Annotated in this window: 49 protein-coding genes (2 of these 49 only partly in view); 16 read left to right on the top strand and 33 right to left on the bottom strand. The window is 49.7% G+C overall.

What is annotated here, in order from left to right; all coding sequences use genetic code 11:
- The 10 genes from MHB80_RS02200 to MHB80_RS02155 all read right to left on the bottom strand — a co-directional run.
- Nucleotides 1-1,102, bottom strand: the 5' portion of a protein-coding gene (locus tag MHB80_RS02200) for a stalk domain-containing protein (RefSeq protein WP_341280634.1). 404 nt of this gene lie to the left of the window's left edge; only the first 1,102 of its 1,506 coding nucleotides appear in the window; the start codon lies at nt 1,100-1,102; the stop codon falls past the left edge of the window.
- A gap of 16 nt (nt 1,103-1,118) precedes the next feature.
- Nucleotides 1,119-3,464: a FecR domain-containing protein gene (locus tag MHB80_RS02195; protein WP_341280633.1), complete on the bottom strand. Its 2,346-nt coding sequence runs from the start codon at nt 3,462-3,464 to the stop codon at nt 1,119-1,121.
- Complete coding sequence (locus MHB80_RS02190; RefSeq protein WP_341280632.1) at nt 3,461-5,218, bottom strand: adenylate/guanylate cyclase domain-containing protein; 1,758 nt, start codon at nt 5,216-5,218, stop codon at nt 3,461-3,463. The genes MHB80_RS02195 and MHB80_RS02190 overlap by 4 nt, the downstream gene beginning before the upstream one ends.
- A gap of 409 nt (nt 5,219-5,627) precedes the next feature.
- Nucleotides 5,628-8,831, bottom strand: coding sequence for a glycosyltransferase (locus tag MHB80_RS02185; RefSeq protein ID WP_341280631.1), 3,204 nt, complete (start codon nt 8,829-8,831; stop codon nt 5,628-5,630).
- Complete coding sequence (locus MHB80_RS02180) at nt 8,831-10,090, bottom strand: hypothetical protein (RefSeq protein WP_341280630.1); 1,260 nt, start codon at nt 10,088-10,090, stop codon at nt 8,831-8,833. Before MHB80_RS02180 ends, MHB80_RS02185 begins: the two co-directional genes overlap by 1 nt.
- A 22-nt stretch (nt 10,091-10,112) precedes the next feature.
- Nucleotides 10,113-10,754 carry a beta-mannanase gene (locus MHB80_RS02175; RefSeq protein WP_341280629.1) on the bottom strand — a complete coding sequence of 214 codons (642 nt, stop codon included), beginning with the start codon at nt 10,752-10,754 and terminating at the stop codon, nt 10,113-10,115.
- 36 nt (nt 10,755-10,790) lie between these two features.
- Complete coding sequence (locus MHB80_RS02170; RefSeq protein ID WP_341280628.1) at nt 10,791-12,077, bottom strand: vWA domain-containing protein; 1,287 nt, start codon at nt 12,075-12,077, stop codon at nt 10,791-10,793.
- Between the two features lie 47 nt (nt 12,078-12,124).
- The gene (locus MHB80_RS02165; protein WP_341280627.1) at nt 12,125-14,512 is read right to left on the bottom strand and encodes a transcription initiation factor TFIID; all 2,388 of its coding nucleotides are present in this window, start codon (nt 14,510-14,512) and stop codon (nt 12,125-12,127) included.
- 4 nt (nt 14,513-14,516) lie between these two features.
- Nucleotides 14,517-17,906 carry a tubulin-like doman-containing protein gene (locus tag MHB80_RS02160; protein ID WP_341280626.1) on the bottom strand — a complete coding sequence of 1,130 codons (3,390 nt, stop codon included), beginning with the start codon at nt 17,904-17,906 and terminating at the stop codon, nt 14,517-14,519.
- Between the two features lie 997 nt (nt 17,907-18,903).
- Nucleotides 18,904-20,676, bottom strand: a complete 1,773-nt coding sequence (locus tag MHB80_RS02155; protein WP_341280625.1) for a vWA domain-containing protein — start codon at nt 20,674-20,676, stop codon at nt 18,904-18,906.
- A gap of 273 nt (nt 20,677-20,949) precedes the next feature.
- Here MHB80_RS02155 and MHB80_RS02150 point away from each other — a divergent pair, with 273 nt between their 5' ends.
- Nucleotides 20,950-21,876, top strand: a complete 927-nt coding sequence (locus tag MHB80_RS02150; protein ID WP_341280624.1) for a hypothetical protein — start codon at nt 20,950-20,952, stop codon at nt 21,874-21,876.
- Between the two features lie 412 nt (nt 21,877-22,288).
- Entirely contained in the window at nt 22,289-22,900 is a 612-nt protein-coding gene (locus MHB80_RS02145) for a hypothetical protein (protein ID WP_341280623.1), read from the top strand.
- A gap of 104 nt (nt 22,901-23,004) precedes the next feature.
- Here the strand turns inward: MHB80_RS02145 and MHB80_RS02140 are convergent, their stop codons facing one another.
- The 4 genes from MHB80_RS02140 to MHB80_RS02125 all read right to left on the bottom strand — a co-directional run bounded on the left by MHB80_RS02140 (nt 23,005) and on the right by MHB80_RS02125 (nt 26,656).
- Entirely contained in the window at nt 23,005-23,958 is a 954-nt protein-coding gene (locus MHB80_RS02140) for an aromatic acid exporter family protein (protein ID WP_341280622.1), read from the bottom strand.
- Nucleotides 23,959-24,039: 81 nt separating this feature from the next.
- Complete coding sequence (locus MHB80_RS02135; RefSeq protein WP_341280621.1) at nt 24,040-24,873, bottom strand: methyl-accepting chemotaxis protein; 834 nt, start codon at nt 24,871-24,873, stop codon at nt 24,040-24,042.
- Between the two features lie 187 nt (nt 24,874-25,060).
- Complete coding sequence (locus MHB80_RS02130; RefSeq protein WP_341280620.1) at nt 25,061-26,227, bottom strand: Gfo/Idh/MocA family oxidoreductase; 1,167 nt, start codon at nt 26,225-26,227, stop codon at nt 25,061-25,063.
- 228 nt (nt 26,228-26,455) lie between these two features.
- A complete protein-coding gene (locus MHB80_RS02125; RefSeq protein ID WP_046231731.1) occupies nt 26,456-26,656 on the bottom strand; it encodes a cold-shock protein in 201 nt (66 codons plus the stop codon).
- A gap of 370 nt (nt 26,657-27,026) precedes the next feature.
- Between MHB80_RS02125 and MHB80_RS02120 the strand changes: the two genes are divergently transcribed.
- Nucleotides 27,027-27,704: a cyclase family protein gene (locus MHB80_RS02120; RefSeq protein WP_341280619.1), complete on the top strand. Its 678-nt coding sequence runs from the start codon at nt 27,027-27,029 to the stop codon at nt 27,702-27,704.
- 890 nt (nt 27,705-28,594) lie between these two features.
- Nucleotides 28,595-29,251: a phosphatase PAP2 family protein gene (locus MHB80_RS02115; protein WP_341280618.1), complete on the top strand. Its 657-nt coding sequence runs from the start codon at nt 28,595-28,597 to the stop codon at nt 29,249-29,251.
- Between the two features lie 150 nt (nt 29,252-29,401).
- Here the strand turns inward: MHB80_RS02115 and nikE are convergent, their stop codons facing one another.
- The 6 genes from nikE to MHB80_RS02085 all read right to left on the bottom strand — a co-directional run bounded on the left by nikE (nt 29,402) and on the right by MHB80_RS02085 (nt 35,227).
- The gene (gene nikE / locus MHB80_RS02110; RefSeq protein ID WP_341280617.1) at nt 29,402-30,223 is read right to left on the bottom strand and encodes a nickel import ATP-binding protein NikE; all 822 of its coding nucleotides are present in this window, start codon (nt 30,221-30,223) and stop codon (nt 29,402-29,404) included.
- A 3-nt stretch (nt 30,224-30,226) separates the two neighbouring features.
- Nucleotides 30,227-31,060 (bottom strand): nickel import ATP-binding protein NikD, encoded by an 834-nt coding sequence (nikD, locus tag MHB80_RS02105; protein WP_341280616.1) that lies wholly within the window; start codon nt 31,058-31,060, stop codon nt 30,227-30,229.
- A 15-nt stretch (nt 31,061-31,075) separates the two neighbouring features.
- Nucleotides 31,076-31,909, bottom strand: a complete 834-nt coding sequence (gene nikC / locus MHB80_RS02100; protein ID WP_341280615.1) for a nickel ABC transporter permease subunit NikC — start codon at nt 31,907-31,909, stop codon at nt 31,076-31,078.
- Nucleotides 31,906-32,850 (bottom strand): nickel ABC transporter permease subunit NikB, encoded by a 945-nt coding sequence (gene nikB / locus MHB80_RS02095; protein ID WP_341280614.1) that lies wholly within the window; start codon nt 32,848-32,850, stop codon nt 31,906-31,908. The genes nikC and nikB overlap by 4 nt, the downstream gene beginning before the upstream one ends.
- 25 nt (nt 32,851-32,875) lie before the next feature.
- Nucleotides 32,876-34,516: a nickel ABC transporter substrate-binding protein gene (gene nikA, locus MHB80_RS02090; RefSeq protein ID WP_341280613.1), complete on the bottom strand. Its 1,641-nt coding sequence runs from the start codon at nt 34,514-34,516 to the stop codon at nt 32,876-32,878.
- A gap of 201 nt (nt 34,517-34,717) precedes the next feature.
- On the bottom strand, nt 34,718-35,227 hold the full coding sequence (locus tag MHB80_RS02085) for a cytochrome c biogenesis protein CcdC (RefSeq protein ID WP_341280612.1): 510 nt from the start codon (nt 35,225-35,227) through the stop codon (nt 34,718-34,720).
- Between the two features lie 134 nt (nt 35,228-35,361).
- On the opposite strand from MHB80_RS02085, the gene MHB80_RS02080 reads away from it, so the two are divergent.
- On the top strand, nt 35,362-36,708 hold the full coding sequence (locus MHB80_RS02080) for an MFS transporter (protein WP_341280611.1): 1,347 nt from the start codon (nt 35,362-35,364) through the stop codon (nt 36,706-36,708).
- Nucleotides 36,709-36,737: 29 nt separating this feature from the next.
- Here MHB80_RS02080 and MHB80_RS02075 read toward each other — a convergent pair whose 3' ends face one another.
- The 6 genes from MHB80_RS02075 to MHB80_RS02050 all read right to left on the bottom strand — a co-directional run bounded on the left by MHB80_RS02075 (nt 36,738) and on the right by MHB80_RS02050 (nt 41,880).
- Entirely contained in the window at nt 36,738-37,475 is a 738-nt protein-coding gene (locus tag MHB80_RS02075; RefSeq protein WP_341280610.1) for an ABC transporter permease, read from the bottom strand.
- Nucleotide 37,476: 1 nt separating this feature from the next.
- Nucleotides 37,477-38,196 (bottom strand): ABC transporter permease, encoded by a 720-nt coding sequence (locus MHB80_RS02070; RefSeq protein WP_341282833.1) that lies wholly within the window; start codon nt 38,194-38,196, stop codon nt 37,477-37,479.
- Nucleotides 38,196-39,110 (bottom strand): ATP-binding cassette domain-containing protein, encoded by a 915-nt coding sequence (locus tag MHB80_RS02065; protein WP_341280609.1) that lies wholly within the window; start codon nt 39,108-39,110, stop codon nt 38,196-38,198. The genes MHB80_RS02070 and MHB80_RS02065 overlap by 1 nt, the downstream gene beginning before the upstream one ends.
- A gap of 59 nt (nt 39,111-39,169) precedes the next feature.
- A complete protein-coding gene (locus MHB80_RS02060) occupies nt 39,170-40,597 on the bottom strand; it encodes a HAMP domain-containing sensor histidine kinase (RefSeq protein ID WP_341280608.1) in 1,428 nt (475 codons plus the stop codon).
- The gene (locus MHB80_RS02055; protein ID WP_341280607.1) at nt 40,594-41,268 is read right to left on the bottom strand and encodes a response regulator transcription factor; all 675 of its coding nucleotides are present in this window, start codon (nt 41,266-41,268) and stop codon (nt 40,594-40,596) included. The genes MHB80_RS02060 and MHB80_RS02055 overlap by 4 nt, the downstream gene beginning before the upstream one ends.
- 162 nt (nt 41,269-41,430) lie before the next feature.
- The gene (locus MHB80_RS02050; protein WP_341280606.1) at nt 41,431-41,880 is read right to left on the bottom strand and encodes an SRPBCC domain-containing protein; all 450 of its coding nucleotides are present in this window, start codon (nt 41,878-41,880) and stop codon (nt 41,431-41,433) included.
- A 241-nt stretch (nt 41,881-42,121) separates the two neighbouring features.
- On the opposite strand from MHB80_RS02050, the gene MHB80_RS02045 reads away from it, so the two are divergent.
- Complete coding sequence (locus MHB80_RS02045; RefSeq protein WP_341280605.1) at nt 42,122-42,943, top strand: helix-turn-helix domain-containing protein; 822 nt, start codon at nt 42,122-42,124, stop codon at nt 42,941-42,943.
- 28 nt (nt 42,944-42,971) lie between these two features.
- On the opposite strand, the gene MHB80_RS02040 is transcribed toward MHB80_RS02045, so the two are convergent.
- Nucleotides 42,972-43,865, bottom strand: coding sequence for a LysR family transcriptional regulator (locus tag MHB80_RS02040; RefSeq protein WP_341280604.1), 894 nt, complete (start codon nt 43,863-43,865; stop codon nt 42,972-42,974).
- Nucleotides 43,866-43,970: 105 nt separating this feature from the next.
- Between MHB80_RS02040 and MHB80_RS02035 the strand changes: the two genes are divergently transcribed.
- Both MHB80_RS02035 and MHB80_RS02030 read left to right on the top strand, forming a co-directional pair.
- On the top strand, nt 43,971-44,765 hold the full coding sequence (locus MHB80_RS02035) for an SDR family oxidoreductase (protein WP_341280603.1): 795 nt from the start codon (nt 43,971-43,973) through the stop codon (nt 44,763-44,765).
- 29 nt (nt 44,766-44,794) lie between these two features.
- Entirely contained in the window at nt 44,795-45,148 is a 354-nt protein-coding gene (locus MHB80_RS02030) for a nuclear transport factor 2 family protein (RefSeq protein ID WP_341280602.1), read from the top strand.
- Nucleotides 45,149-45,260: 112 nt separating this feature from the next.
- Here the strand turns inward: MHB80_RS02030 and MHB80_RS02025 are convergent, their stop codons facing one another.
- Nucleotides 45,261-46,961, bottom strand: a complete 1,701-nt coding sequence (locus MHB80_RS02025) for a methyl-accepting chemotaxis protein (RefSeq protein WP_341280601.1) — start codon at nt 46,959-46,961, stop codon at nt 45,261-45,263.
- Nucleotides 46,962-47,134: 173 nt separating this feature from the next.
- Nucleotides 47,135-48,019, bottom strand: coding sequence for a helix-turn-helix domain-containing protein (locus MHB80_RS02020; protein ID WP_341280600.1), 885 nt, complete (start codon nt 48,017-48,019; stop codon nt 47,135-47,137).
- Nucleotides 48,020-48,191: 172 nt separating this feature from the next.
- Here MHB80_RS02020 and MHB80_RS02015 point away from each other — a divergent pair, with 172 nt between their 5' ends.
- Together MHB80_RS02015 and MHB80_RS02010 are read left to right on the top strand one after the other, a co-directional pair.
- Complete coding sequence (locus MHB80_RS02015; RefSeq protein ID WP_341280599.1) at nt 48,192-48,932, top strand: MBL fold metallo-hydrolase; 741 nt, start codon at nt 48,192-48,194, stop codon at nt 48,930-48,932.
- Nucleotides 48,929-50,047, top strand: a complete 1,119-nt coding sequence (locus MHB80_RS02010) for an AbrB family transcriptional regulator (RefSeq protein ID WP_341280598.1) — start codon at nt 48,929-48,931, stop codon at nt 50,045-50,047. The genes MHB80_RS02015 and MHB80_RS02010 overlap by 4 nt, the downstream gene beginning before the upstream one ends.
- Before the next feature lie 211 nt (nt 50,048-50,258).
- On the opposite strand, the gene MHB80_RS02005 is transcribed toward MHB80_RS02010, so the two are convergent.
- Nucleotides 50,259-51,206: a 2-dehydropantoate 2-reductase N-terminal domain-containing protein gene (locus MHB80_RS02005; RefSeq protein ID WP_341280597.1), complete on the bottom strand. Its 948-nt coding sequence runs from the start codon at nt 51,204-51,206 to the stop codon at nt 50,259-50,261.
- 161 nt (nt 51,207-51,367) lie between these two features.
- On the opposite strand from MHB80_RS02005, the gene MHB80_RS02000 reads away from it, so the two are divergent.
- The 4 genes from MHB80_RS02000 to MHB80_RS01985 all read left to right on the top strand — a co-directional run bounded on the left by MHB80_RS02000 (nt 51,368) and on the right by MHB80_RS01985 (nt 53,278).
- On the top strand, nt 51,368-51,931 hold the full coding sequence (locus MHB80_RS02000; protein WP_341280596.1) for a TetR/AcrR family transcriptional regulator: 564 nt from the start codon (nt 51,368-51,370) through the stop codon (nt 51,929-51,931).
- Between the two features lie 174 nt (nt 51,932-52,105).
- On the top strand, nt 52,106-52,330 hold the full coding sequence (locus MHB80_RS01995; RefSeq protein WP_341280595.1) for a spore coat associated protein CotJA: 225 nt from the start codon (nt 52,106-52,108) through the stop codon (nt 52,328-52,330).
- Between the two features lie 2 nt (nt 52,331-52,332).
- Nucleotides 52,333-52,605, top strand: coding sequence for a spore coat protein CotJB (locus MHB80_RS01990; RefSeq protein ID WP_341280594.1), 273 nt, complete (start codon nt 52,333-52,335; stop codon nt 52,603-52,605).
- Between the two features lie 103 nt (nt 52,606-52,708).
- A complete protein-coding gene (locus tag MHB80_RS01985) occupies nt 52,709-53,278 on the top strand; it encodes a manganese catalase family protein (protein WP_341280593.1) in 570 nt (189 codons plus the stop codon).
- Between the two features lie 132 nt (nt 53,279-53,410).
- On the opposite strand, the gene MHB80_RS01980 is transcribed toward MHB80_RS01985, so the two are convergent.
- Nucleotides 53,411-53,809, bottom strand: a complete 399-nt coding sequence (locus MHB80_RS01980) for a MarR family transcriptional regulator (RefSeq protein ID WP_341282832.1) — start codon at nt 53,807-53,809, stop codon at nt 53,411-53,413.
- 165 nt (nt 53,810-53,974) lie between these two features.
- A complete protein-coding gene (locus MHB80_RS01975; protein ID WP_341280592.1) occupies nt 53,975-54,910 on the bottom strand; it encodes a stalk domain-containing protein in 936 nt (311 codons plus the stop codon).
- Between the two features lie 292 nt (nt 54,911-55,202).
- On the opposite strand from MHB80_RS01975, the gene MHB80_RS01970 reads away from it, so the two are divergent.
- Both MHB80_RS01970 and MHB80_RS01965 read left to right on the top strand, forming a co-directional pair.
- Nucleotides 55,203-55,961 (top strand): hypothetical protein, encoded by a 759-nt coding sequence (locus MHB80_RS01970; RefSeq protein WP_341280591.1) that lies wholly within the window; start codon nt 55,203-55,205, stop codon nt 55,959-55,961.
- Nucleotides 55,962-55,998: 37 nt separating this feature from the next.
- Nucleotides 55,999-57,192 carry an XRE family transcriptional regulator gene (locus tag MHB80_RS01965; protein ID WP_341280590.1) on the top strand — a complete coding sequence of 398 codons (1,194 nt, stop codon included), beginning with the start codon at nt 55,999-56,001 and terminating at the stop codon, nt 57,190-57,192.
- A gap of 137 nt (nt 57,193-57,329) precedes the next feature.
- Here MHB80_RS01965 and MHB80_RS01960 read toward each other — a convergent pair whose 3' ends face one another.
- A protein-coding gene (locus MHB80_RS01960; RefSeq protein WP_341280589.1) for a phosphotransferase crosses the window boundary here: on the bottom strand, nt 57,330-57,671 show its end. 732 nt of this gene lie beyond the right edge of the window; 342 of the gene's 1,074 nt are visible here — the last part of the coding sequence; its start codon lies beyond the right edge, outside the window; its stop codon occupies nt 57,330-57,332.

Here is a 57,671-nt window from a genome sequence, read left to right as displayed (position 1 = left end):
TCACATTGCCATTCGGCGGATCGGAAATATACAGCTTTCCTGAGCGGTAAAACAGCCCCGAAGGCTGATTGAACTGCGTCTGCTCAGCTGTGCCGATCTGGTCGCCAGCCGCATTGTTTCCAGCCAGTGTTACCACTCGGCCGTTCGCCGTCACAGCGCGAACCCGGTGATTGAGACTGTCCGCCACGAACAGGACGCCATCTGCATAAGCAAGCCCACGCGGGCGATTGAAGCGTGCATCAGCAGCAGCTCCGTTTTGATAGCCTCCCATCCGATAGCCGGTCAAAGGATCGACTGCTGTCTTTTGCCCCGCAAGCGTCGCGACCTCTCCTTTATCTATTACCCTAATGACATGATTTCCACTATCTGCAACAAAAAGGCGCCCCGCTTCGTCAAAAGCAAGCCCTGTAGGCTCATTAAACCGCGCCTGCGCTGCCGTCCCATCTACATAATCACCTGTTTCTCCTGAAGGCGCCTGTCCAGCAAATGTCGATACGACACCTTCCGGCGTAATCCGGCGAATAACATGATTAAGCGTATCGGCCACATAAACGCTGCCCTCAGTATCAACCGCAATACCCGTTGGCGAGTTAAAACGCGCCTTGCTCTGCTCGCCATCCATGTAGCCAGCTTCTCCGTTTCCTGCCAGCGTCGTCAGCTTGCCACCCGCAAATTTGCGAATAGCATGGTTGTCTGTATCGCTAATGTACACATTGCCCTTCGCATCCGTAGCAGCAAAAGAAGGCGTGCGGAATGCAGCTGCCGCCGCTTCCCCATCCACATACCCTGCTGCTCCGCTGCCTGCGGCAGCACTGATTTTACCCGCAGCACCGTTCCAGCGGCCGATGTTATGGCTGCCCGAACTCACGACAAGCAGCTCCTCCCCGCTCGCTGCTGCCGTCAAGCCCCATGGCTGCCTCAAGCCTTGCAGCTCATAGGTTACAGCGGCAGCTGTCGCCTCCGCGACTGACCATTCCATAGCTGTTCCAGCTCTGGCTGTTGCGCCCGGGGCTGCCCCAGCGGCCGTGGCTATGCCTCCTTGCGGCAGCAGCGATGTGACCAGCAGCGCACCGAATGCTAGCAGCATTCCTTTTTTGTTCATTGGATTTCCACTCCCTTTAGCCCAATATTCGTGCCGGCAAAATCAAAATTTCAATGAGTGCTGAGCTGACTTCTTTCCCATTTTGCATAATAAGGACTTCAACGAAATGGCTTCCCACATCCAAGCGATTATAAAAGGCTTCTGTTAGCGTAATCGTCGGACCTCTGCCCGGCTCCTGTTCAATCGTATAATCCGCTGCATCCACGATTCTCGATCCGATCTCCGATCCACCGTAAATTCGCACCTCCCCTAAGTCATCACCCATCGTATTGATTCGAGTAACAGGGGGATTCGGCATGCTGCTATCTTTGATATGCTTTACATATCCCGGACTCCACGATACGTTAAAGAAAGTGCGCTCAGTCGTTTTCAGCATATTCGGCTGAACTTTGTCCTTTTCCGGGTTTTTCAAGCTGTTTCCGGCAATCGTTACTAAAATCCTCGTGCCTCTAGGGACAGCTTCAGCCAAATAGATCGACAGCTCCTTGCCTGATATTTCGACATATTCGATCGGCAGCCTCCTGCTTCGATCTCCTTGCTCGTCATAGAGCCTGAACTCTACTTGCTGTACGAGTCCCTGATTAGGAAAGGCCTGCTCATTGTAAATAATCGCTGTCGTGAAAGGCAGCACAAACGTATGGTCATTTTTAATATAAAGATCTCTATCGCTATCGAAGGCCTCCTCGTCAAAATAAGGCAGGTCGCGAGAATCCTCCACCATAATGTTCATGTTCAAATCTGCAATCTCTTCGCCTTCCAAATCCAGCTTAACCGACAACGTATAAGGCGCTGCTGCTGCATCCAAAGTTTCGAGCCATTGATTATTAATGGTGAAGGTGAAATGATTTTCCCCGCTCATTTGAGTGTAATACGCCACCTCGGAATCAAAAGCCACTGGGCCTTCTGCACTTGCCAAAGTCATTGTCATAGTGGCATTGCTATAGCCGAGATGATAGACGAATATATCATCCAAGTCAGTCGTTTCGGTCAAGTTTTGTACATAACGAAGGTCTGTTTGGTTAAGCGCTGGCTTAAAATCAATATCATTGCCATCCCGACCAAGCTCGGTAAAGTCCGCCTGCACTTCACCTGTTTGAGCATTTTTCAAATAATCGCCACGTACAGATATATACAGTCTGGAATTGAGCGGAAGCTCATTGGATAATTGGATAACCAAATTTTTGCCGTCTATCGTTGCACTTCGGGCTTCCCAGAAAAACTCCGGATCATTGATTGCAAATATTACGCCGTCCAAAAGCGTCCGATTCGGATCATCCTCCTGCTCATTGAAGGCAAGCGGCGTCGTGAAAGGAATAACGATCGTCGTGCTATTTATAAAATAATGATATAGATTGCTGTAAAAAGCAGACGTATCTGCCTCTGGCGCCCCTTCATACACGACTGGTGTCGGTGTCGGGGTTTCCGTCGGCACTGGTGTTGGCGTCACATCTGGTGTTGCCGTAGCAGTAGGCGTTGGTGTGGCTTCTGGTGTTGGTGTCACGGCAGGTGTCGGCGTTGGCGTGCTTCCGCCCGAACCAGAACCACTGTTTCCTCCACTGCTCGCGGGCACACTAGAAGCGGGCTGACCATATACAATAGTCGGTTTGCTGTAAGGCTGCCCTGCCGCTTCTTCCGCCTTCTCCAGATCCGCCTGTTTTTGCTTCACGAGCTCGCTTATTTGCTGCTTGAGCGCCGCATTGGCTTCCGTATCAGCAGCCTGCTCCAGCTCCTCCAGCAGCTTCTCCAGCGCAACGAGCGGCAGATCGCCCAGCACAAGCGGCCCTTTCGCGCCTTCGCCTGCTTGATTCAGCTCGATCTGCTCATTCGCCAAAAGCGCCGCGATTCGCTCGCCATCCTCTCCGGTGACGTTTACGACACCTTCGAGCACGCCGACATAGCTGTTGTCCTGCTCATACGAAACAGCGAATTTAGTGCCCATAACGCCCATTGTCGCTGTCGGCGTCTCGATTTCAAAGCGGGAATCGCCGGTGAGCTTCTTCTTCACCTGAATAATGACTGAACCATTCTGGAGCGTCAGCTTCGTCTTGCCGCCAAGCGCGCTGGCGCTTTTGACCAGCTCACTGATGAGCAGCGTCGTGTTCGCTCCAATCGTCACTTCCTTGTCGCTGTCGAGGTCCATGCTGACTTTGCCATTGCTTCCCGTCTTGATCGTATCCCCCTGCGTAATAGCCATGCCCTTAAACGCATTGAAGCTTTTTGTGCCGCCGCCCTTCTTCACCTCGGCTTTGCCCGAAACAGCCGTCAGCTTGCCGACTTTATCGGTATCCTTCGCCCATGCCGCTGCAGGCAGTGCTGCATAACACACAACCATCCATACAAGCAGCCATTTGAAGCTTCTCATTTTAATCCCTCCAATTCATAAATATGAATGCGCTGCTCCTTGCCCTTGACCTTTATTTCTCCAAGCGATTCCGCCAAAATGCGATCCTTGACCGCCTCATACGTCGACTCGCTCAGCACAATTTGTCCCGGCTTTGTATGGCTTTCCAGTCTGGCAGCCGTATTGACCGTATCGCCAATTGCCGTATAGTCCATCCGCGTTTTGGAGCCGATGTTGCCGAAAACCGCAGGCCCCGTATGGATGCCGATGCCGAATTTCACCCCAAAGCCGAAGCGCTTGATGAGCTTCTTCTCCAGCTCCACTGAGCCCTGCTTCATCGCCCATGCGGCGCGCACCGCTTTCATCGGATGATCGTCCAGCAGCAGCGGCGCGTTGAAGATTGCCATCGTCGCATCGCCAATAAATTTGTCGAGCGTCCCCTCCTGCTCAAAGATGCAGCTGGCGGTCAAATCCAAATACTCATTCAAAATTTCGACGATCTCTTCCGGCTCAGCCTTCTCCGACAGCGGCGTAAACCCGCGAATATCGACGAACAGCACCGTCAGAACGCGCCTGCTTCCGCCCAGCTTCAAGCCATCCTCGCCATTTTTCAATATCTGGTTGACGACCTGCGGTGCCACATACCGGCCAAAAATATCGGTCACCCGCCGCCGCTCCGCCAGCTCGCTTACATAGTTGAAAATGACGACCGCTAGACAGCTGGCTGCCAGCAGCGGCACCACATAACCCAGCGACAGCAAAATGCCCTGCCCATATAAATAACGTCCACCTGCGATAAATACGGCGATAAGCACCGCAACCGACAGAAAGGACAGCAGCATATTCAGCTTGCGGAACAAATAATAGGCCAGCACCACAGCCGCGAGCAGCACGAGCGCGTTCCATTTCCAATCCAGCTCCCGCTTAAAATCCTGCTCCATAAGCTGCTGAAGAATATTCGCATGAATTTCCACGCCGTTCATCGCTTGCTTATCGTTCATTGGCGTCAAATAATGATCGTTAAAGCCGACAGCATATGGACCGATCAAGACGATTTTATTGGTAAAATAGTCCGCCGGAACGTCGCCGCTCAGCACGGCCGAATAAGAAATCGCCTCATACTGATTCGGACTGCTCGTATAGGCGATCGGGAAACGCTGAAAGCCATCGAGCGGCAGCTTGGACGTTTCGGCCTGCTTGCCTAAACGCTGCATATACAGCTTGTAAATCTCCCATGTAAAGCTGTCGATCTGCACGCCCTCTTTATTAAAAGAATACAGCGCCTTGCGCACGACCCGATCTGAATCGGTAATCGTGTTGATGTGGCCAGTCGCTGCGGCCGCTTCCTTAAGGCCCTCGAACGGCTCAGAAAGCTTCTCCGCCTCAATCGCGCCTAAACGCGCCGACTCGGCGAAGGTCCCGTAGACAGGCAGCACGACATTGCCTGCTCTCGCAACCGCATCGACAAATTCGCTGTCCGCCTCCTCATCCGAGCTCGTCGCAAAGGTGACATCAAAGGCAATGACCTCTGGCTTGCCCTCACTCAGCGTATCCACCAGCTGCGCATGTGCGCTGCGGCTCCATGGCCAGGTGCCGAGATCCTCCAAGCTTTGATCATCGACTGCGACGATGACGATTTGTGTATCAACCGGGCTTTCCCGCTGCATCACATGATCTTGGAAATAAAATTCAGCCTGTGAAAACGTCCCCCGATATAGACACAGCAAAGCAAGCGCCGTCAGAACAGCCATGACATGCTTGAGCTTGATCTTCAATTGTTTTTCCCCTCTCAAGGCTTGCCGAATGAATGACTATGCGAGCAACGGCAGCCGGCGATATTTCTGTCTAGGGCGTGTCTGAAAACCCGTTCAGTGGCCCCTTTCACCGCCTTTTCGCCCCCTGCTTCGTTCCGTTTGCTTGACGTACCCCCGGTACGCCTTCACAAGCGCGCCTTGCATGGAACGAAAATTCGGCAATATTTGCTGTCCTCAGCGTTCTCAGACACGCCCTAATTTATCGTTTTAAATCTTTTGCTTTTATGTAAAATTATTCTGTCCTTTATTATAATTCAGAATGCTCCGCTTGGCATGATCTAGCGTGAACTTTAGGAAAAAACATGGCTTTCAGTTGCATAGAAAGCAGCCCCCTGCCAATAAAACCGACAGAGGGCTGCTTCCTGCATGCTTAATTCGTTGTGTTGGTTGATGGTGTCGGTTCGCTAGTGCTAATGGCAGCATCTGTATCGGTCAGGCCTGCACCCTCAAAAGGCTCGGACAGCGTATATTCAACGCTTCCTACCTTTAATTTGCTCGCTGGAAGCAGCTCCACATCCTCGCCTAAATCGACAACGACGCGGTTCGGATAATCGCTCGGATTCGGCTGTGCTATGCTGCCAGCAGAACCTGGCTCGCTGGTGCCTGTTCCACCTGGGTTTGCACTGCTTCCGCCGCTGGAGGCTGCATCGTCGTCCGCTCCTGCATCCGGCGATGGGGAGGCAATGCCGGGACTTGCTGATCCGTCATCTGCGGTACCAGCGGCTGCATTTTCTACATTGCCTGTATGGCCTGCCGCTGCATCGCTAGTTGCTGTAGGAGTAGGCGATGCACTATCGCCCGGGCTGGCAGAAGCTCCGCTTTCATCCGTTCCTGACCCAGCAGGGGTTTCCGCAGGGGCTGCCGAACAGCTAGGAATAAACGTTAGGCCGCTATATTCCTTTGTTTCTCTATCTGCTGCGACAACAGCCACCGTCTCTGGGGAGAAGGCGCTGCATATGGCAGCATCCGTGAACCGGAATACGAGTGTTGTCGTTTGTTTGCCGTCAACACCTTCCTGCTTCGCCGCATATACGAGTGTATCGGGAATCGCTGCTCCAGGAGTAGTCAGGCCAGGGCTACCCGTAGCGCCAGGAAGATTGACCCCTTCCTCAGGCTCGTCTCCGCCACCAAGCGCAAGCAAGCCACCTATGCCTACCATTAGTATGGCGAAAGCTATAATTATGGAGAAGAGGAACGGTTTGCGATTTTGCCGAAACATCTTCGCCAGAGGCGAAGACAGCTCCCCTCTTACCTGCTTGTAGACAGCCTGCAGCCTTGGGCCTGCTTTGGAGAAATATTCATTCCGATTCGCACGGCTCTTGAAGGCATCGCGGTCATGCTGCCTGAAATAATTCGTAATGGCGGTTGCATACGCAGGCACGAAGCCTCGCGGCCGCATAAAATCCTCATGGCGCTCCGACCATGCAAAAAATTGATAAATGAGCTCTTTTTCCCCTGCGCTCTTGCGCAGCGTATCCAGCAGCCCTGCATAATCAATCGTCTCCATGTCTGAGCTGCGATAGAAGGCAAGCACAAGTTGCTCGAACCGCTCGGCTTTCATTTCCGAATCGACCGTCAGCATCCAGCGCCGTCCAAGCTGCTGGACGCGGTCGATTTCGACCGGAGACAGCTTTGCGAACAGGCTTGCCTTCGGCAGCGGTTTGAAGAACCAGTCGTAGGCCGCTTTAATAATAAGCGCCGTCGACCTTTGCCGAGGATCAGTCAATTGAGCATTCCACTGCTCCAGCCGATCCGCCTTCTCCAGAAAGCTGCCTTTGAGCAGCTCGCGCTGCGACAGCCGGTCCAAATCAAGCTCCGTCAGCAGCGTCCGGTAAGCGACGAGCTCCAGCTCAAACAGCCGGACGCCAATTCCTGCCGTCAAATGGTTCGTCTTCACGCGGCCCTCGTCGCTGTCGAAAGCGGTAGCGCTCAGCTTGTCCAACTGCTCATGCACTTGCTGGAACACCTGCACAGGCTGCTCCTCATCCATCAGCTTATCCTTAAGCTGCTGCCTGACGAGCTTGTGCACGACATCATTATCGAGAATGGCTGGAAATTCCTTGCCCCATTTGCCCATAAAAATAATAATATCCTTCGCCGATCTTGCATCCCGCAGCTTGCCGTCCAAAAACGGGAGCAGCAGCCGTTCCAGCAAGGGGCCGTTCGCGAGCATTTTGCTGACAAAGTCCTTCAGCAGCAGCGGATCGGATTCCAAGGTTCCATAGTAGGCAGCCATCGCTTCCGCTTGCCCCTGCTGCTGTGCAGCAAGCAAGGAACGGATGAAGAAATCGACGATTTTGCCACCATTATATTTGCTGTCGATGTGGTAATAATCCTTAAAGCTCTCCGCAATGAACGGCTCGGGCACACGCCCGTCACGAACAGCATCAAACTCATAATCGAAGCGGGACAAAAACAAATCATTCATCCGTATGCGCTGCGCAAGCGCTCCTGCCGGCTGCAAATACTCCAGCATTCCGCGCAGCACGGCGCTTTTATGCGTTTCATACAGCTCATCGCTGCCTTCCTCGACTTGGAACAGGACGCTTAGCTCATGGTAAGAGTGGGGCGACATTAGCCGCTCCTGCCCCATGCCGCTGAGCATTTCCTCAGCAAACTGATAAAAACGCTCGGCGCGGTCCGGCTCGTCCAAGACACTCCAAGCAAAATCCAAATAAGGATGCTCTCCCTTATCCAAATCCACATTCAGGAATCGATCGTTAACAAAATCAAAGGTGTAGTCCTTATCCACATTGCGGTCGCCCGCCCGCAGGCTGCCCTTCTCGACGAAGGTGAGATGAATCCCTTTGCGGCTTTGCGGCTCCTTGGCAAACGTCATGAAGCCAAGCTGCTTGCGGAATGCATAAGGCAAGCTCGCATAAAGCACCGCCAGCAGCGCTTTTGCTTGTTCCGGCAGCCGCCCGATAGGCACATCCAGCGCCACATATACCTTCTTGCGTCCGCCAACCGATGCCATTACGGCAAGCAGCAGCTGCTTAAAGCGCTGCTCGCTTATGTTCAGCGCAGCGAGCGCCGCCCGCTGTCCACCGCCTAAGCCCGCAAGCCCTGCACCGCCAGCCGCAGAGCTTGCGGCTCCAGCCTCGCGGGCCGTCCATGCGCCGCCCGCCGCTTGCGGCAGCGCCGCTAAATCGGGCAGCTCCATGCCTTCCTCAATATCGTAGCTGTCTACGAAGGCAGCGCCGAGGAAAGCTTTATAGCTTTCCGGGTCAGCATCTGCAATCGCGGCAGGAATGACATAGTTGTGCGTGAAGAAGGCGCTTCGAAGCCCAGTAAAGTCAACGGCTTGATAGACGCTGCGGCCAACAACCGCCTCGCCGCCCTCCAGCCTCAGCACATACGCTGTTTCCGGATAAGCGGCACCATCCTTCTCGCCGCTTGCGGCCAGCTCAGCTGGAGCATCATAGACGCAAAGCGGATGCAGCTGCTTTTTCACAAACTGCTGATCCAGCCCTTCGGACTTGGCCACCGTGTCATAACCTTCCGTCGAGCGAAAAATGCCGCGCCGCTCCCGCGTATACAGCTGCTGGCCAATCATAGAGGTAGAATGCTTCACTATTCTCTTCTCCCCTCTATATAACCCAGCTTATACAGCAGCCATATAAAGGGCTCATCAACACGGATCGGGCTGACGACCGTCTCCATCTTCTGATTGACTGGATTGCTGCCGAGCGCCGATACCGCATAATAGGCCGTATCCTTAAAGTAAACGTCCATCGTCCCTTTAAACGGGCGGTCGACCTTCTCAATAAAGCGCCGCATTTCGCCATCTATATTCTCAAATTCGGTTAAATTGAAATAATTGCGATGCACCATATTGTGAAAAATGTTGCTGTTCGACTTAATATATTCGCCTTCATCGTCCTTAAGCGCATGCAGCATATCGCTCTTCGTCAAGACGACAGCGGTTGGAATATCCGTCTTGCTGTTGTCCTGGTAGGCGATAAAATCCTTGAACATCGTCAGTACGACATCCCTAGGCTCATCATATTGCGGAGTCCACTCGCCCGGCTTGTCGCCGTGGTTAATGCGCAGCTTCTCACGGATAGAGCGGATTTGCAGCGGATCGACCATGAACAAAATGCCAGAGGAGTTTTTAATGTGCTGCCCATGCAGCCCCAAATAATCCTCCTCGACCATGCCCTCGCCCGCCACATCGAAAAATACAAGCGTCAGCGGCGGCTTGGACTCGTCACGGAAGACGAATTGAAAAATAAACGGCTCCTGCATTTTTTCCTTCTGCGTGGAAGCCAGCAGATCGCCGCGCCCAAACAGCGGCTCCTCATAGTTCGTGCGGAACTTGCGGCTGATCTCCGCCGTAAGCGGCATGCACGCCGCATTGAAATGATCGGCGGTCGTATTTTGCAGCGTATGTATGAGCGCTGTCATATACACCGATTTGCCGACCTGGGAAGCGCCAATAATCGAAATAATATTGCTCGGCACCTTGCCCGATGTCACCGGCAGCTCGTTATGGCATTTCGGACACAGCCTTCTGCGCGTCAGCTCGCCGTATCGGTCGTTCAAGCCAATCAGCACCTCGCCGGCATACAGATGCTTCTCCTCCGGCACATCCTCGGGATGAATAACCGCCTCAATATCATGTACCGAATCGAGACCGAAACGCTCTCTGTACCGATTCAGCTGCTCATCCTCGCCCAGCGCATAATCCTCATCGTCCTCGCGGCTGTGCGTGGCACGAAATACGACATCTTCCGGCGAAAACTTGCTGAAGCAAAATGGGCATACAATATCATAAGAGCCTTGAAGCGGCTCTGCTTGCGGTTTTCTTTTCAAAAAATCAAAAAAGCCCATGCCTTATCTCCCCTTCCTGCTGTCATTCCGGCACCAGTTCGTACAGCTGTGCGAAACGCGGGCCATCGGTGAAAAATACACGGACGAAGTCCTGCTTGCCGACCTCGATTGGCGGCAGCACATTCCGCCCGGAGGCGAAAGCAGCGGCAAATGGATACATCATGCCATCATCCTTGCTCGCTGGATAGCCCCCTGCCTTTTTCACATAACACAATACATCCTTGGCAATCGGCACCTCCGCCGTCACCTGAATAGAAACCGTCTTATAGCGCTGAAGAAATCCGGTCTTCTGCTTGACGGAATAGCGGATCTTCGCTCTGCCGGCGCTCACATCCAGCTCGCTCAGGCCATCGCTCTGCAGCCAGATGACCTTGCCATCCTCCGCTCCCTCTTCATAAATGTAGACGGTAAAGCGGTAGCGCCCGATGCCCTCCAGCCGTACATGATAGCCGTTGTTTGACTTGTATTCAGCCCTTGTATAGAGCTTTAATGATGCAGGGTCCGGCGCTCCTCTGAATGCCGCCTGCTCAGCCTCCGCCTTGCCGATATAAACCGCCTCGACGCCGCTCGGCCATAGCCATTGCAGCGTGCAGCGGTCGCCACTCAGCGTATGAGTCAAGCCTTTGATTCGCGGCGAATCGCCCTCTGCTTCCACAAATCGCATCTGTCAATCGCCCCCTAGCTGACTTCTAAATGACTTCTAAAATCCATGGTTGCGGCTATCCTTCGATCTTCCGTCGCCGCCAGGTGTTCCGCGCTCCCGCGGGACTGGAGCCCCGCGGCGCCTGTCGTTCACCGGACGGCTATTCTCCCTGATCGGCACGATCAAGGTGAATAAAGAGATCATAATCGCAAGCAGCGCAATCGCCATAAAGCGAGTGAACGGATCACTGAGAACATGGCCTGACAGCCATGCTTCCAGCACAAGACCCGCCAGCAAGCCGCCAACTGCGCCGCCAATGCCAAAGCTGCGCGCCAAATAGCGATTGTCGAAGAACAGTCCGATCGCCACGCCCAGCACACCGCCGATCAGCAGCATCGAGATGACGCGAACGATTTTGTAAAACGTTGCATCGGCCATCGGTCCCGTGCGCTCGGTGACGAGCATGCGATCATCGATCGTATCGTAGATCGTCTGGAAGGCTGTAGATACCTCGGTCGCCTTCTGCACATCGTAATAAGCGCCGCCTGTCGACTCGGCGATGTTGCGCAGCAGGTCCGCCCCTCTCGCATCCACGAGGCTGAGGCCGACGGAATTAATCGCAATCTGCTGCTCCTTGTAGAGCGCCAGCTGCGGAGCCACATCGGATTCACTGAAGCCATCCGATAGCAAAATCACCATCGTTCCACGCTTGCTCTCCGCCTTCGCCTCAATCGTCTTTAATGATTCCTCCAGCGCGACGCTGAAATTCGTTCCGCCATCCGTCGGGACAAACGAATCAATCGCCGCGTTGATCGCTGCCTTGTTGGCAGCCGAGTCTACGCTCGTAAACGGCAGCACCTGCTCCGCCAAATCGCTGAAGCCCACAATCGCGACGCGTTTGTCATTGTCCATCTGATCAATGAGCTGCTTCGCCGCCACATAACGCTGATTGTCCGGGTCCGTCTCCGCCATGCTGCCGGAGTTGTCGATGACGAGGACTATGTCCTTCACCTGCTTTAAGCCGCCAATATTGAGGCCGTAAAAAAATTGCAGTCCCCAGCCCGCTACGAATAGCAGCACAAGCGTCGCCGGCACGAATAGCTTCCACGAAAGCCCCGTGTAGCGCTGGCGCCAGGATGAGCCGTTCAAATGCGGATTGACCAGCTCTGCAACAAAGCAGCCGAGCCCGATAAAAAATGCGAGTACGCCAAAATACAAGCCCATAAGAACCGAACGCGGCATATCGCCCGTCCACTGCGCCAGCATCAGTTCTCCGATGGCGTAGCCGATGAATCCCCCTATTAAGCTAAACAACAATAGTAGCAGGTTTATTTTTCGCTGCATGTGTATAGCATCCTCTCTTACGCGCATTCGGCTTTTTCACTGTGCCTCTAACGCAGCTCCGGCAAGCCTGCCGGATCCACACCGTGGAACGCATAGCCGTTCTCTCTATAAGTCTCGTAATACACCTTGCCATTGCGATAATACAGCAGGTCTTCAAGGTGGAAGCCGCCCATCAGATTCAGCTTCTCCACGCCGCTGCTGCGCTTCTCGTGAATGCAGCCGAGCTTGTAGATCCGCGACGTTTCGTCGACTCCAAGCGCATACTGCACAAATTCGCTGTCCGCATCGCCGAACATATATTTTTCCTCGTAGCGATGCTCATGCGTGTAGTCCAGCAGCCGAACGTTGATTGACGCATTTTCCTCCAACGTCCGGTAGAGGCGCTTGAACAAATCCTCTTTCGCCAGCGCTTGGCGGTTGGTGTAGTCAATCGTCACATTCGCCCTGCGAAGCAGCTCCTCCTCAAACGTCTGGGCGAATGGCTCCGCCGCCAGCACATGCTTCAAGCCTAGCTGGGCGAGCTTATTCACGTAAGCCTCGTTGCCCTGCTCCAGCAGCTCCGCCGCCGAACCGAGATAACGCTCATCAAACCAGATACCCGCACCCCGTTTATCCTGTACATCCAGCACGATATCACCCGTTACCCGAGCATAATATTCAAAAATATTTTGCCCGATGTAATCATCAGCGGTCTTGATGCTTTGCAGCGCCGTCAGCTTCATGACGTCTGCCATATCCGCCATCTGCTTGACGCGCAGCCGATACAGCTCATGAAGCTGCTCAAGCTCATCCGCCAATCGGCGATACAGAGACAGCTCCAGCTCCAGTCGGAGCAGCTCCCATTTCTGGCCATATACCAGCCCAAAAAAAGCACGGATAAACGAACGCAAGTTTTGCTTATCCATAAAAGGCAGCCGCTGAATGCGGACATCCTCCGCGCGTCCCGACTGCGTGCGCTCCAGCTCCTCGCGCGCCTGCTCCACCGCAATCGCCAGCTCTTTAATGCGGCTGCGGACGCCTGCAAGCACACTGCCATCGTCGCCGCTTGGCTCCGTCCAAGCACATAGCTGGTAAAAGCTAATGTCCGTACGCTCCCGCTCGAACTTGGCAACAGCACGGCGCATTTCCGCCGCCGCGCCAAATTCGGACAGCCGCTGCTGCGCCGTGCGGGCGAAATGATTATGGAAAAAGACAGAGGCCCCGTCCCCAAACAGCGCCTCCTCGGCGTCACGCAGCGATAACGGCTTAAGCTGCTCATAACGAACGCCGGAGGTCAGCAGTCCCGTCATGTCGGCAAGCTGCTCGTCGCTCGGCAGCAGCTGTGTCAGCATCGCATCGACCGAGGCCGGATCGAGGCCGAAGCAGGCAAGCTTCTCCCGCATGCTGAGCTCAGGCTCCTTCGCCAGCAGCTCAGATAGCTGCATATGAAGATGATACAGCACGGTCAGCGCAATCGAATAATTCGGGCGCTTCACCTTCGACAGCCCCGCAGAGACGAAGCCCTGCCTGCCTGATTCCGTACGCAGGCTGTTCTTGAACGTCGAGTTATTGTAGCCGCCATAGGCAGCGTCCGCCTGCGCGTCCTTGCGCTTGCGGTTTTTGAGCAGCTGAATGTGGCAAATAATATCGTAATTGTCTCGAATGCCGTTGACGGCTGTCATGCCCTTCTCATTGCGGTCCGACAGCACGTAGACGAGATCGAACAGCGGAGACGGCGGATGAACGACCGGAATCGCCAGCCCGTCGCCAGTCACCTCAAGCAGCGCCGAGAACGTATAATCTGGCCGCTGCATCCCTTCCAGCTCGCGCAGAAAGCTCACGCCAATAGCGCTGGCGTGAGCGAAGGTATCCATTTGCTCACGCTCGCTGATTAGCGTATAAAGATCCATCTGCACGGATTTGAACGATTGCTGAAAAATCGCCTGTGCCAGCAAGGAAATATCCGGCACCAGCGCGTTCATTGGGTCATCCGCACGCGTGATAACCGCCAAATGCAGCCGATCAAAGGAGGCATACAGCCTGCCATAATCGGCAATCGTATCGCTGACACCGCGGAGCGCGCGGTTCAGGTCAGCCAAATAGCCGGCATTGCCGCGGAATGCTTCCCATAGCTCCTTGCGCCCCGCCTTATGGTCGCTGCTGAGCGGCGACAAGCCGTCCAGCACGACCTCTGTCACCTTGGCGGCATGGGCGGCGCTCGCCGCCTGCCGACCTTTCCCGCTGGCGGACGCGGCGTGAAAATAAATCACGCCAGCGCTATTTTCCCATTTCGCCGCATTCATCTGAATCATGGGCTCAATCGCTTGGCCCGCCTCGTCGCCAATATACAAAAATACGGTCGGATAATGAATGATGCTCTGGTCGTCCCCATGACCGCTGAGCATTTGCTCGGCAGCCGCATAATCAGCTGCATACCGCTCCAGAAGCTCTCTCATAGGCCTACTTCAACTTTCTGCGTATGTCGTTTAGTTTGCTCGTCATTTGCTTGTAGAACTGGTACAAATCTTCTCCGTTCGCCAGCTCGATCCGCTCGTACTCCAGGCGGTCGCGGGCATCGAGGAATGCATTAAACAGCTCATCCAGCTTATGAACGAGCAGCTTCGTATCCTCCGTTGCCGTCAAATCCGTCACCCGGCGCGATGCCTTGCGAAGCAAAGCGGCACGGTTTTTCTCGTCCAGCGCCCGGAAGCTTTCGAACACTTCATGCTCCACGAAGCTGCTGCTCTTCATCAGATTGGCGAATGGCGTCCACGCCTCTTCCTCTGGGTCGCGGTCATAGACGTAAAGCGCGCCCTTCTTCACAATCGTATCCGTATAAAGCGCCTCAATAAATTGATCCAGCCACTTCTCCTCATCCTGATGCAGGCTTAGCAGCTTCTCAAGTTCAGCGACCTTGTCACTAATCGAGTCGTATTTCGCCAGCTCCTCGCGCACACGCGCCAGCAGCTCTGGAGAACGAATAAGGTTTTCCTGCGCCAAATCTTCATTCAGGCTGCCGAAAATATCCTTCACTCCATCTGGTGCCAAGCCTTCAGCGAGCAGTCGGCGAAGCTCAATGACTGCACGCTTCACTTCTCCGAGATTCGGCTTAGCAGCAGCTGCCTCCATATTGTAGGAGCTCAGCAGCGCTTGCAGCTGGAATGGCTGGGTGAACTGCACCGCATAACGACTGCTCATGCTGTTGTCTACACCCTTCTCGCTAATAATCCGGTAGCCAAGCGCACGCTGGAATTCGGCGCGAACGCGGGCATTATAGCCTTTCACCCTCGCATTGCTATAAGTATCGCCCCATGATTTCTCAGGAATTGGCGAAGGAAGATTCGTCCAGTTGACCTTCTCCGTCATCACGAGATGGCGGCCGACGCCTTCCTTATCGAGAATCGTCCGTTCATAGCTTTCCTCATATACCTTAAGCGGCGTGTAGACGAACAGCGGTACACCATTTTTCGTATTCAGCCAGAATATCCGGTTTTTCACTTCACTCTCTTTAATGGTGAAATGCGATTTCCCTACCGCATTGCTCTGGTAGTTGCGAATGCCCTTGAGTATGCTCGGCGCATGCTGCGGCACCGATACGAAGCCCCATGATGGGAAATGCAAATTGCCTGAGCTGTTGCTTAGATTGAATACGGCAACGGCCTCTTCATCGAGCTTAGTAGCAATAAAGCGTTCGACGAACTTCTCAATCGACTCGTCATTGCCATATTTCATCACGAGGAAATCTTCCATCGATCTCGTAATCAAATCGCCGAATTTATCGGTCAGGAAGTCGGAAATGGAATTGACGATGTCAATGTCCTTCTCCTTCACCCACTGGTCGGAATGGTCAAGCAGCCCCTGCGAGAAGTCGCGAATGAGCTCATCGACATCCTTCTTCTCCATGATGCGAGCGATCACATCGGAAATGTCTGGCACGCCGACCAAATTCCAATAGTAGGTTTTGTTGCCCTTGTGATCGGCTTGCTCGTCGCCATTGATCAGAATATCGCCATTTTTCGCAAAAATGCCGTTCAGCACGTTCAGCACTTCGGTAAATACGCTGTAGAAGCGATTATTCTCGTTGTTCAGCAGCTGATACAGATCCTCGTAGAACTCAATCATTTGCTCGGTACGCTCTACATCGGCGCGCAGCCAATATTCATTGATTTTAGCTTCGATATAGCTGTTTTTCTTCTTGTCCTTGGATACGAAGGCGCTCTTCGCATCGCCCATCCGCTCTTCCGCTTGAATGCTTGCCGACTCAATGTCGCGCGGCAGGCGCAGCAGCGTTTCGCGCAGCACCTCAATGTAGGAAAGCAGCATTTTCAGCAGGCAGAAGCCTTTCTCGGTGTGCAGCAGGCGGGATACGTAAAACGGTCCCTGCTCCGGATGCAGGAAGGTACGACGGATTTGATCGGTGAACTGGCCGACGATTTCCCCTGGCAGCTGCTTCTTCGCCTTCACATATTCCTCGCGGGCACGCGTCAGGAACGTCTGCTCCAGCTCCGTATCCATGTTGACCACCTGCATTTTCACCACATTGCTGTAGTTCAGGCGCTCGCTGTTCTCAAAGCCCGGAAGCGGCTCCGGCACACGTGACTCAAACGTCTTAATCATCGTATCGAGATCAATGCCGAGCTTGCGGGCAAATTTCTCCACATCGTCCTGTGTCGGCGCTTTGTGGAACATTTTATCCATTTTGCTAAACAGGCGATACGCCAAAAAGGTCGTCATTTCCTCAATCGGCAGTACTGCCGAGGACGCACCAATAATGTTGTAATCGTAGTTAGCCGGATACTGCTTGTTCATTTGTGCAATATTCGTGCGGATGTTGCTGATATAGTCATGAATGGCGAATTCCTCGCCGGATTGCTTATCCTCGCTCGCCATAAAGTTCGTAATATTTTCCGCTGTCACGTTCATGCAGTAGTCATAAGCATTCTCCAGCAGCTTGCCCTCGGTATTCGTCGCCGAAATCAGATGGCAAAGGTTAAACGGCGGAAGCGGCGAATTGACGCTAAGAATGCTGCCGTATTGCTGCTTGAAGCGCTCGCCGCGGGCGTCAACATTCATCCAGTAGTCAAGCTCTTTGAGTGCAGCGTAGCCATTTTTCTTAATATACTCTCTAGTATGCTCGCTTAAGCTTTTGTTCGCGAGATTAATGTCCGGCGTAAAAAGGTACCCCAGCGTGTTGACGCGGTCAACACCCGCCGAGCCATGATCGCGCTCAATAATACCGCGCACAATATACGAAATATCAAGGAAGCAGCCGCTGCCCGTACCGCCGGATAGACCGGTAAGCAGGAATACCATCAGCTTTTTGCTCGTGCCGACGGAAAGCGTCTTGATTTTTTTATCGATGCTTTGCACAACCTGATTGATCTTCGTAAAGAGCAGCAGACGCCCAGCTTGGCGTACGCCTGCCGCGCCGTTCATGCCATCGGTAATGCTCAGCTCTGGCGACAGCCAGTCGGTAATATAAGGCTCCAAAATGCTGCGGTTTTGCAGCAATCCGCCGACTTCGGCATTAGAGAGCAGTACAAACTCATTGATCGGGTCGAGGCCGATGCCTTTATATTTTTTGTTGCGGTCCTGTTCATTGGTCTCAAAAGCTAGAAACTCGACGTTATTCGGTTTTTCCAGCTTGCGTTTGGACAAAGGATCTTCCGGCAGCTTAAAGCGGCGGTTGATTTGATATTTTAGGCGCAGCAGCGCATCGATGCCGGTGCCGCCGAGGCCAATAATGAGAATAGGATTATCAATCGTATCGACGCGGATTTTCTCACTGACGATACCTCCGCCTAATGAAACATCTAGCTGCTGGATATGTTCTCTAACAATCGGCTTCATTTGTTCTACCTCCAAATGGTATGAATCATTGCTGTATACTTGTTAGAAGGATGGTGAGAAAGAAGCTGCATTGCATGAATAGATTGGCAACTGATCGCCATTACCCTTGAATTTCTATTAATGAACCCGTATACGGGGAATTTCAAGAGTAAAAAGCATATGCTTACGAAGCTGCTTTCCTACGGAAAGCTTTAAACGAACGCTACGCTTCTACAGTCCAATCTTTTCATTCCATTCCGCTTTTCTCACCATACCTCTAACCCTATATTGCCGCAAAAGCTATCTACAATAGACGACCGCAAGGCCCTTTCCCCCTCGCAAATCCTCTAATATTTTTTCTCCATGCTCCTTATGACAGAGGCCTGCTACTTGCACAAAGAAAGACTTGGCGGACACAGCAGACGCTATTTCAAATGAATTATGGGTTTGGCATAAGCAGCGGACTCAGGAGCCGCTAATGCGCTGCAAATGGCTGTTTTGACGGAATAATGGGTAGGATAACGGCTTTCCAGTCCGCTTGCCCCCTGAAATTGCATTAAAAACCAAAATAGCGGAATCTCAGTCCTTCAAAAAAGGAGTACGTGTCCTGAGCGACTCGATCTAGGCTATAATCTCAGCAAGCCGACTCCAGATTACTTACACTTTGCACTTCATCTTTCATCTTTCATCATTCATCTTGCATCTTTCATCTTTCATCTTTTAGGTTCACGGGGTGTTCTTCCCCGCTAGAACCCCCATGGTTTTAATGTTCTTTAAAACCCTTGCGGTGAAAGGGGAGCGCAGCGAAGTGAAAGGTTTGAGCTGGAGAAGCGGAGCGTTCGCTTAAAGCTTTCCGTAGGAAAGCAGCTTCGTAAGCATAATCCCCTGCCCTTGGAATTGTGCCGTTGAGCGGTTTATTCAACAATTCCAAGGGCAATGGCGATCGTAAGCCAAACCTTTCACGCCGCGCAGCTCCACTCTTCACCATCCCCGTCCGTTTTACGAACCCCAAAACCATCTAAACAATATATTCGATAAAAATCGTCTTATCGATCTGCTGCAAAGGAATCGTCAATCGCTCCCCGCTCTTGACCTCAAGGCCGCCGCTGGCATCAACCGCACGCCCGGATTTCTCCACCGTACACGGCGAACCATTACGAAGGACAAGGCGGTCGCTGTTGCCCGGCACGAAAATGAGCTTCTCCGTCTCTTTCAGCTCCGGTGCCAGCTGCAGCAGCTGATGCAGCGAGAATTTGCCTCGGAAGGCGTTAAGCTTCTTATATTGAGGAAACGTTTTGTCGCCCGTATTTTCATCGCGAATCTCAATGACCATTTGGCCGACAAAGCCGCGCCGCGCTTGTTTCAAGTAACGCATAATGAAATATGCAGCGACCAGCAGCGCAATCAGCACAAGCGCTCCGATAATGACGGGAATGAGCGGGAATGGCTTTTCGCTTTCCGCCGCAGTCCCCGTGCCTGTGCTCGCCGAGGCGCCGCCTTTAGCACTAATTTTCACGACGGCTGTTTCACGGTAGAAGCTTGCCTCCTCCGCACGAACCTTCAGCTCATAATCATGTTTGTCTGCCACCTTATAGGTGCCTTCAAAATGATCGCCCGCGTTGTTCAACTGAACTTCCTCTGTGGTGCCCGTGTCCAAATCATTGACGTACAGAACCGCCTTCATGTTGCGGTATTGCTCCTGATCGCTTAGCTTATTCCCGCCGCTTACCAGAAAAGCATTAATCGGAATGCTATCGCCTTTGCTGTATGACGAGCTTTTCAGTTTATCCATCTCCAGCGCCAGATCATAGTTAAAAATAAGATTGATGTCGATTTTGTCGCGATCCGCGCCCTTCACTTGAAGCGTCCAATCGCCCTCCTCCGGCTTGATTAGCTTCATCAGGGAGTAGGTCTTGGATGTCGAGAGCAGCACCTGATCACTCGGAATAGCGATTTTGTTGCCGGAAGGATCAATGAGCCTTGCCTCCACCTGCTTGGAGGATGTAATGGATATATTCGCTTCAAGCACGTTGCTGTTTGGCACCGTGATTTTGACATCCTGATAATTGCCATCTGCTGTAAAAGAATCGACAGGCACTACATTCAGCTGCGAGTGGCTGGCGAAAATTTCACTTAGAATTTGCGGCAGATCAGCCGCTGTATTTGTGGAAAACGATTTACCGCCCGTTTGTTGGGACACGCTTTCCAGTGCCGCTTTATTCAGCTTGCCATTCGCATTCAGTCCAATTGTATAGACGGGATAGCCCTTGCTGGTCGCTTCCTTGAGCGCCTCAGCCATATCAGCATCCGAATCGGCCTGCGTGCGGCCCGACTTCGAATTAAAATCATTGTTTCCGTCCGCCAGCACGATGATCAGCGGCTCATGATCGGGGTCGGCACCGTCATTCAAAATTTGCACCGCCTCTTTCACGCCGACAGCGATGTCGGTATAGGCCCCTCTTTTGAGCTGGTCAATGAACTGCTTGAGGTTCGTCTTATCAGCAGCCGAGCTAATTTCGAGCAGCGCCTTCTCCCGCTGAATTTGATCGGTATAAGATACGACGCCCACCTGGTCGCCCTTCTCGGACAGCATGTCGATAAACATCTTCATCGCCTCATTGCCGATGCCGCCCGGATCACTCGTGCTCATTGACTGGCTGACATCCAGTACCAGAACGGCGTCGATTTGCGAGCTCTGTGCGGCTGCATGTGCAGGAGCAGGAGCAAATCCAGCTAATGGAAGCAGCGTTATAAGAAATAACAGGGTGAGGTAACGATATATTTGAATCATCTTTTGGCTCCTTCTCCACAAATTAAGCATATTGGTCCTTGTTGTCTCAATAATGATATACTGTCAGTATACCTGATAGAATGGCTTAAATCACTTCAAGCATAAGAGAGGACTCGCGCTTATGGTTACATACGTATGTCTGGGAATATTGTTTCTTTTCGTCTTGCTCCGGGGTGTCCACTACTACAACCAGCGTAAAAAAGCACCTACGCCAGAGCAGCTTGATCAGCTCGCCTTAGCTATCTTTAAGAACAGCGATCGGGGGAACTCGTGATGAAAAAGATAGCTGTGCAGTTGAATCCCTACATTAAAACACGACAAGCTTATGAAAAGCTTAAAATTTGCCGCAGTTGCGGCCGCTTCACCATACTCGGTGATAGAATATGCCCCTCCTGCGGAAAATCTTCCCTCATTAAACTGGAGAAAAAGGCGCTATCGCTGCAACGAAGAAGCATCGTTAAGGAAACTATTCTCATCCTTGCCCTTGTTGCCGCTGGAATATTCTTTTCAGAGTCGACTTTGCAGACAAGTCTTTGCGCTGCTGGCGGCGTAACGTCTCTCATCCTTCTATGGATGCTGCGTCGTAATACCCATGCCGAACGGATAAGCTACCAATTAGGGAAGCTGCTGCAGAGAGAATCGTTTAAGCTGGTGGACGGGCTGCGGCTAGATCGCGAAGCCGCGATTGAGGTATTTCATAACGACGAGAAGCAGCAAGCATATGAGATGCTGCGCGAGATCGGCACGCTCGTCCGTACGGACCAAATTAAGGTAGAGCAAATTTTGCTGCTGCAATCATTCGTATTGCGCAAAGATATGGACCTGATGCTGGAGCCGCTGCTGCTCGACCATTTCAATCCGGATCTTGTCGAGTATATAGGCGAGCTCACCAAGCTGAAACGGGGTTTGCTGAAGGAGAAAGCGTTCCGCTACGCCCTTATTCATGAAGCGCAAATTTTGCGCATGAAGGACGGGGAGCCTATTCTCGTCGGCATTGCTGGAGCAGCCGTCCGCTTGAAGCGCTACGTCATTTTATACCCGCATCTGGTTATGCGCTATGCGCGCAAGCTGCCGAAGGACCGCTTCCTGCGGCTCTACAATGTCATTCGAAATAACCCGCAGCATAACTGGGGAGCGCTTGGCACAGAAGTTTTTGAAATCTATAATGAAAAGTACAAATGGGACACTCAGTTTCAATAGAACAGCAACATGACCGCTGCCCCAAGGTGAAACGGCTGTCGACGTCCTCAGGCGGCGCGGTGCGTTTCAGTCCGAGAAATAGAGAGAAAGGATGGCGAAACCATATACTTTCCTATATTTTAAAGCTGGAAAAACTTCCTTTTCTCTATACTACCTATTTTTAGGTAAAAAGAATAGCGCAAACCCAGCTTTTGCTGTCGAAAAACAGCTACCCTCATACGTTTGGACGCCCTATTCACATAGGGATTTCCCCATTACGGGAGGAAGCGCGCCAGCTCGCGCGGCAGGGGCATTTTTCGGCAGTTTCACACTAGTTTTAGCGATTCGACACTACCTTTGTCACCCTAGCAGGGAGTACCTCATTCACCACGAATACTTAACAGCAAAGACGAATGAAACGAGGTGCTCGCTAATGAATCTGTTAAAAACGAAAGATGCTGCCAGACAGCTAGCTGTGAGCGAAACGACGATCAGACGCTGGGTTGCCCTATTCCCTGCCTCCTTTAGCAAGGATATGTTCGGTCATTATATTTTTGATGAGCCTGCTTTAGAGAAGCTGCAAAGCGTAAAGACAAAGCTTGAGGCGGGTGAGCTGCTTCATGAGATGACCTTGCCTGAGCTCATTCAAACGGTCGATGTCACCGGGCTGCAGCAGGTTGCTGCCAGTGCCGCTGGTGCTGCCGCTCCCTTCCCTGCTTTCAGACCGGAAGATACGAAGAGCAAAATCGATTCCGCTTGGGATTACAAAAATCCGCAGGAAGAGCTGGCAGAACGTCTGGAGCGCATAGAAGGAACGCTGTCGCGCAAAGCTGACGAGGTTATTGGCGTGCAGCTGCTACATCACCGCGAGGAGCTGGAGGAAATTCGTCAAACGCTTAATCAATTGGCGGCTTCCCTATCGAGCATGCAGGAGCGTAATAAGCAGCTGTCGTCACTCGTAACCATGCAGCCTGAAGCAGTAGGTATGGAGCGCAAGCCGCATAAGAAAAAAAACCTCTTCCGCCTGCCCTTCTCCTTCTTCTGAAAGCGGCACTTGCCGACCAACCATAAAAAAGCCAAGCCACCTTCTCCCATTGTGCAGGAAGAGAATAGCTTGGCTTTTATTGTTTTGCTTGCCGGTTCAGAGGGCTAAAGTGTATTAACGAAACGCTCCAGCTCATTGGCCACCGCAAACAGGCTGGCACGGTTTTCAAATTCATCCCTCGTCTGCGGCAAAGGCAGCAGCTTATGATATTCGCGCACGCCGCGCAGCATTTCATAAAAATAATCGTAACGGTCTTCTCGCGAAGACTCTGCCTCGCCAACGTAGGCGCTGAGCTGCTCCATACATTCGCCAATCCGTTCGCCTTGCTCCAGCTGCGAAGTAATTTGCGAAACAAGCGGCAGCAGACGCTCCAGCAAATCATATTGCTTGCGCTTCTGCTCAAAATATTGACGATAGCTCGGTCCTTTCTTGAGCGATCGGTAATTTTCCGCATCCAGTTGGGCGATCTGGCTCGCCTTCCGCAGCACCGTTTCCAGCTGCAGCAGCTCATTGCCGTCCCACAGCGTATACCCCTTCTTCAAATAACAGGCATATTCCCTGAGAATGACGGCAATATAACGCTCCGTCTCCTGCTTGTAGCGAGTCATTTCCTTATCAATACTCGGCATGTAGCTGTTTACGAGCAGCGCAACGCCAAGGCCAATCACGACGACGAACAGCTCATTGAGCAGAAAAGAAACCTCGACCTTGCCATGGACAAACACATGCATCATAATAACCGCGCTGCTGGCTATGCCTTCATGTATGCGCAGCTTCACGCAAAACGGAATGAACAGCAGCAGAACGACCAAAAAGGCATACGCATGGTAGCCGAGCAATTGAAACATGAGCATCGAGAAAAGCATGCCCGTCATACAAGCAAGAAAGCGGCTAACGGCCGCTTGATTCGACTGGCGGCGGGACCGCTGAATGCACAGCAGCGTCAAAATACCCGCTGCCGTAAAGTTTTCCAGCTGCAAATAATGGGCGATTAAGATCGACAGGCTGACGCCAACTGCCGTTTTAATCGTCCGAAAACCGATTTTAATAACTTTCACCTGATTTCATTCCAGTTGTAGGGTATGCTCGAATCATAGCATACATCCGCAAATGGAGTAAAATCGCCCTTTGCTATCGATTTATTGCTGATACGAGATGACTTTTTTAATGAAGCCGTGCATTTCCAGCCCCGTTTCGTTCATCTGCTCAATAACCTCCATGAGATTGCTGACCAGCTTCGCTTGCTCTTGAGAGGATGACGTTATTTCGGCAATTTCCGTTTCCATCAGCTTGATTGACTCCTGCACCAGCTTGAGCGACTTCTCAATTTGCGTGGTCGCACCTTTCGTATCCACGGACAGCTTGCGAATTTCCGACGCCACCACGCCAAAGCCTGCTCCCGCTTCACCTACACGTGCTGCTTCAATGGCCGCATTGAGCCCAAGCAGATTGGTTTGCTCTGAGATTTCGCGGATAAAGCCTGCGACTTTATTGACATCGCGTGACTTTTCGACCGCTTCCTTCGTATTAATTAAAATTTCCTCGGATGTCGAGTTCAGCTGCTCCGAATGGGCAGCCAGATGCTGGACACCATCGAGCAATTTCCCATTAAAATGCTCCGTCTTATCCATGAGCTGTTTCAGCAGCTCTTGATTATCCATTTTGTAGGTGACGCACAGACAGGCTTGCATTTCACCCTGTTCATTTTTTATAGGCAAAAATAAGCAATCCAGCGGCACACCCGCTATTTCCTTCGGAATATGGGCTACCGTCTTCTCGTTGCCATTCTTCAAATCCTTATAGTTCTGATTAACCTCCAGCAAAGGGTCGCCGGATTTATATCCGAGCTTGAACGGGTCCTCTGTATCATAATAAACAAAGGATTTCTCATCAATGATGGATAGTGAAACATCCTCACGAATCATTTGTCGAATGAAAGGCATGGCTTCAACCAGAGCTTGAACGGTAGTCATAATTTCCCATTTCCCCTTTATTAAAAGCGTTATACTATAATATCGACAGCAAGGTTAATTTTATGGAGTGTTAATTCATAATAATTCTAGGGTACTATTTTAAGAAAGGCTTCGGATTCGAAAAAAGGGTAGGTCCCACAAAAAAAGACATAGCGCTTCATATAAAGCAGCCATGTCTCTATTTCCGCTATACTTCCATAACCTCAACCTTAACCCACTTCTCCGTCGCTTGGCTTTTCAATATAGCATCCGTCGTGCTCATCGAAACATGCCCGTCCAAAAACGTTGCGAAAGGCGGCTCCTCGCCGCTCAGCTGCTTGCCGTCGCGAATATACGCATAGAAATGCTGCATCATGTTCTTGATGGCATCCGGCCAGCCTTCATTATGCCCACCCGGATGATGAATGGAGGAACGGGCGTCTGCCGCAAAAAGCGCCGGATCAGCCATCAATACCTCATTCGCCTTGTCCCGGTAGCCAATCCACAGCTTTTCCGCTTCCTCCTGGTTCCAGAAGGTTGATTTCTCCGTGCCATTCAGCTCGAAGCTGAGCCGGTTTTTGCGCCCCGCGCTCACTTGCGAAACCGAGAAGGCGCCCTTCGTTCCGTCGGTGAAACGCAGCAAGACGGTTGCATAGTCTTCCGTATCAATTGCTACATCTTCATATTCTACGTTATCTCCTCGCTTCTGATACGTTTCGGAAGCCTGCTTCGGCTTCTTCCGTACGGGATGCACGGTGGAGAAATCAGCGAATACCGCGTCAATCTTTTTGCCCGTTACATATTTAATCAAATCGCACCAATGCGAGCCTATATCCGCTATCGCTCTGGATCTGCCGCCGATATCCGACGACATCCGCCAGTTATAATCCGTTTCGTACAGCAGCCAGTCCTGCAAATAGCTGCCGTGAACCAAATTGACTTTGCCTAAATCGCCATCCCTTACCATAGAGGCAAGCTGCTGAATAATCGGAAACTGGCGATAATTGAAATTAATGCCGTGGACGATGCCTTTTTCCTTCGCAAGCCGCAGCAGCTCCGCCGATTCCCTACTAGAAATCGCCAGCGGCTTTTCTGAAAGCACATGCTTGCCCGCTTCAATGGCTTCCTTCGTAATTTGATAATGCAGATGGTTCGGCGTACAGTTATGAATCGCCTGAATATCGGGATTTTTCAGCATGTCCCGGTAATCGCCATAAGCGAGCGGCACACCCAGTTCCTTCGCCTTTTTGTCAGTGGAGCTTTGATCCGAACCGGAAACCGCTACCACTTCTACAAAGCCTAGCCTTCGGCAGGCCTCTATATGTGCTGGACCGATAAAACCTGCCCCAATTACGCCTACTTTTATTTTTTCCACTTTCTTCACCAACCCGTTAGTCTAATGGAAGAAGCTCTTATTCTGGTAAGCGCTTTCGTCATCCTAAACATGATTCCCTTTCAGTGTAGCGCTCGCCCAGCCTTTCGTCAACGCTCATACAATGGGGCGTTTGCGCTGATTATTTCTAAAACACAAAAAAACAGCTGCCGGGAAAAATCCCGAACAGCTGTCTTTGATCCCTTGCGGGCAATTAGTCCGTTTTAAAGCCTACAGCTTTACAACGTTCTCGGCTTGCGGTCCACGGTTACCTTGAACCACGTTGAATTCAACTTGTTGACCTTCGTCCAAAGTTTTGAATCCGTCGCCAGTGATTGCACTGAAATGTACGAATACATCGTTTCCGCCTTCAACTTCGATGAAACCAAAGCCTTTTTCAGCGTTAAACCATTTAACTGTTCCTGTTTGCATAAGAGCACCTCCTTCTTTATAAAACATGACCCCTTTATTTCGTTAAAAATAAGAAATCACATATGGTAGCAGGCTATAACCTCAAAAACCATAACCTTCTATCATATGTGAATTCAGGTCTAATTTTTTATTACCCTTATCATAACACATCTGTTTAGAAAACACCAGCGTAAATGTAAGCGATTAAAAAAAAGAGCGGAAACAGCGGGTTTAGCCGTGTTTTCCTGGCTCTTTTGGTCATGAATAAGCCGCTTCATCAATAAAATAGTTCCATGCTGTATTAGTCGGCGAGAATGGCTTGCTTCAATTACAGACTCGCGAGAGCAGTAGAAAAGGCACTGCAAAATAAATATAAAGGAGAGTACTTGAAATGAAGCGACTGCTTTTGTCCTATCCGCTAAGTGTGCATACCCCTGTCTATAAAGATAATCCTCCCGTTGAGATCGTGCAGAAGTTCAGCATCCAGAATGGCGATCTGTATAATGAATTTATTATAAAAACCATTAATCATAGCGGGACTCACATTGACGGCCCCTGGCATTTTAATCCCCAAGGCAAAAAACTAACCGAAATTCCCATTGATTATTTCGTCTTTAACCATGTCACTGTACTCGATATTCCAAAAACTGATAATGAGCTGATTACTAAAGCAGATCTAGAACCTTTCGCCAACCAAATCGCCGGTTCAGATTTGCTGCTCATTCGCACGGGCTTCGGCGAAATTCGTGAGTCTGATCCTGTTCGTTACGGCAATAACAACCCCGGTTTTTCCGTATCCGCCGCAAACTACTTAATGGTGTTTGATTCCCTGCGGGCTGTAGGCATGGATTTTATTTCTTCTACATCTCCGCTGCATATGGATGAAGGCATCGCGTTCCACCAAACCATGCTTGGGAAAGACCGGGTGGATGGACGATTTATCCTGTTGATCGAGGATATGAACTTAAATCATAATTTGTCCAATGTGAGCGCCGTCTACGCGGTGCCTCTGTATATTGAAGGAGTCGACAGCAGCTTAGCTACAGTTTTCGCAGAGAAGCGCTATTGAGTACTTAGCACGCAAAAAAGCAAACCATAGCCGAGCGCCTGTTAACCTGCTCGCGTTCGGCTATGGATTTCCTACACGACAAAAAAGACTGCTGGGCATTGCCCAGCAGTCTTCAGTAACCCTATTCCATTTGCCTGCATATCCTTTGATGCATACGCATTTGTTTTCAATAAGCTTAGCTTTTCATCGCATTCAGCTGTGATTCGCCTTGGTACAACTCCTTGAGCATGCTTTGGTAAAAGTTGTGTTCTTGCCCGCTCAAGCCTTCCCGATTATTTTTAAGAATGAATGAGTTCAAGTGTCGTTTCAGAATTTCGTTTCGGCGTCCCAACATCTTCTTGTAAGTCAAGTGAGTAACCTCCATTTTGTTCAAATATAAGAGTTATAAGTTTCACACTATAATTACGCTTATATTTCTCGGACTGAAACGCACCGCGCCGCCAAAGGACGGCGACAGCCGTTTCACCTTCTCCCCAGCGATCGGGTTTCTTTAAGTATAGCGGACTTTGCAGGATGTATAAAATCCGGTCAGACCGTCTCTGGTCCGATAATATGCGCTTAGCCACTATCTCACAAGCTCATGGGAGGCATCCAGAAACATCCTGCCATATTCTCCCGATAACGTACCAACCTGGCTGAAACAGCCTGTACGCCCTGCCCACGAAAGCGCGATTGTGTTTCAGGAGAAATCAGGGAAATCGCATACAATTTGAAATAGGAAGCTAAATTGTCTATAGTTAAGGCAGAGAAATGACTAGCGTAAACGACTGTCGCCGTCCTCTGGCGGCAAAGCTAACGTTTCGAGGTGAAATATGAGCCCATTATAAGTGTGATACTTATATAAGCTAATATTTTTAAAAATTTTAAGTGCGTCGCTTAAGGAGGCTGTGATGAAGTCGTTTTTTTTACGATGGTGGCATGTATTAGGTGTATCAACCATTTATATACAAGGATTGATTTACTTATGGATTGGGAGAAATGCAGGTGCCATTGAAACCGTCCATTACAACTATTATTGGATTGACTTAAAAATCCCTTTCCTCTCCTGGTTTGTCTTTCCTTATATGAGCTGGATGCCTGTCATGTATTTGGCGTTTATCTACTTTGCCATTGTTGACCGCAAAATCTATTGGCGCGTTCTAGCTGTCTACAATATTGCCGTTATGGGCTGCAATGTGATTTTTCTATTGTTTGCTACGTATGTGCCGCGCCCGGACATTGAACCAAGCAATTTGGCGCTGACGCTGGTACAGTTTATTTATAATAATGATGCTCCGCTTAATTGCTTCCCAAGCGTGCATTGCCTCACCAGCTATTTGCTGTTCATTACGATCAACCGAGACCTGAAGCTGGGTAACGTTTCCCGTATCGCCTGGAGCGTCCTCATGTGGCTTATCATCGCCTCTACCGTATTCATTAAGCAGCATTCCCTGCTTGATGTTGTTGGCGGCATTCTCGTCGCTGAGGTCACGTATCAGCTCGTTCGCATGGCAGCTAACCGCTTCTATGTGCGCAAGAAGCAATACGTCGGCAGCAAGGCGATGTGACAAGGCAGCGTACTCGCTGCCACTGTGAATCTACTTGCCACATTCGTGCTTAGCGGAATCCGTCATTAATAATGCAAATAAAGAAGACTCCAAAACCACTATACTAGTGGGGCTGGAGTCTTCTTTTCTTGCGATCTTCTTTGTCTACGATTAAGCCTCTGCGCGGCTGCCCAACGAACGTGAACGATAGCGAGGATGCTCAGGAAGCATCGCGGCAAGCAGTTTTTTCACGGCCCTGTGAGGGGATGCAAAAACTTGATCTTTATCGTCGCACATCTCAACGATTTGCCCATGCTCCATTACTGCAAGCTTATCCGATATGGAGTAGGCCGCTTTGATATCATGCGTAATAAACACATACGAAAGCCCAAAATCCGCCCTCAGCTCGCTTAATAAGCTCAATATATGCGTTTGATTCACCATATCGAGACTGCTGACCGATTCGTCCAGCACAATCAGCTTTGGCTTTAAGGCAATCGCTCTCGCAATATTAATACGCTGCAATTGGCCTCCGCTAAATTGGTTCGGGTATTTCCGCATATCATCCGGCTTCAGGCCGACCCGTTCAAGCAGCCCGCCAATCGTTCTTTTTTGCTCCTGCAGGGACAGACGCTCATAATTTTCCAATGGCTCCCCAATAATCTGCTCCGCCGTCGCACGCGGATTGACCGATGAGTAACAGTCCTGAAACACCACTTGCAAATCCCGGCGCAATGCTCTGCGGGTCGCTTTATTCGATTGATAAAGATCATGTCCCTGAAAAAAAACCTGACCTGCTTGCGGCCGTTCCAAGCCGAGAATCACTTTGCCTAATGTGCTTTTTCCCGCACCGCTTGTCCCGAGCAGACCGAGGCATTCGCCTTCCTCCAGAGCAAGAGAAACATTCGAGAGCACAGGGGCACGCTTGGAAGAACGCCATAGCAGCCTCGTCTCACCATAGGTATGGGTGACTTCCTTTACCTGCAGCAGCATACGTTACCCCCTGTTTTCAAAATACCCGCTCAAATGGTCCGGCAGCTTCGGTCTGGCATTCAGCAGCTTCTGCGTGTATGGATGCTGCGGGTGGTCAAACAATTGAAACACATCTGCCTTTTCTACAATCCGCCCCTGCTGCATCACAGCAACCTCGTCCGCCAGTTCCGAAATGACACCTAAATCATGGGAAATGAGCAGGATCGACGTGCCTTGCTCCACACGAAGGCGATCCAGCTCTCTCAGCACCTGCAATTGGTTCACGACATCCAGCGCCGTTGTTGGTTCATCTGCAATGACGACCGCTGGACGCAGAACCATGCATATCGCAATCATGACCCTTTGCAGCATGCCGCCGCTGAGCTGGAACGGATACAAGTTCAGCAGCTTGGCGGGATCAGGCAAATTCATCGCCTCCATCGCGGTGACTGCCAGCTCTGCAGCTTGTTTTTTCGTAAGGGCGGTATGCGTGCGAATCGTTTCAATGAAAGGAACGCCAATCGTATACACCGGCGTAAAAGCATTCATTGGATTTTGCATAATGAAAGACATTTCTTTGCCGCGTATTCGCCGCATGTCCTCCGCCTTCAGACCATTCAGCTCACGGCCATTCAATAGAATGCTGCCTTCGACGGTCGTATGCTTCGGGTCCAGCAGCTGCAGCAGGGAATTGCAGGTTACCGACTTGCCGCTGCCGCTCTCTCCTACAAGGCCTAGCACCTGGCCACGCTCAATATCAAAATGAATATCCTCGACTAGGGAAAGCATCCCTTGCTCCGACTTTACTTTCACACGCAAGCCGCTTACCTGCAGTACCTTGCGAGATTTTTCCACCATGGGCCTCATTCCTATTCACATCCGTCGTTTTACCCCAAACCGCTCCGACAACGCCTCGCCTAATACGTTGAATGTAATGACCACAAGCAAAATCATTAAGCCCGGATATAACATCAATTCCGGATGGCTGCGAATAAAGGCTTTGCCTTCATGAATCATCGCTCCCCACTCCGGGGTCGGCGGCTGAATGCCGAGGCCTAGAAATGATAAAGCCGAAATATCCATAATCGCCCAGCCCATTTCAAGCGTTCCCATGACCAAAATCGGCGGCAGCACATTCGGAATAATATGCCGTCTAATAATTTTCCACTCAGAGGAGCCGCTGATTCGAGCGGCGGTAATAAACTGGCGTTCTTTTAAGCTGATAACCATGCCGCGGAACATGCGGGCGTAATAAACCCACTGTACCAGCATCAATGCGAGCACAACCTGCAGCAGTCCCGGTCCAAAAATGCCGACCATACCCAGTACGAGCACGAGATTCGGAATCGTCATGACCGCTTCGCAAAAGCGCATCAGGCAAGCATCCAGCCAGCCCCCTCTGTACCCTGCGATGGTTCCTATCACTAAGCCAATCCCCAGGGAGGCAATGAAAATCAGGAACGCTAGGCCAAGCGAAATACGGGCGCCATGCAGCAGACGCGAAAAATTGTCACGCCCTAAATGGTCGGTACCGAGCCAATAGTCTGCCGAGGGCGACTGCAGCTTAAGCGCCAAATTGACTTTAATGGGATCATGCGGCGAAATCCATGGAGCTAAAAGGGTCACTATTGCGAAAACTAGTAAAATGGCCGTGCATATGGCAATCGCTTTCTGGCCCCTCAGGACGGTGCGTAGTCTCGCAATCACTGGTCGGTTCTTCCTTTCAGGGAAATTCGGGGATCCATATAAAGCTGTACCAAATCAACGATTAAATTGCAGATAATGAACAAGCAAGCCGCAAGGAACACATAACACTGGATGACCGGAATATCCCGATTGAAAATCGCATCGACGAAATAACGACCGAACCCCGGCCAGGAAAATACCTGCTCCACGATAATCGTCCCGGTCAGCAATTTGCCAAAGTTCATGCCAAGTCCTGTAATGACGGGTGAAATCGCTATTTTCAGCACATGCTTGACCATAATAATTCGCTGTTTGATTCCACGCGTCTTCGCATATATCACATACGACTCCTGCAATTGCTCCAACACACTCGCACGCAGCAGCCGGGTATAGATAGCGATAAGAGCGAGTGACAGCGTTAGCGTCGGGAGCACGAGATGCTCCCACGTGCCTTTGCCTTCTACGGGAAGCAGATCCAGCTTGACGGCGAAAAAGAACATCAATAAATAACCGAGCCAAAACTGCGGGATGGACGCCCCGAAATAGGAGAGCCCTCTACTGAAATAATCAATCACGCTGTTTTTATAAATGGCCGATAAAAAGCCGAGCGGGATGCTGACGAGCATCGCAAACAAAATACTGCTGACGGCGAGCTGCACCGTCGCGGGCATTTTCGACACCACATCCTCCCACACCGGCTCATTCGTCATAAACGATAGTCCAAAATCAAGCTGCGCCATCTTGACGACCGTATGCCAATATTGAACAAGCAAAGGCTGATCCAGACCAAATTCATGTCTCTTCTCAGCGAGCAGTTCCTCCGTCGGGTGAATATGGGCAGCTGTTAAATAGGCTTCCGCTGGATCTACAGGCGAAACATGAATCAGCACGAACGTAATAAGAATGGCAAAAAGAATGATGGGAACGATTGCGAGCAATCGCTTCCCGATATAGCTAATCATGGATTGCCTCCCTGCTGGCTGCTTGCTACTGGCTAATGTTTATTCCTTCAAAAGGATTTTCGTCTCGGTTCGCAGGGAACGCAAAGTCCGTCACCTTGTTTTGGAATACTACTGTTTTCTTAATATAGGAAATTGGCACAATCGCCGATTGCTCCTGCAGCGTCAGCAAAATCGAGCTGTAAAGCTGCTGGCGCTTCGTCTCATCCGTCGAGGAAAGCACCTCATGAATTTGCTGATCGAGCTCTTGCTTCATTGGTAAGCCAGCATTGGCTTCCGCAACGCCCCAGCCTTTCTCTGCTACAACGTTAATGAAGGAATGCGGATCATAAGGTGCTCCATAGTTACTCCAGAAATCAAGGTCATAATTGCCCGCTTTCCGGCGCTCTATTTGCGTCGTGAGCTCAAGTCCCGTTATGTTCAGCTTAACGCCAATCGCGCTCCATTCGGCTTGCATCGTCTCAGCCATAGCTTTCTGAATCGGATCGGTCTTATCGAAGATCAATTCCAGCTCTAATGCCTGTCCATCCTTCTCGCGAACCGCTTTGCCGGCAGACAGTTTCCAGCCCGCTTCATCTAGGTAAGCAGTCGCTTGATCCGTATTGTATGCGACAGGCTGTACGTCGATATCCGTGTACGGGAAGTTTTTGGACAAAATCGTATCCGCCTTCTCCTCCAGGCCGAGCGTAATCCCTTCAACCATCGCCTGCTTGTTAAAGCCAGATTGGAGCGCTAGACGCACCCGCAAATCGGAAAGCTTGTCATTGGTTGTATTCAGCAGCAAGCTTCTTGTTGCGACCGGCTCGGACAATTGCGTGGTATACTTGCCGGATTCTTTCAATTGCTTGAAGGCATCCATGCTGATGACACCTTCTCCATAAATCAAATCAAGGTCGCCTTTTTCAAACGCCAATACGCGTGTTTCTGGGTCAGGAATGATTTTGACCGTGATTTTATCAATTTTTGGACTTTCGCCCCAGTAATTCGGGTTGCGCGTGAATACGGCATATTCGTCCTTCTTGTATTCAACCAGCAACCACGGTCCTGTTCCAACCGGCTTCTTAATTCCTTTAGAAGTATCTCCGTCATCCGGGAAACCGGCTTCACCCAAGAAACGAACGGGGCGAACGAGTGACAGATCCTGAATAGCTGGATAATACGCCTGCTTCAGCGTCATTTTAAAGGTGTATTCATCAACAGCTTCCGTCTTGTCCAGAACGTTGATAACGCCAAGCCAGCTGTGCAGATTCGGGTTTTTCATGACCGCATCAAAATTTTTCTTCACGATCGCTGCATTAAAAGACGTTCCGTCGGAAAATTTCACATTTTGACGAAGCTTGAAGGTATATTCCTTGCCATCCTCCGAAATTGTCCATGATTCAGCCAGCATTGGCTCAAGCTTGCCTCCTGCTTTATAGCTAACCAATGGCTCATAAATCATCGATTGGGCAAATAGCTGTGAAGGGTTATAGGTGTGGGGATTCATCGTTCCAATATCGCGCGGCCAAGATAGCGTAATGGCCTTCTCTGTTGTGACTGCTGCGTTTTCAGCAGTTCCATTGCTAGCACTTGGAGCCGCTTCCTGCTTCGTACATGCCATAAGCACGGTTGATACGAGGAAAATCGTAGCTGCAATAGATAGCAGCGTTTTCTTGGTCGTTCTAATCATGTTGTCGTTATCTCCGTTTCGATTCAGTAATAATGATTCTCACTAATAATAGAGAAAAGCCTATAGGCTGTCAATGAGCTTTCTCATGAATGTAATTATTTACTTTTCGAGTATGCCTTGTAACTTATCAATGCTTATATTTGAAAAAAGGCAATCGGACCTCCTACAGGTCCAATTGCCTTGCTTGTATACATTAGAAGACTACGCCACAAGCCGTCCTCTTAAGAGCTTTCTGAATTTCAGGTAAGACATGACGCGCCAAGGAATCACATAGGAAAAGGCGATTACCATAAACAAGGCGGCGAACGTTTCCGGATTGAGCATCGACACGTAATTCCGCAGCAGCAAGCGAATACCCAAAATCGCTAGAAAAGCGACGATGAAGCCCATATTCTTTTTCGCATAAATTTGCTGATCCTCGCGCACCTCATAATTGGTCGTCCAGATGAGTGGTATCGACAGCGCTAAACCGATAACAATAGCTGCAATCCACTCCAGCAGCGGCGCATGGATGCGGGGATTGAGGAAAAGCATCATGCCTGGCAGCATGAAAAGGAGGGGAAGCAGCAGCCGTATGCCGCTGCCGCGAATCGGACGATAAAAGCTGCGCGTTCTCCTCCATAAAATCAGTCCGGCGATCAAAATAATAAATATATACACAGAGCCGTTCATGGTTACACCGCTTTCTTTGAAAGAATGGATAGAATTCATTATAATCGTTCATCCCCTAGACTTCTATACGCTTCTAACCGCTCATGTTATACTTCATGAAAGTTAAAATTCCACATGGGAAGCAGTAGAGTCGTTTAACGAAAGCACTGTTCATCATCAGATTGGGGATCGTTATGTTTGGATACGGCAAGGCCATTAAACAGCTTGCGCCCGCTGCAAAATGGCTGATTTTTAGCGAAATATGCTTTGGAATGACCATGGGGCTGTCGAGCCTTGTGCTGAATTTATATTTTTTATCCAAGGGTGTGAATGAGGAGGCAATCGGCCACCTGACATCGGTCAGCACCTTAATTGGAGGAGCAGTCGGCATCCCCGCCAGCATGCTGGCAGGGCGTCTGGGGCGAAAGCGCATTATGGTCATCGGCATCAGCTTGATGTCCGGCAGCTTTGCGCTGTTTGCAGTGAGCGACCACTTGCTTCTATATTATTGCGCTCAGGCTATGCTGTCCTGCGGCATCGTATTCATTGTCGCAACGGAAACACAGCTGTTGTTTCAATATAATCGGTCACGGGAATCGGAAACGCAGGCTTACAGCCTGTTTCTTGCAGTATTTATGTTCTTCAACATCGGCGGTACGCTGCTCGGCGGGTATTTGCCCCGCTGGCTTGGCACGCCTGAAGATAACTATGAGCCGCAGCTGTGGCTGGCGGCGATATTCATGCTGCTGCTTGCGATCATTCGCGGCTTGAAGCTGCCTTCTGACCGCCACGCTGTAGTGAAGCAGCAAACGCAGGAGGCACACCACCCGGGAGATGATCGATCAACAGCGGCAGCGAATGCTAGGAAAACGGGAGCAGGTAGCGTGAATCGGGCGGCAGTTATGGAAAAATCCGCTTCGCGTAAATTCACTCGTTCACTCGCTCAACTATTGCCGACGAAGCAAGTTTGGCTGCTGTCCGGGTTTATTTTCATATCCGGCATTGCTGGCGCTTTAACCATGCCCTTCCTGAACGTCATCGTAAAGTACCAGCTCGATTGGGAAAACGAAGCCGTATCATCGCTGCTCGCAGCCCATTATTTCTTCTTATTCATCGCCACCTTGCTCGTGCCTTCAATCTTGTCCAGGCTCGGCGAGGTGAAAACGTATATGCTGCTGTTCGCGCTTATCATTATAAGTGCAGCGGTGCTGTCCGTAACGAGCTCGGTTAGCCTGTTTGCTGGCGCTCTGCTGCTGCGAGGCGGGCTGTTCGCCTTCCTTAATACGCTGATCGACAGCAACACGATGTCGGCGCTCCCGGACGAGGACCGCAACAGCTTTGCGGGATTGCGCTCTCTGTTCCGCAGTATCGGCGGCGCGGCGGCTGCCTATGCAACAGGATTAATGCTGGAGCACAAAAATGTCCAGCTCCCTTTTCTCATTACCGCTATCGTTATGCTTATTAGCGCCCTCTATTTCTGGTATGTGGTCAGGCCGCTCTTGCATAAGCAGCAGAAAACGCAGCAGCAGCTCAAACCGTAAGGCCGAGCTGCATGGGCTGTTGTCTGTTATTATATTTCTTTAGCTCGAAAATAGAGCAGGCCCCCAATAAAAAATAAAAGCAAGCTGCCTATAATCGTCATAAACAAGTTCATTGTAGGTACAGTGAAGGCACCGTAATTTTCGGAGCCCAGCGCCAGCATTGCAATCGTCGGCTGCGCCCAAGGATAAAAGGGACCATACTCCGCTGAGTTGATAACTAATATATTCGGCAGCGTCAACATGACGTTAATCGTTAGCGGCGCTGCAAAACTGCTCCAGCTGGTGGATGCCCACAGCTGAAGCGCTGCTAATGGCAAGCAAGCGAGCCAACCTCCCAGCAAGCCCAGCAGCATGAAATGCCAAGGGATTTCATGGAGTCCGCGGGCAGCACCTGTAATGAGCACCGCTGCCAAGAAAAGCAGCTGCACACCGATGAGCAGCTCGGAAACGAGCCAGAACTTGGCGAAATACAGCGATTTACGCGATATTGGCAGCGCCAGCAGCTGCTTCCAGCCTCCCCCTGCATGCTCGTAGCGGCAAACGAAAGCCGCAAAGACGCCTGTCAAAATCGGCAAAAGCAGCACCGCATGAAACAACGCCATGGATGAATATAAGCCTTCATATTGCTCGGCAGGCGTGCCCTCTATTGAATTAGAGAGAACGCCTAGAAAAAGAGCCAGCAGTGGACTAATGGGAACGAGCAGCCAGATGAAGGAACGGGATAGCTTAAGCCGCTCGGAAGCCAGCAGCCTTATGAATGCAGCCATTTTAGACCACATCCCTTCGGCCAAAATGGACAGAGCCCAGTGAAAAAATAACGAGCCCGGTCAATATTCCTGCGCCGATATAAAGCTCTCCCTGCTCGCCTCTGAAGGCGAGCAGCGGCCAATTCAGCGGCAGCCACGTATATTTTGCCGGAAGATACAAGGAAGCTATCGCAGTAACGATCCCGGCGGAAATGGAGAAGCCCTGATTGCGAAAGGTCATGCAGAGCCATAACATGCATGCAAGCATGGGCAGCGCACCTGCATAAGGATAGAAGCTTAGCCGCAGCACCTCTGTCAGCGGAAAGTGCCAGCCGAAGCCAAGCAGCACACCTAAAGCGACAGAGAACACGGCAAGCAGCAGGCAGGAGCATGCCAGCAAAATCGCGCTCAGCGCAAATTTCGCAGAAAACACCGTCAGCCTTGATATAGGCAGCGCCAGCAGCTGCTTCCATGAGCCTGTGCCATGCTCCACATTCGCCAGCAGCGAGCTGACAAGCACACAGCCGAGAAACAGTGATATTGGTACAAACATGAAGATGTTATGCAGCAGGCCGCCCCATAAATCTTCGGTATATTGCTTCACCAAATAGTCATAACGAAGCCCAAAATTGACAGCTTGCAGCAATACAACGCCAAAAGGAGCAATTATAACGAGCGCCCAAAGCCCTTTACGACGTATTTTCAATAAATCGGCAGATAGTGCCCTGAAAAGCATGCCCATCACCTCTGTCCCCCTTCCCCAACAATTTGCAGGAAAAGGTCCTCCAGCGACTTTCTCTTTTCCTCGATGCGGTACACTTCATGCTTGCGCGCTACTAATTGGTTGACCATCTGCGCCGCAGCAGCATCACTAACTCCTTCCAGTGTAATGAGCGAGCCCTCTCTGACAGCGTCCAAGCCCTGCTCATACAAGGTGAGCAGCGCCGCTTGCGGGTCGGATACCCGCAGTACAATCGAGCCTTGTGCCTGCTGCTGCAAATTTTGAATCGTATCCTGAAAAACAAGCTCCCCTTGGCGGACAATGCCCACCGTTCTAGCCATTTGTTCAACCTCGCTCAGCAAATGGCTGGAGATGAGCACCGTAATGCCATGCTGCTGCGGCATGCGCTTAATCAGCTCGCGAATTTCCAAAATGCCGGATGGGTCGAGGCCATTCGTTGGCTCATCCAATATTAGCAGCTCCGGATTGCCCAGCAATGCGCTGGCGATGCCAAGACGCTGCTTCATGCCGAGCGAATAGCCCTTTACGGGCCGCCGGGCTTCCTTCGTTAAACCAACGATGTCCAGCACCTCGGAAATTCTCGTCTTTGGAGCATCAATAATTCGGCGAATCGCCTCCAAATTATCGATTGCTGTTAAATGCCCGTAATAGGACGGGTACTCCACCAGCGAGCCAATTTTGCGAAGTATCGCCAGCCGTTCCTTTTGCAGCGCTTTGCCGAAAATATGCACACTGCCGCTGGACGGCTTAATCAGCCCAAGCAGCATGCGGATGGTCGTCGTTTTTCCCGCGCCATTGGGCCCAAGGAAGCCATAAATGTCGCCTTTGGCAATTCGCAAATTCAGACCCGATACGGCGTAGCGCCCTTTATATTTTTTACTAAGTCCCTTCGTTTCTATGACCCACTCGTTCATGTCTATCACCTCGAAAGCTAGAATAACGCATCAAGGTTAAAACCATAGACCTGCTTTGTTTAAATTTTGTTTAAAAAATAACCCGCCGCCGCTTCCGGGTAGATCAGAATACGCGTGCCAGCAGCCGAGCTGTCGATATGCCACGCCAGCCCCATCTCGCGGACCAAATAATGAACAATCGCAAGGCCGATGCCTGCTCCTTTTTCCTTCGAGGCCGACTGGGTGCCGGGCCCCCGATCCGAAATGACGAGTGCCGAATGCTCGCCATGCTGAATCACGGCAACGCCAATGTAGCCGCCTTCCGCGGCATGGCGCACGGCATTTTGGAACAGGTTATCCAAAATGCGACGGAAGCCTTCCTTGTCCACGCTCCAAACAAGCGGCTGCTCGGGCAATTCAATATCCGCCGCCAGTCCTTCGCGCTCCCAGAGCGGATACCAGGAAGCTGCGCTTTCCCTGACAAGCCGCAGCACATCCTGCGGTGCCAGCTCCAGCGGATAGCGTCCGCTGGTCATCAGCGTATACGAGAGCAGATTTTCGATCAGGCTGCTGACCGTATCGATTTTATGTTCCAGCTGCTTCACCGTTTCGCGTCCTGATTGACTCAGCGGCTCCTTGTGCAGCGTATACAGCTGACCGCCCATCACCGTCATCGGCGTACGAAGATCATGCGATAAATTCGCAATCAGCTCCTTGCGCAGTTCCTCCTCTTCGCGTTCCCGCTGCCTGCCCGCTCTAAGCTGCAAAATCATTTCATTAAAAGCGATTTCGAGCTGTCCAATCTCATCGTGCTTATTCACCTCCACCGGAAGCGGAAGCCCTTCTTCTCCCCGCCTCGTCATAGCGGCCTGCAAACGCAGCAGACGCGTGCGAATATGGCGGAAGAACAACAGCGATAAAGCCACGAAGAACAGGAACACCAGGATGAGAAAAAGAATATAAAAAGGGGCTCCGGAAATGAGCGGCGTATTGCTTTGCACAAGCGAACGCGGCAATTGCATCGCCATAAAGCCTTGGCCAAGCGGCTTATCGCCAATAAAGGCAACAACCGTAAACGTATCCGAGCCGGTATATTCCTTCATAAACTGGATGCTATCCTCATTCGACCAAATTACCGGCAGTCCGACCTGCCCGCCAAGCTCCAGCTTGGTCTTTCCATTCCCATCGACCCAAAAAAAGGAAGCATCCGGATAACGCTCCCGCAGCTTATGCAGCGTGTCATTGATGTGCAGGTTGGATGCGCCGGAGAGCTCAGCCGCCTGCTGATGAAACATTAGCTCAATCTGGCTGGTGTTGCCGTATTTAAGCACCTGCATGTCCTGCTGTTGAACCGCAACTCCCAGCAAATAATACAAAATCGTTGCGACTGGAAACACGATCGGCACGAACAGAAACGCCGATAATATAATGAGCAAATATTTGGATTGCAGCGATTGAAAAAAACGGCCACCTTTGTGTGTCCGCTGCTCCTTCTTATCCCGCTTCACGGCTTCACCCGGTAACCGATACCCCGCACCGTCTCAATGATTTCGGGATGGGCCGGGTCCTTCTCCAGCTTCTCACGCAAATAACGGATATGTACCATCAGCGTCTTGTCCCCTTCCAGGTAAGCCTCGCCCCATACACCCTCATAAATTTGCTCCTTCGTCATAATCTGCCCTAGATGCCGCAGAAGGTAGGAGAAAATTTGAAACTGCTTGCCGGTCAAAATCAGCTCTTCGCCGGTCTCCCGATTTTCAATCCGATTCTCCTGCTCATACACGAGCCAATGCTTCACCGCCAGCGGCTCAGCCGCAACGTTCGCAAAGCGGCGCAGAAGAACCTCGACCCTTGCCGTCAGCTCATCAGGATGAAAAGGCTTGGTCAAATAATCATCAGCAAATTGCAGGCCCTGCAGCTTATCATCAATGGCCGTCCGAGCGGACAACATTAAAATGGGCAGGCTCGGGTCGTTTTTTTTCAGCCTCTGCCCAATCGTAAAGCCATCCAGACCCGGCAGCATCACATCCAAAATCGCCAGTCCACAGCCCTCTGCCTCCTCCAGCGCCCGTTCACCGCTGAGCAGCCACAACACCTCATAGCCCTGCTCCTTCAAATGGGCACATACGAAATCTCCAATTTCCTTGTCATCCTCAATATATAAAAGTTTTACACTCATAAATCCATCCCCTTGATCGCTTGTAGGTATATAACAACCATATTAGCTTGTTCCTAGGGTTTGTAAAGAAGTTTAGCCAAACCAGGCTGACTCGTTATTCTTACTTTAAATCGCAACAAAGAACCAAAGCCGCCTATGGCTCTGGTTCTTACGTCTGTGCGCTTACCAGCCAAAATCAAGCGTCTTGCCCGTCTCCGCCAGCGTCTTAATATTGCTGAGAATCATCCACCAGCTCGCCTTCGTATTTTCATACGACGGGTGGTCTGCTGGCCACTTATCATTCACCAGCGTCAGCTTCGTGCAGCCGCCGACCTTCTCAAGCGACAGGGTAAGCCGCGTCTCCAGCTCCGCATGATTTTCACGATAAGAGGGTCCCGGGTGCTCCGTACAGCTGAATAGCTCATTTTGCTTATATTCCAGCACCGTTCCGTATACATGCACAACCTCTTCGCCCTTCTCATTCGGGCCAATGTATTCATAACGGGCGCCTGGCTCAAAGGTCGAATGCAGCGTGCTGCCAAAAAAGATTTTGCGCGTGTTTTCCGGCTTCATGAACGCATTCCATACCTCCTCCGGCTCGGCATTCATATAAAAATCATATTTCAAATCCATACCTACACTCCTTCGCAATCGTGAATGGACTGGCCTTTTACTTAAAATATAGGGAAGGTTATGATTTTCCATCCTTTCTCTATATTTCTCTGAATGAAACGCGCCGCGCCGCCAGAGGACGGCTTTCGGCCGTTTCACCTTATCTTGCTAGTATGCTTGGCTGTGATAAAATTATTATAATGTGCAAGCAGCAGCATGTATTGTAAAAACGCGACAACGATTATGGACAGCGGAGGAATTAATGATGAGCGCAAGCATGCATCGACCGAGCATGGGCCTTCTGCATTTGCAGGAGGGGGAGAAAAATTTTCAGCTTACGCGTTACGCGCCTTCCGAGGATATTGCTTTTTTCGTCAAGCATTTCTGGATCGTCAGCTGGGACTTGTCTGAGCAAAAGCAGTATTTGCAGGAGGTTGTCCCTAACCCTTGCGTGAATCTCGTTATTCAGCAGGGAAGAAGCGGTATTTTCGGTGCAGCCAAGCAGAAGTATAGCTATCTTGTAGAAGGCAAAGGCTGCGTCTTCGGGGCAAAATTCCGCCCTGGCGGCTTCTATCCTTTTATGCAGCAGCCGGTGTCCTCACTAGCTGATCGCCCGCTGGACATTCGTGAAATTTTCGATGTTGATGGTCCAGCCATGGAGGAACTGCTGCTGTCACAGGAAGGGGAAGCGGCAATGGTCGAGCTCGCCGAGCGCTTCATTAAACCGAAGCTGCCCGTACAGGATGAGTCGGTCACGCTCATTAATCAAATGGTCGATTGGATTATGTCACAGCGCGATGTTACGAAGGTCGACCAACTATGTGCGGCTTTTCATATCAACAAAAGAACGCTGCAGCGTCTATTCGACCAATATGTCGGCGTTTCGCCTAAATGGGTCATTCAGCTGTATCGGCTGCAAAATGCCGCTGAAACGCTGGACCGCAGTCCCAGCCACGATTGGACGCAGCTGGCGCTTGAGCTTGGCTACCACGACCAGTCGCATTTTATTAAGGATTTTAAAGCCGTTATCGGCGTCACGCCCGAACAATACGCCAGCGGCAGCAATAGGAAATCAAACGCGTAATCCAACCAATTTCTGCAAAAGTGTTGAGTTATAGCAAATCAGACTGCCGCTGCCCATTTTCAACAAATGCAATAAACCGCTTGGCAGCCGGAGAAATATGTCGATCCTCCCTCCACTTTAAGCCTATTTCCCAATACCAGCCATCATCAGTAATCGGAATCCAAACAAGTTCGTTTAACATAAATCCCATCGTCTTAGGCAAGACAGATACACCAAGATTGGACTTAACAAAGCCAGCAACTGTGATTAAGTCCTCGGCTTCATACGCCGAATCAAGCACAAAACCAGTATGTTGGAAACGCGACATAATCGTCGCTTTTAATCCGCAATTATTTTTCAAACCAATGAATGGTTCACCCGAAAGCTCTGCCAAACTCAAAGCTGAACGATTCGCTAAATGATGCTGGGAGGATACAACAATATACAATGGGACCTTCTGAATAACCAACCATTTATGATTGTCTAAAGTAGATTCCTTCGATGTAATCATAAGATCCGAATATCCTTGTTCTAAATGTTCATCTATATCTCCAAGATTCCCTTGTGTCAATTCAAAGCGAATTTTGGGATATTCTAATTGATAGCGTCTAACTAAATGAGGGATTAAGTCAACACCAAGGATATTGAGATAGGACAGAGTAACAACGCCCGTATCCGGGTTAGACCATTCTTCGATTTCCTTTACGCCGCTTTCAATGTTATGCAAGGCTTTGCCGATCCATTTCGAAAACATGGCGCCATTACGGTTAAGCTTCAAATTTCGCCCGTTACGCTCAAACAAGGGAGCCCCGATTTCGTTCTCAAGCTTGGCAATCGCATGACTTAGCGCTGGCTGGGTAATACCGAGTGTCTTTGAAGCCATCGTCATGTGTTCTAAACGTGCAACCGTCATAAAATACTCTAATTGTGTAAGCTCCATCATATGACCTTCTTTATATTAATATTATTCATCATTTTCATTATTATAATAGATTGGACGTTATAAAGGAATCAAGTGTACTATTATTCATCATAAGGAGGAATGGATATGGGCAGAACATTTGAGTACTCGGCAACAGAATTTAAAGGCAAGAAAGTGCTTGTAACTGGTGGTACAAAAGGAATGGGGCAAGCTGTTGTGAAGAGGCTAGCAAGCAGCGGAGCTACTGTCTTGACAACGGCCCGTTCCGTATCTGCTGACTTGCCCGCTTCGGTGAAATTTGTTCAAGCCGATATGGCGTCGCCTGAAGGTGTAGAGCAATTGATTGCAGCAGTGAAAGAACAGCTTGGTGGTATTGATATTATTGTCCATTGTGTTGGCGGATCCTCTACTCCACCAGGAGGCGCACTTGCCCTTAGCGATGAAGATTGGCTGCAGGCATTAAATTGGAATCTTCTGGCCGCAGTAAGGCTTGATCGCGGCTTAATTCCACTCATGTTGCAAAATAAATCAGGGGTTATTCTTCACTTCACCTCAATCCAAAGAAAATTGCCTCTTTATGAAACTACATTAGCTTATGCAGCAGCTAAAGCTGCTCTCGCTAATTACAGCAAGGGGCTGTCTAATGAATTTTCTCCCCGTGGTATTCGCATTAATTCATTGTCTCCTGGCTTTATTCAGACTGAAGCAGCAGATGCGTTGATTGATCGGATGGCAACTGCAACAGGAAGCAGAGAAAGTGCGCTCCAGCAGCTTATGGATTCGCTTGGGGGCATTCCAATTGGCCGCCCTGGATTTCCTGAAGAAGTCGCTGAGTTGGCTGCATTTTTGGTCTCAGATCGTGCAGCATCCATTACAGGAAGTGAATATGTCATTGATGGCGGAACCATTCCTACCGTTTAATGGTTCAAACTAACTAAGGGGGAAGAACAATGGAAATTCTGCAACTTCCTACTGTAATCCGTGAATATATACATGCATCGAATAAACCCGATCCGGAAGCATTCATTAGTTGCTTTACGGAAGATGCCGTTGTGTTGGATGAAGGTAAACAGCGGATTGGCAAACAAGAGATTAAAAAATGGAGTGATCAATACCATTTTGGAGCAAACGTAACCCTAGAGCCTAGAACAGTAAAAGAAAATAAGGATGAGGTTGTTGTAACATGCAAGTTGGAAGGAACCTACGACAAAACGGGGTTACCCGATCCGTTACTCCTCGACTATCATTTTCGTATTGTAGATGCTAAAATTGTGCGCTTATCCATTTTTCTAAACAATCTATGAGTCGGTGTCACGCCGTAGGAATACGTCCATAAAAAGCAAAGAGACAGTTCCTTATACTACGGGAGCTGTCCCTTTGCTTTTATCTCTAATGAAGCTAAAGAGCGTTATTCACTTAAACTTTGAATCTGCTGATCTTATCCTGAAGCTCCTCAGCCATGCTGGACAACGATGCCGCTGAGGAAGCAATTTCCTCCATCGAAGCAAGCTGCTCCTGTGTCGCTGCGGACACATTATGCGCACCGCCCGAAGCTTCCTCCGCAATGTGGGAGATCTGCTTCACGAAGCTGACAACCTCATCCGTGCTTGCTGCCATTTGCTCCGCACTAGCCGAAACCTCTTGGATTTCGCCAGCTACCTTGTTAACGGCATCCAAAATTTGCTCAAACGCTTCTCCAGCATTCGTCACAACCGAAATACCTTGCGACACCTCTTGTTTGTTCATTGTCACAGCTTGGACTGCATTAATCGTGTCCTTCTGAATAACGCTGACCAGTCCGGTAATTTGCATAGCCGAAGCGGATGATTGCTCCGCCAGCTTGCGGACCTCATCCGCTACGACCGCAAAACCGCGACCGTGATCGCCTGCTCTTGCCGCCTCAATTGCCGCGTTCAAAGCCAGCAAATTGGTTTGTGTAGCAATAGCCGTAATCACATCGGTAATTTTGCCAATCTCATCCGAGCGCTCGCCAAGTCCAGTAACCAGCTCAGCAAGCGAGGAAATCGAGCGCTGAATGGAATCCATTTGCACAACAGCCTGTTGAATCGTCCGATTGCCCTCTGACGATTGAGCTGCCGCATCGAGCGCCGATGTGGATACGCTTTGCGCACGCAGCGCGATCTGCTCGACGCCAATCGACATTTCGTCGATGGCTTGGGAGGAGCGCTTCACCATATCGACCTGCTCGCTTGTTCCAACTGCCAGTTCCTCGATCGTCTCGGAAATTTGCTCCGAAGCCTTGCTGTTCTGGTCAGCGCTTGCCATCAGCTCCTCAGAGGAAGCCGCAACGAGCGAGGAGGTCATGGAAACGGAATGAATGACCTCGCGCAAACTTTGGGTCATGGCATTAAAGGATTTAGCCAAATCGCCGATTTCATCACGGTTTTTAATAACGATTGTCTCTCCGGTCAAATCGCCTTGGGCAATTTGCTCTGCCGCTCTGCTTACTTTCAGCACAGACCTAGATACCATTTGCGCAATCATGATTGCAATAGCCAGCGCCAGTATTACAGCTATGATGACTACAGCAATAATGGTATTCATGCTTGTCACAGCCAAGTCGACCGACTGATCTGCAGCACTTTTCGATCCTTCCATTCCCAGATTGATCATTTTTGAAATATTATCATTTGCCGTATACCAGAGCGGGTAAGCTGTCGTATGCAGTTCGCTCGCCCTAGCGAAGTTTCCTTCCTTGCCATATGCAATAAATTCCGGCATTTTGGTTAAGTAGAGATCCAGACTTTTGCCGAACTCATCGAACAGTGCCTTCTCTTCTTCACTTTGAACCATCGCTGCTAATTGTTCGCGTTCGGTTTGGACCTTGTCGAGAAGACTATCCAAAGCAGTAGTCATCTTGTTAAGTTCATCCGCATCCTCTTCTACAATAATATTCAGGGCAAGACGCTCAATGTCAGACACGTCCCCATTCATAATGCCGAGCAGCGACACGCTTGGCATCCATCTTTCATTCATTTCCCTTGCCTTGTCACCCATTCCATTCATGGATAATATCGCGAATAGCCCTGTTGCAACAAGCAGCAACGCTACCGAAATAAAACCCGCAAGCAATTTGAATCGAATACTAAATCTCATAAATTCACTCCTCTAGATCTGTGTGATATGTATATCGACATTCTCAGGGAGGGAGTGAATACGCTGACATAATAAATTTTTCGATTCCAGAGCTAGATCTGTCAGCCATTTTTACAATTGGTGTTAAAAATAGATTTATGTGTTCAAATCCACCCTTTTACCATAGCAAGCGGTTAGAACAGCATAAGGTTCAGCTGCCGCACGTCAGACCTCAGCTCAGAAACAGTATCCAAATACGCTGCAAGCACACGCAAAAGGGTCGGATTTCGCAGCTCTGCCTGAGCCTCCTGCTGAATAAGCGAAACGACCTCCCGCAGTTCTGCGCGAACCGCCTCTGGTTTTGACAGCTCATCTATTTTCCCCGCTAGCGTTTGCAGAAACTGCAGGGCCGTCTCCCGCCGTACCGGCTCATCGCTTGCGTTCAAATGATTAAAATATACGTTGGTGCCGTCAATAATCGGCTTCGGCTGCTTGGCCGCCATATCGCGGACGACGGCGTCCATCCGGTCCACTAGAAAAGCCGCCAGCTCAGCCATCGGCACAGCTAGGACCTTCTGAATGGCATAGGATAAATATTGCAGCAGCATGCCTCGAAAAATCGTGACGACATCCCATATGTGGAGGTCGATTTGCTCGCCGTACGCCTCTGTCAGCAGCTCCCGATGCCACGTCAGCATAGCAGCTTTTTTATTTTGCCATGCGGTCAAAAATTTGTCATTTGCCGTAATCGGCAGCTCCTTAAAGTCGAGCATGAACAGATGATTCTCCATTGTATAATACAGCTGGAATTCAATCTTCCGGCGAAATTTCTCCTTTGGCGCAAGGCCCTGCTGCGATTGCACGCGGTCAAGCTCCGCTTCCTGCTCCAGCAAAGAACGGTAGCAGACGGTAAACACCTCGGTAAATAAATCTTCCTTGGAAGCAAAAAATTTATAAATGCTCGCTTTCGCCATGCCGCAAGCTTCAGCAATATTTTGCATGGATACGGCGCTGTAGCCCTTCTCTCGAAAAAGCGCTAAAGCAGCATCCAAAATCTTTCCTTTTCGTAATTCCTCCATCTGTATGCCCACCTCCCCCCTATCTTGACATGAGGAAAGAGCAAGGTCAATGTGTAGAGTTGACACCGAAACTATTTAGTTCTATATTGAACTCATAAGTTTTACTTTACTGGTAAAGGAGGTGCGCTGCCGTTTGTTTCTATATAAATAGGAAAGACGCGGTGGCCTGCACATGCGCATAGCTGAAGGAATTGAAATGCTGGAATTGACTTTAAGCTTGGGAGGCAATCAACGAGTATTCCATCCCACAGCGATATGGGGACCGGACTTCTGGGTGCTGGTGGATACTGGCCTGCCCGGCTCTGCCGAGGCCATTCAGCGAATCGTCGTTGAAGCGGGGTTCCCCGATGCACCGCCTAGCGCCATTATACTTACCCATCAGGATCTAGATCATATTGGCGGCTTGCCAGGTTTTCTATCCGCGAGCCACAAGCTGCCTGTCGTTTACGCTCATCTTGGGGATCAGGCTGCCATTGACGGGCAAGAGCCTCTTCTCAAAGCATCTCCTGAAAGGATGGCACAGCTGCTGGACACGATGCCTGAACAGCAGCGGACAGCATTTGAGAACACCTTCATACACCCTGCCCGTCCGAACGTCAATTTGACGATTGCAGATGGCGATACGCTCGACTTCGGCGGCGGTCTTACCGTCATTCATACACCCGGCCATACGCCGGGGCATGTCGCTTTATACCACCAGCCAAGCAAGACGCTTCTTGCGGGCGATGCTATGGTCGTTATCGATGGCCAGCTATCTGGGCCAGTGCCTGCTGCTACACCTGATATGGCTGAGGCTGTCCGTTCCCTCGGCAAATTTAAAGCTTTTGATATCCAGCAGGTGATTTGCTACCACGGCGGGTTGTTTCAAGGAGACGCAAACAAACGGATTGCCGAGCTAGCTGATCAATTTTGATCCGCTTTCTTATTACACTTGCACTCGCGCTGACTGGCGGTTTTCTATTCACGCTGCTGCAGGTGCCGCTTTCTTGGCTGCTCGGCCCGATGGTCTTCGCCTTCATCGGCTCCCGCTTGCTCAAGGAGAGGCTGCGGCCGGAGTGGCCCAGCTCTATACGCGATACCGCACTCATTATGATCGGCTATTCGATCGGATTGTCGCTAACGCTGGATACGCTCAGGCAGATGGGTCATCAATTGCCGACTATGGTGCTGATGACCGTGCTGCTTTTGCTGTTCAGCGGTTTAATCGCCGTGACATTCGCCAAGCTGTCTGGACTGCCGCTGCCGACCGTGCTCATGGGCTGTATTCCCGGCGGCTTGTCGCAAATGGTGATTTTGGCGGAGGATACGAAGGGGATTGATATTACGGTCGTCACCTTTTTGCAGGTGTCGCGATTAATGATGATTATTTTCTGTGTGCCGCTGCTCGTATTCAGCCCTCTGTTTGGCGGCGTGCATGAGGCGGCTAAAGCAATGACGGATGGTTCTGAGGGTGCTTACTGGGCCGCGTTATTTCCCGGCATTGTGCCGCTTGCCATCGCATGTGTGGCGGCCGCACTGCTGGCGAAGAGGATCAAAATGCCCTCCGCCTATTTGCTGGGCCCAATGATTGCAACGGCGATTATTCATGGCTTTGGCGTGGATGCTCCTGTACTTCCATCGGCCATGATTAACGCCGCACAATTGATGATCGGCACTTATGTGGGGCTGCTGCTGCGGCCAGAGAGTCTGAAAAGCAAAGTGCGAATGACGCTGCTCGCCGTCTCCAGCGGAATTGTTTTGCTAGTCGGCGCATTCGGCCTTACCGTGCTGCTTGGGAAGCTGCATGCGATTGCGCCCGCAACTGCCTTCCTAAGCATGGCCCCCGGCGGAATGGACCAAATGGGCATTATGGCGAAGGAAATTCACGCCGATATTGCCATCGTCAGCTGCTACCAGCTGTTTCGCATTTGGTTTATCTATTTTGCGGTTCCTCCGCTGCTTCGGCTTATTTTCAAGCGGATCGGGGGCGGCAGTGGAACTGGAACGGCGTCAGGCACAGCTGGACAGCAACCTCTGAAAAGCCAATAAGCAAGGACAGCGGGCCTCAGCGAAGCCGCGCTGTCCTTTTTCAAATTCTAGGGCAAAGCTCTTCGCTCGTCCCAGAAGGACGACGAATTCGTTTTTGCTTGAAATATAAGAATTTATAAGTTTTACACTTATAAATAGGCTTCTATTTCTCGGACTGAAACGCGCTGCGCCGCCAAAGGACGGCTTTCGGCCGTTTCACGTTGTCCCCCGCTTACCGTCTTCCGTTAGCTTCCCCCTCCATTTTAGAGATGAACGCCTCCTCAAGCTCATTCCAGTTTGGCGTTGCTATACGAGCTCGCTGCTTCCAAACGTCAAACGCTTTATGCAAATGGGCGATTTCCACGAATGAGCCATCTATCATTTTCGCAACGGGAAGACGATGATAAATTTTCAGAAAAAAGTAGACGAGCTGCCTTTTCCGACGAAAACAATCAACCTGATTAGCGGGTGTAATCGTGTAGCCGACAGCCTCCATTACCTTGAAGCCTTCATCAACAGCTACAATCATTTGCTGGAGCAGCTTTTTATCCTTCGCTATATGTTTAAATTGATTATCTTTGACATAGCTGACGGAGCTCAACACCAGAATCGGCACGATGTGGCTTTTAAGCCATGCATCTATATCCTCATGATAATCGATTTTATATTTCGCGCCCGCAAATGCTTTGTCGATTAAATCTTTAAAGGGAACAGGTCCGTTCAGGCTGCCAAGCACCATTTGACCGCCTCCACGTACGGCGATCATGCGCCCCTTTTCTCTGCGGCCGCCGCTTAGCTGGAAGCCGAAGGCGACCTTTTTGTCAGGCAAGCTGTCCGCCAATAACTCTTGCTCCGTCGTACTGGCCGTCGGATTATTGCCGACAAGCACAATATGACGGCTTTTATTTTTCGCCAAAATCGGCAGCACCGCTGGAAAATCATTATATTTCATCACGACAAAAATCAAGTCATAGCTATCATCCGCCGGGAGCGTCTGAATGACCTTCACTTTATCTACGGTCGTTTTACGCTGAAAATAATGGCGAATCACGAGCCCGTCCTTACTCAACTCCTCCGCTCTGCTGCCTCTGGCAAGCACCGTAACGTCATTGCCTCCCTGTACTAACCCATGGGCCAGATAGCTGCCTAACACGCCCGCGCCATAAACTAATATTTTCATATTGACCCTCCTTTTTGAACATTTGTTGCTTTATCAACATTCGTTCAATACAATGATAGTACCAACGACTTGGGCTCGCTTCAATCGCTAAAATGGGCCCATTCGTTGATTTCTCAACAGATTTAGCAAAGTTGTTCAAAACCATTTTTCAGGAGGGTCCTATGGACAGACGGGTGCTCAAAACGCGGGAAGCGATTATGAAAGCTTTTATTGCACTTATGGCAGAGAAAAATTTTGAGCAAATAACAATCAATGAGATCGCAGATCGGGCGAATGTAAACCGGGGCACCGTGTATTTGCATTATGTAGATAAATTCGATCTACTTGATCAATGCATCGAGGTCCACTTGGTCCAGCTGCAGCAAAAATGCTTGCCTAGCCAGGAAGCAACCTCCTTTTCTTCTAAAGAGCTGCTGCTTCAAACCCTTAAATTTTTAGAGGAGCATGCTTTTCTATATGCAACGCTGCTCACGAACAAGAGCATCCCCGCTTTCCGAAGCCGCATGATGGAGTTGATGTTTCAGCAGCTCGGTGAAAACATAGATATGCACGGGATTAACAAAGACCGGAACAAAGAGGTACTGCAGCAGTTTATAGTATCCGCCGCAGTTGGTGTTCTTGAGTGGTGGATAACCCGTTCCATGCCCTATCCGGCCGAAGAGCTGGCCGAAGAGCTATGGGCGCTGCTTGAGCGCAATCAGATGTTGCCTCCGGATATGGAGTAAGCAAAGGCAGTCTCTTCATATAAAAAAGTCACAATTGCAAGCCGAACCTTGGAAATTTTGCAGCAGACAGGCAATATAACTGGGCGGTGCTCATACATATGAATAATTGCTCCAGCCCGGATGCAGGACAGCGCGGAAAATTCTGCGGTTCTGGCTGGATGAAGGAGGCCGTGCATGAACAGCAATCCGCAAATTCGAAGATGGTACCCTTTCGTCGGGCCGCACGATCCGTGTGAGCCGATGATTGTGCGGACGTATGTCGTTCCGCCAAACCAATACATTCCTTTTCAGCCGACGAACCTTCCGCAGTTTTCGCTAGAGGAGGCGCTGCGGCTTGGAACATTGTGGCCCGCGCTATACAGCCCTTACGAATCGAAATGCGGAGGGGGGAGCTATTAGCCATGAGTGAGCAGCCTATCGTGTGCGATAAAGCCTACTATGCCAAGCTATTGGAGCTGCAGCAGCTGGATTTTGCCCTGCTCGAGCTGAATCTCTATCTCGATACCCATCCACATGACCATCAAGCCTTGCAGCAGTTCAATTACTTGGCCCAGCAGCGCCGGCTATGCGCCCAGCAGTTCGAGATGAAGTACGGGCCGCTGATGAACTACGGACACAGCTTCTCTGGTTTTCCTTTTCAGTGGCCGGATACACCTTGGCCTTGGCAGGTGTAATAAACCTGCCAGACAGTCAATATGAGGCACAGCGGGCTGCCGCTCAATCGGGGCAGTGTAGGCTCGAAAAGCGGCGGCTTAGCATGTTGGAGGTGACAGCGGCATGTGGGTTTATGAGAAAAAGCTCCAGTACCCTGTTCGGGTTAGCAAATGCGATCCCCGAATGGCGCGTTATCTCGCCGAGCAATACGGCGGCGCCGATGGTGAGCTGGCGGCAGCGCTGCGTTATTTGAATCAGAGGTATACGATCCCAAGCAAGGTCATTGGTCTGCTGACGGATATTGGAACGGAGGAATTCGCGCACCTTGAAATGATCGCTACGATGATTTACAAGCTTACTAAGGATGCAACTCCTCAGCAGCTTGAAGCAGCTGGGCTTGGGCCGCATTATGTGAGCCATGACAGCGCGCTGTTTTACAACAATGCCTCAGGTGTTCCTTTCACCGCCGCCTACATACAAGCGAAAGGAGATCCACTTGCGGATTTATACGAGGATATTGCGGCTGAGGAGAAGGCGCGGGCGACCTACCAATGGCTCATCGATATGACCGACGACGTCGATTTGCAGGACAGCCTGAAGTTTCTGCGCGAGCGGGAGATCGTGCATGCTTTGCGGTTTAAGGAAGCGGTAGAGATCATTAAGGAGGATCGGGATCAGAAGAAGGTTTATTGAGGAAGCGACAAAAAAGGAGTAAAGCAGCCATCTTCTATTGGCTGCTTTACTCCCTTTTAATTCGGATTTGGAAAGATGCTCTAAAAGTGACTACTTCAAGAAATAAGCCGCTGAAATAAAGTCCTGTTCTTATTAAGCATTTCCCTTCATTTTTTCAATATTTGTATTTAACTGAACTAATATTTTTCTTAGCACGGTAAGTTCTGTATCACTAATATCCGTTAATAGTTCCTTCGCAAAATGCTCTTTCTCCCTTTGTGAAGTCTCGATTAACCCTCTTCCGTAATCAGTCAATTTAACCAATATCATACGGTTGTCCCCATCTTTTTTTCTTCTTGCTACGATCTCGTTTTCTTCAAGCTGTTTGAGATGCCTAGCGACAGCTGCCTTATCAAGGGTTACTTTTTTTTGCAAGTCACTTTGACTGATTTCGATCTCTTGATATATTAATGCGAGTATTTCAAAGCGAGATTGGCTGATGCTGATGTAAGCATCGAATGTAGTATTTATGGCGTTGTTTACACGGTACATTTGGTATAACAACGTGGCCTCCTGTGACCAATCTTTAAAAAGCCGCTATAATAGCGACTTTCAATGGGACTATGTTCTTGTCCTATGACAATTGAGGACGTATTAACTCATTTATTTGGGGAGCCATTCAAGCCGTTTGTCATATTCCGTAGTTCATTAGAAAGGCTACCACAGTGCTATCTTTTGTTCAAAAGCGTACTCGACCAACAAGACCGGCACCATGAGCTGCATGAAGTCGCCAATATAAGCGCCTATTGGGTCAGCAAGGGGCTCTCCGTTCAGAAACGCTTCATTTCCCCAGCTGCGCACGACCAAAGTCGTATCATCCCGGGTGAAGATCGCCTCGCTCTTCTGCTCGTTCCACTCAAGAGCGGCTCCGATCCGCTCGGCCATTTCCTGTGCGGGTATCCTCGTTGCATTGTAGGCTTCCACATCCGCTGCGGATGCGATAGCATTTAAGGCATCACCTGGAATCTCAAATACAGCGAAGCCGCCTATCTCCGGAAGCGGAAAACGGAAAACAAGGCTCCCCAGCACAAGTGACGCGGATTCCCGAAAAGCCGCCACAGCTTGATACATATGATCCATATCGTTTGCTTCCATCGCCCTTTCCAGAGTAACTGCTAAATCGTAGGGCAGTTTTGTCGTCCCGTAATGCGGCACTTCCCCGCGCATCGACGCAAAATCATATTCACTGACCTTACAGCAGGAAAAATCGATACTCGCGTGGCGGGCGTACTGCGGCTGTATGGGCTGCAGTAGTGTCTTCGCTTCTTTCATCGCCTGTATTTTCCATAAAGTGGCCGCATAATCGTCCGTTAATCCGAGCTCCCGTTCCTCACTATGGTAGATATAAAACTGGAGCGATGAATCGGATTTTGGGTGTACAGTCGCTACTAGCGGTTCTATGTTGTCCCATAAATAACGAACGTTCACAATCGTCATGTCTTCGGCATAGGTCTCCGCCAAATAATGCTCTGCCCGCTGCTCGAATCGAAACTTTTGGTAAAAACCGTAATTAAACTCCACGAACAACAAAATAGGTATGAGAATCGCAGCAACGATCCCCAACACCACGATTTTTCCGGCATATGGTTTCATGGAAATGCTCCTTTTGCTTTGCTTATTCGAAATTAGTTATTAGAAAGTACAATAAATAGACGTGTGCATTCCATTCTTTGTTGCCATATGTGGGTATGACCTAAGCAATCTACGAATAGCTTCAGGCAAGCCAGTCAATAATTTAAACTGACCATTCAAAAAACTAACCACTATAAAGAAAAAGCAAGATACAGCTTGAAACTTTAAGAAAAACAGAAAAAATCATTTCAATACATCCCAACTTCGATTACAATATTAACTGTCTTCATATTATCGAACTGGGGTGTTTGATATGGATAAATACAAGTTCAGTCCTGCACATAATAATATGATTGTTGATGCCATTGTTGAAGGTTATCGTGACTATGTTGATCATCGCAAAGACAGAAAATCAAAAATGAAAATCAGCTCTGCTTTTTCTTGGACTAAGGGTAACTTTATTGAGAGCAAACTCGCTGAAGAGTGCATCGCTCATGGATTTACATACAAGAAAGCAAAGGCTGGATTAACATGGGACTACCTCCAATTCGTTAATGGAGAGTCCAAAACTCTTTTTCTTATTAAAAATGCCGCTTATTTCAATGAAGATTGCTTTTCACAAGCTACACTTCCAGATGAGAGCGAAAGTAACGGGTCTCTTCGTACCTATCTTCATGAGCTTTCAAAAATAAATAATAATTTGGTATTTTCCGCCACAGAAAAATCGTCAAAAAGAGGGGTACGAACCGAGAGAGTCGAACAACTCTCCTTATTTATGTTAGAAAGTGCAGTCAAACCTGATCTGGATTATTTCAAATCTTCTTACAATGAGTTTCACATACTCACATATGCTATTGATGAAGCGTATCAAATTTCCGAGATCTTACACTATTTACCCAATCCAAATGATAACATTGCATACCTTGTCGAGGATCTGTCCGATTTCATCTCAGGAGCTACATTATCTGATGAGGACCGAGAAGTAGTCGCACCTGAATCAAATGATGAACGTATAGACCCTGCAGCATTTGATATCGGTATAATTGAAAAAGATAAAAAACAAGATATATAAAATGGCATGATGTTAATTTAACTAGGAGGCAGCAAGCATGTTTATTGGTAAGAACCTAACCAATTTACGAATCATGCACGGATATTCGCGTAAAGAGCTCTCCGAAAAGTTAGGCGTAACAGAACAAGCAGTCTGGCAATACGAGAATGCTTATACATCACCTAAAATGCAAATCGTAAATGAGTTAAAACGGATTTTTCAAGTGAAAAGTAAATATTTTTATACAAAAGACATGCTTGAAAAGAATATCACTTCAGCCAATATCAACTTAACGAATATAGCCTATCGCTCAAAAGTGCTGAATGTCATCTCAAAAACGCAAGCAGAGGCTAAGCATGTTGAATTTTTGAATGTATTTGTCAACTATCTTACAACTAAAATTAGTTATCCTACCCTTAAAATGATTAAATTACGTGATGAAGTTATAGCGTATTTAAATCATACAGAGGACGATAGATCTGCTCAAATCAACCATGTTGCTCTTTTAGCACGACAAAGACTTGAGCTATCAAAAACGAATAATGATGATCTTATGTTCTTAATTGAAAAAAGCGGTGTTTTCGTGTTTGAAAAGGCTATTGGTGAAGAAATTGATGCCTATAGCCTTTGGACTCTGGATGATCGGCCATATATTATTTTAGGCAATATGAAGCGTTCGGCTGTTCGCAGGAACTTTGATATCGCTCATGAATTAGGTCATTTATTACTTCATTATCGCATGGAGTTTACGAACCTAGAACGAAAAGAACACAAACTTATTGAGAATGAAGCAAATATGTTTGCTGGGGCTTTGTTATTACCTGAAGACGAATTCACCACCGATATGCAGGACGTGTCCCATCTTACCAATCCAGATAATTATTTAGATTTAAAAAAGAAATGGAAAACTTCGTTGCAGGTACTCGGGTATAGAGCAGCTAATCTTGGAATCATTCAGTCAAAGGATCATCGTAACTTCTATGCGGCCATGCATCGGAAAGGTTATTTGGAGTTTGAACCCCTTGATAACGTAATTCCCATTCAGAAACCAATGAAAATTAAAACCATCATTGATTTTGTTTCAAAAAAAGGAGTTATCGACATTGGTCAAATGATTGAGAATGATTGGAAAGCCGAAATTTCCTTCTTCCATCAGCTCACAGGAATTGATTCAAGTTTTTTCAACAAATATATGACTCGAAGCTTGGACTTTGAACTTCGTGATATCTCTGAAATATCTATGTATAAGTGATTTGATTAATGTTTCGTTGCATGCACAGAAGGCCGTCGAAGTACTCGCGGCCTAGTGTTGGCAATTCAACTATCGTTCCCCGATAACGTTAGTAAGTCATCGAGACTTTACTCTCGGACGTCTTCACGGAGCGCTAACTAAATATTTCGTTCCTCATGTTCAAAGGGTTCTTCACAAGAGTAAATCTCATGGAAAAATCCCTTATGCGGGATATCGTCTTCCAAACATTTTATGAGATACGACAGTTCCTCATCACATTTCGGCTCCTCACCGTTGTTTCGCATCACCTCGAATGCATCAATAATATTTTCCATGAGCGTAACTTTAATAAATAAGGGCAAATTATCCAGCATCGAATTTTCGATCTTGGTCTCGGATCTGTATCCAGCGAGGACTTTCTCAAAATAATCATTCATAAACTTTTTACGTTTATCGGCGTCTGGTTCAAATTTTATCCAGCCCAAACCGTGTGTCCAGAG

It is taken from the genome of Paenibacillus sp. FSL H8-0537, from assembly GCF_038051995.1.
In the GTDB taxonomy this organism is placed as follows: domain Bacteria; phylum Bacillota; class Bacilli; order Paenibacillales; family Paenibacillaceae; genus Pristimantibacillus.
This window is presented reverse-complemented; position numbering and strand designations above follow the sequence as displayed.

Coding starts and splice junctions, on each gene's coding strand:
- MHB80_RS01975 (WP_341280592.1), bottom strand. CDS start 54,910: ATGAAACCATATGCCGGAAAAATCGTGGTGTTGGGGATCGTTGCTGCG.
- MHB80_RS02070 (WP_341282833.1), bottom strand. CDS start 38,196: ATGGGCATGCTTTTCAGGGCACTATCTGCCGATTTATTGAAAATACGT.
- MHB80_RS02170 (WP_341280628.1), bottom strand. CDS start 12,077: ATGCAGCGAAAAATAAACCTGCTACTATTGTTGTTTAGCTTAATAGGG.
- nikA (WP_341280613.1), bottom strand. CDS start 34,516: ATGATTAGAACGACCAAGAAAACGCTGCTATCTATTGCAGCTACGATT.
- MHB80_RS02025 (WP_341280601.1), bottom strand. CDS start 46,961: ATGAGATTTAGTATTCGATTCAAATTGCTTGCGGGTTTTATTTCGGTA.
- MHB80_RS02180 (WP_341280630.1), bottom strand. CDS start 10,090: ATGGGCTTTTTTGATTTTTTGAAAAGAAAACCGCAAGCAGAGCCGCTT.
- MHB80_RS02055 (WP_341280607.1), bottom strand. CDS start 41,268: ATGAGTGTAAAACTTTTATATATTGAGGATGACAAGGAAATTGGAGAT.
- MHB80_RS02125 (WP_046231731.1), bottom strand. CDS start 26,656: ATGCAAACAGGAACAGTTAAATGGTTTAACGCTGAAAAAGGCTTTGGT.
- MHB80_RS02035 (WP_341280603.1), top strand. CDS start 43,971: ATGGGCAGAACATTTGAGTACTCGGCAACAGAATTTAAAGGCAAGAAA.
- MHB80_RS02175 (WP_341280629.1), bottom strand. CDS start 10,754: ATGCGATTTGTGGAAGCAGAGGGCGATTCGCCGCGAATCAAAGGCTTG.
- MHB80_RS02115 (WP_341280618.1), top strand. CDS start 28,595: ATGAAGTCGTTTTTTTTACGATGGTGGCATGTATTAGGTGTATCAACC.
- MHB80_RS01995 (WP_341280595.1), top strand. CDS start 52,106: ATGAACAGCAATCCGCAAATTCGAAGATGGTACCCTTTCGTCGGGCCG.
- nikD (WP_341280616.1), bottom strand. CDS start 31,060: ATGGTGGAAAAATCTCGCAAGGTACTGCAGGTAAGCGGCTTGCGTGTG.
- MHB80_RS01970 (WP_341280591.1), top strand. CDS start 55,203: ATGGATAAATACAAGTTCAGTCCTGCACATAATAATATGATTGTTGAT.
- nikE (WP_341280617.1), bottom strand. CDS start 30,223: ATGCTGCTGCAGGTAAAGGAAGTCACCCATACCTATGGTGAGACGAGG.
- MHB80_RS02065 (WP_341280609.1), bottom strand. CDS start 39,110: ATGAACGAGTGGGTCATAGAAACGAAGGGACTTAGTAAAAAATATAAA.
- MHB80_RS02005 (WP_341280597.1), bottom strand. CDS start 51,206: ATGAAAATATTAGTTTATGGCGCGGGCGTGTTAGGCAGCTATCTGGCC.
- MHB80_RS02040 (WP_341280604.1), bottom strand. CDS start 43,865: ATGATGGAGCTTACACAATTAGAGTATTTTATGACGGTTGCACGTTTA.
- MHB80_RS02050 (WP_341280606.1), bottom strand. CDS start 41,880: ATGGATTTGAAATATGATTTTTATATGAATGCCGAGCCGGAGGAGGTA.
- MHB80_RS02145 (WP_341280623.1), top strand. CDS start 22,289: ATGAATCTGTTAAAAACGAAAGATGCTGCCAGACAGCTAGCTGTGAGC.
- MHB80_RS02000 (WP_341280596.1), top strand. CDS start 51,368: ATGGACAGACGGGTGCTCAAAACGCGGGAAGCGATTATGAAAGCTTTT.
- MHB80_RS02160 (WP_341280626.1), bottom strand. CDS start 17,906: ATGAAGCCGATTGTTAGAGAACATATCCAGCAGCTAGATGTTTCATTA.
- MHB80_RS01990 (WP_341280594.1), top strand. CDS start 52,333: ATGAGTGAGCAGCCTATCGTGTGCGATAAAGCCTACTATGCCAAGCTA.
- MHB80_RS01980 (WP_341282832.1), bottom strand. CDS start 53,809: ATGTACCGTGTAAACAACGCCATAAATACTACATTCGATGCTTACATC.
- MHB80_RS01965 (WP_341280590.1), top strand. CDS start 55,999: ATGTTTATTGGTAAGAACCTAACCAATTTACGAATCATGCACGGATAT.
- MHB80_RS02045 (WP_341280605.1), top strand. CDS start 42,122: ATGATGAGCGCAAGCATGCATCGACCGAGCATGGGCCTTCTGCATTTG.
- MHB80_RS02020 (WP_341280600.1), bottom strand. CDS start 48,019: ATGGAGGAATTACGAAAAGGAAAGATTTTGGATGCTGCTTTAGCGCTT.
- MHB80_RS02030 (WP_341280602.1), top strand. CDS start 44,795: ATGGAAATTCTGCAACTTCCTACTGTAATCCGTGAATATATACATGCA.
- MHB80_RS02120 (WP_341280619.1), top strand. CDS start 27,027: ATGAAGCGACTGCTTTTGTCCTATCCGCTAAGTGTGCATACCCCTGTC.
- nikB (WP_341280614.1), bottom strand. CDS start 32,850: ATGATTAGCTATATCGGGAAGCGATTGCTCGCAATCGTTCCCATCATT.
- MHB80_RS02075 (WP_341280610.1), bottom strand. CDS start 37,475: ATGGCTGCATTCATAAGGCTGCTGGCTTCCGAGCGGCTTAAGCTATCC.
- MHB80_RS01985 (WP_341280593.1), top strand. CDS start 52,709: ATGTGGGTTTATGAGAAAAAGCTCCAGTACCCTGTTCGGGTTAGCAAA.
- MHB80_RS02165 (WP_341280627.1), bottom strand. CDS start 14,512: ATGAGAGAGCTTCTGGAGCGGTATGCAGCTGATTATGCGGCTGCCGAG.
- MHB80_RS02085 (WP_341280612.1), bottom strand. CDS start 35,227: ATGAATTCTATCCATTCTTTCAAAGAAAGCGGTGTAACCATGAACGGC.
- MHB80_RS02080 (WP_341280611.1), top strand. CDS start 35,362: ATGTTTGGATACGGCAAGGCCATTAAACAGCTTGCGCCCGCTGCAAAA.
- MHB80_RS02155 (WP_341280625.1), bottom strand. CDS start 20,676: ATGATTCAAATATATCGTTACCTCACCCTGTTATTTCTTATAACGCTG.
- MHB80_RS02135 (WP_341280621.1), bottom strand. CDS start 24,873: ATGACTACCGTTCAAGCTCTGGTTGAAGCCATGCCTTTCATTCGACAA.
- MHB80_RS02015 (WP_341280599.1), top strand. CDS start 48,192: ATGCGCATAGCTGAAGGAATTGAAATGCTGGAATTGACTTTAAGCTTG.
- MHB80_RS02195 (WP_341280633.1), bottom strand. CDS start 3,464: ATGAGAAGCTTCAAATGGCTGCTTGTATGGATGGTTGTGTGTTATGCA.
- MHB80_RS02150 (WP_341280624.1), top strand. CDS start 20,950: ATGAAAAAGATAGCTGTGCAGTTGAATCCCTACATTAAAACACGACAA.